Source organism: Paraburkholderia sp. Ac-20336, assembly GCF_017105025.1.
Classification (GTDB): Bacteria; Pseudomonadota; Gammaproteobacteria; order Burkholderiales; family Burkholderiaceae; genus Paraburkholderia.
Map to the genome: position 1 here is coordinate 1 of NZ_JAAGPS010000058.1, position 44,923 is coordinate 44,923.

A 44,923-nucleotide genomic window follows, 5' to 3' on the forward strand; every position below is an offset into this window, starting at 1 on the left:
AAATCTATAAGGGTCGTGCTATGAACAAGTCATATAAAAGTGTGTGGAACGAAGCGCTTGGGGCATGGGTCGCGGCATCGGAGCATACCGTTGCGCGGGGTAAGCGAAGCAAGTCGACAGTTTCGTCCGTTCTGGCGAGCGCCGTGCTTGACCGTGGCGGTGTCGAGCGCGTCGGCGAGCAGCTGGGCCCAGTAGTCGCTGCGCGCGCCGCCGCCGAGCAGCGACAGCACCTTCGCTTCGGTGCCGGCCGCGCGCAGCGCGTCGAGGCCGTCGGTCAGCGCGAGCGTCACGCCTTCGAGCACCGCATAGCCGAGCAGCGCGCGGTCGGTCGCGTGGTTCATGCCGAAGAACACGCCTTGCGCGTAGGGGTCGTTATGCGGCGTGCGCTCGCCCGACAGATACGGCAGGAACAGCGGCGCGGTGGCGAGCGCCTCGGCGGGCAGCGCCTCGATTTCGGCGAGCAGCGTCGGTTCGTCGGTCGAGGTGAGCTTGCAGACCCAGCGCAGACAGCTCGCCGCCGACAGCACCACGCTCATCTGATGCCAGCGGTCGGGAATCGCGTGGCAGAACGCATGCACGGCGGACGCCGGATTCGGCCGGAAGCTGTCGCCGACCACGCACAGCACGCCCGAGGTGCCGAGCGAGACGAAGCCGTCGCCCGGTTGCGTCGCGCCGATGCCGATCGCGCTCGTCGCGTTGTCGCCGCCGCCGGCCGCGACGATCACGCCCTCGTTTGGGGCGTCGCTCAGGCCGAATTCGCGTGCCACTTCGGGCCGCAGCGTGCCCGACGGCGCGCTGCCTTCGGCGAGGCCCGGCATCTGCGCGCGCGTCATGTTGCAGGCCGCGAGCAGCGAGTCGGACCAGTCGCGCTTCGCGACATCGAGCCACAAGGTGCCGGCCGCATCCGATGGATCGGACACCTTGCCGCCCGTCAGTTGCAGACGCAGGTAATCCTTCGGCAGCAGCACGCAGGCGGTTTTAGCGAAGATTTTGGGCTCGTGGCGCGCGACCCACAGCAGCTTCGGCGCGGTGAAACCGGGCATCGCGAGATTGCCCGCGACGCTGTGCAACTCGGGCGCGCGCTCGGTCAGTTCCGCGCATTCCTTGTCGCTGCGCATGTCGTTCCAGAGAATCGCGGGACGCAGCACGTTGTCCTGCGCATCGAGCAGCACCGCGCCGTGCATCTGGCCCGACAGGCCGATGCCGCGAATCTGCGCGAATTCGTCGGGATGGCGCGCGCGCAATGCCCCGAGCGCCGCGCGCGTGCCGGCCCACCAGTCCGCGGGATTCTGCTCGGCCCAGCGCTGATGCGGACGCGAAACCGTAAACGGGGAGCCTGCGGTGCCGATCACGCGTCCATCGGACGCAAGCAGCAGAACTTTCACTTCGGACGTGCCGAGATCGATGCCGAGGTACATGGGCGCGAAACCTGAGTCGTTGGGGATGCGCTACTTTAGCCGCACATCGCGCGCGCTGTCATGGGCATTAAGCCTGGCAGCGCGTGCGTCGGGGTCGGCGCGGAAGCGTGTGCGCGGCCTCGTGCGGGCCGCGCTGCGCTCATGCAGCATTCAGGCCACTTTCATGCCGCGCCGCGTTTCGCGAGCCACGCGTCGACCCGCGCGAGCGCACCCGCGAGCGCCGCTTCGAGTTCGGGCGTCTGCGCCATGCGGCCCCACAGCAGCCGGTCGGCGGCGAATGCGCGTAGCGGATCGGCGGCCGTGAAGAAGCCGTGCGCGACGCTCTCGTCCATCACGCCGTCCTGATACGCGTAGGGCAGCTTGCCCGTGTGCCAGCGTTCGAGAAAGCGGAAGAACAGCGCGGGCAGCACCGCGGTCGCGGCCGGCGTGACGCCGCGCGCGAAGCACCCAGCGAGCGTCGGCGCGATGAAGCCGGGCAGCTTCGAGAAACCGTCGGCGGCAACGCGCTGGTTCGTGTCGAGAATGTGCGGATTGCTGAAGCGTTCGAGCACGACGTCGCGATAACGCGCGAGATCGAGCGGACTCGGCGTGAGACACGGAATCACGTCCTCGGTCACGTAGTCGTAGGCGAACTGGTGAATGTCGGCGTCGAGCGTGCCTTCATGGATGTAGTTCAGGCCGACCAGCGTGCCCGCCCACGCAATGCAGCTATGCGGCGCGTTGAGAATGCGGATCTTCGCTTCCTCGTACGGCAGCACCGAATCGACGAGTTCCGCGCCGACCTTCTCCCAGGCGGGCCGCCCCGCGATGAAGCGGTCCTCGATCACCCACTGGATAAACGCCTCGCCCATCACGGGGCTTGCGTCGTCGACGCCGGTCGCGGCCAGCACGCGTTCGCGCACGTCGGGTGTTGGGCGCGGCGTGATGCGATCGACCATCGAGCACGGGCACGAGGTGTGGCCGTCGAACCATTGCGCGAGTTCGGTCGCGCCGCGCCGTGCGAGAAACTCGCTCATGCCTGCATGAAAGCGCTCGCCGTTGCTGCGCAGGTTGTCGCAGGTTTGCAGCGTGACGGGGCCCGCGCCGCGCTTCATGCGCGCGTCGAGAATCGCCGCGAGCGCGCCGTAGATCGTCGTGTGGCCGCCCGCGAGGTCGGCGGCGAGATCGGGGTTCGCGGTGTCGAGCCGGTCGTGTTCGTCGAGGTAATAGCCGCCTTCGGTCACGGTGAACGCGATGATCCTGCAGGCCGGATCGGCACCGGCTTCGATGAGCCCGCCGAGGCTTTCGCTCCACGGCAGCACGCGCTCGATCGAGCGGATCGTCTCGTAGGCGCGCTCGCCGTGCGGCGTGACGGTTTCGAGCGTATAGACGCCGTTCTGCGCGGCGAGCGCGTCGAGCACCGCGTTCATGTCGCCGCGAATATTGCCGACCGCGAGCGACCAGCGCGGCTCGTCCGGCAGCCTGGCTTCGTTGAGCCGATGCAGATACCACGCCTGATGCGCGCGATGAAACGATCCCGCGCCGATGTGCAGGATCACGTGTGCGGCCGCGCCGCTGCCTTGCCCGCTGTTCATGTATGTCTCCGGTTCCATGCAAGATGGATGCTCGACGCCTTGTCCGCGGCGCTCGGTGCGCGCGTTTCGTGCATAGGGAGCATTTGCTCTGTGTGTGAGCGAATGATCGTACCGGGCGAAACGAAAGTCAAGGCGAGGGCGACGGGTTTTCGTGGCGCAGCGCGGCATGGCATGCCGTGCGTTCGTTCATGACCGCATCGCCGGCTGGAAAAAACCGCTGTGCCATCGCTATTGCATTGCATCAAATTTGACTTTTTGGGCCTCGGGGCTAACCCGAATGCAAAAAAGTATCGGTCTGCGGTTTCTTTTCAAGTGGTCGCCCGTGCGTTTGGCGGGTACTTTTCGCTATACAAGATCAAGATCGGCGGTGCCTCGAATGGGCCGCTCTCATGGAGGCAGACAGTGCAACCTGATCTAGAGGTCGTGGCCGTCCGTCGCGACGAATCGTTCAAGGCGTGGTCGCATGGCTATCCGTATCGCACGGTGCGCTGGCACTTTCACCCTGAATACGAGATTCATCTGATCGTCGAGACGACCGGCAAGATGTTCGTCGGCGATCACATCAGCAGCTTCGCGCCGGGCAATCTCGTGCTGATGGGCCCGAACCTGCCGCACAACTGGGTCAGCGACGTGCCCGAGGGCGAGAGCGTCGCGCAGCGCAATCTGGTCGTGCAGTTCGGCCAGGAATTCGTGTCGAACTGTCTCGAGAGCTTTCCGGAGTGGCGCCAGGTCGAGGCGTTGCTTGCCGAGGCGCGCCGCGGCCTGTCGTACGGCCCGCAGACCTCGGCGCAGATCAAGCCGCTCTTTCTCGAACTGCTCGCCGCGCGCGGCCTGCGCCGGCTCGTGCTGTTCATGTCGATGCTCGAGATCCTGATGAACGCGCAGGACCGCGAGACGCTCGCGAGCCCTGCTTATCAGGCCGATCCGACCAGCTTCGCGGCGACCCGTATCAACCATGTGCTCGCGTATATCGGCAAGAACCTCGCGAACGAGTTACGCGAATCGGAACTCGCGCAGCTCGCGGGCCAGAGCGTCAGCGCGTTTTCGCGCTATTTCCGCCGCCATACCGGGCTGCCGTTCGTGCAGTACGTGAACCGCATGCGCATCAATCTCGCGTGCCAGCTATTGACCGACGACGAACTGAGCGTGACCGACATCTGCTTCAAGGCGGGCTTCAATAATCTGTCGAATTTCAACCGGCAGTTTCTCGCGGTGAAGGGCATGGCGCCGTCGACGTTTCGCCGCTATCAGCAACTGAACGACGCGAGCCGCGATGCCTCCGAGGAAGCGGCCGCGTGCGGCCGGGGTATCGACAACGCGCCGGCGATCGTGCTTGCGCCGGGCCTGCCGAAAAACGGCACCGCGTATCCGCTCACCTAGTCAATTTATCTAGTCCGTTTATGTAGTCCGCTGTTTTAGTCCACCTGTTTTTCAACACGCGTCGCGCTGTGCGAACCCACAGCGCGCAGGACGTGCTCACTTCAAAAAAATGGAGACAACCATGAAGCAAGCTGCTTTTCAGTCGAAATCCCAGTCGAAATCGTTGCCGTCGTCGATGACTTTTGCACGCCGCGTCGCGGCGCTCGCAGCCGGCCTCTCGCTCGTTGCGATGTCGGCCGCGCAGACCGCGCAGGCTGCGCCGCTCAAGATCGGCATGACGTTCCAGGAACTGAATAACCCGTACTTCGTGACGATGCAGAAGGCACTGAACGATGCGGCGGCGTCGATCGGCGCGACCGTGGTCGTCACCGACGCGCATCACGACGTGAGCAAGCAGGTCAGCGACGTCGAGGACATGCTGCAGAAGAAGATCGACATCCTGCTCGTCAATCCGACCGACTCGACCGGCATCCAGTCGGCCGTGACCTCGGCGAAGAAAGCGGGCGTCGTGGTTGTCGCGGTCGATGCCAATGCGAACGGTCCGGTCGATTCGTTCGTCGGCTCGAAGAACTACGACGCGGGCCTGATGGCGTGCGATTACCTCGCGAAGTCGATCGGCGGCAGCGGCGAAGTGGCGATTCTCGACGGCATTCCCGTCGTGCCGATTCTCGAACGCGTGCGCGGCTGCAAGGCGGCACTCGCGAAGTCGCCCGGCGTGAAGCTCGTCGATACGCAGAACGGCAAGCAGGAACGCGCGACCGCGTTGACCGTGACCGAGAACATGATTCAGGCGCATCCGAATCTGAAGGGCGTGTTCAGCGTCAACGACGGCGGCGCGATGGGCTCGCTCTCGGCGATCGAATCGTCGGGCAAGGACATCAAGCTGACCAGCGTCGATGGCGCGCCCGAAGCGATTGCCGCGATCCAGAAGCCGAATTCGAAATTCGTCGCGACGTCCGCGCAATTCCCGGCCGATCAGGTGCGCATCGCGCTCGGCATCGCGCTCGCGAGAAAGTGGGGCGCCAATGTGCCGAAGACGATTCCGGTCGACGTGAAGCTGATCGACAAGAGCAACGCGAAGGGCTTCAGCTGGTAATTCAGCTGGTAATGCAGGCCGCAGCCGCCGCGCGCGAGCATCATGCGCGGCGGCGCGCGGCAGAGGAACACGCGATGGACACGATTCTCAAGCTCGACAACATCAGCAAAAGCTTTCCTGGCGTGAAGGCGCTGCAAGGCATTCACCTCGAGATCGCGCGCGGAGAGATTCATGCGCTGCTCGGCGAGAACGGCGCGGGCAAATCGACGCTGATGAAAATTCTCTGCGGCATTTATCAGCCCGACGAAGGCACGATCACGATCGACGGCACGGCACGCCACTTCGCGAACTATCACGACGCGGTGGCCGCCGGTGTCGGCATCGTGTTTCAGGAGTTCAGCCTGATTCCGTATCTGAATGCGGCCGAGAACATCTTTCTCGGCCGCGAAATGCGGACCCGCTTCGGCATGCTCGAACGCGGCAGGATGCGCCGCGCGGCCGCGCAGATTTTCGCGCGGCTCGGCGTCGCGATCGATCTGTCGGTGCCGATTCGCGAACTGTCGGTCGCGCAGCAGCAGTTCGTCGAAATCGGCAAGGCCCTGTCGCTCGAGGCGCGCATCCTGATTCTCGACGAACCGACCGCGACGCTGACACCCGCCGAAGCCGCGCATCTGTTCACGATCATGCGCGAACTGAAGCAGCAGGGCGTGGCGATGATCTTCATCTCGCACCACCTCGAAGAGATTTTCGAAGTGTGCGACCGCATCACGGTGCTGCGCGACGGCCAGTACGTCGGCATGACCGAGGTCGCGCAATCGGACGTGAGCCGTCTCGTGCAGATGATGGTGGGGCGCCGCATCGAAAGCAGCTTTCCGCCGAAGTCGCCGCCGCGCGCCGATGCGAAGATCGTGCTCGACGTCGTGCGCCTGCAGTTGCTGAAAGACAGTCCGGTGCTGAGTTTCTCGCTGCGCGAGGGCGAGATACTCGGCTTCGCGGGACTGGTCGGCTCGGGGCGCACCGAGACCGCGCTCGCGGTGATCGGCGCGGACCCGGCCTACGTGAAGGAGATTCGCGTGAACGGCGCGGCCGCGAAGCTCGCCGATCCGGCCGATGCGTTGCGCGCGGGCGTCGGCATCCTGCCCGAAAGCCGCAAGACCGAAGGGCTCATCACCGACTTCTCGATCAGGCAGAACATCTCGATCAACAACCTCGGCAAGTACCGCTCGCTGCGTTTCTTTATCGACCACCGCAGCGAGGCGCGCGCGACCGCCGACATCATGAAGCGCGTCGGCGTGAAGGCGCCGACCATGCACACCGAAGTCGCGACGCTCTCGGGCGGCAATCAGCAGAAGGTCGTGATCGCGCGCTGGCTCAATCACCACACCAACATCCTGATCTTCGACGAACCGACGCGCGGCATCGACGTCGGCGCAAAGGCCGAAATCTATCTGCTGATGCGCGAGCTGACCGCGCGCGGCTACTCGATCATCATGATCTCGTCCGAACTGCCGGAGATCGTCGGCATGTGCGACCGCGTCGCCGTGTTCCGGCAGGGGCGCATCGAAGCCATGCTCGAAGGCGACGCGATCGACTCGAATGCCGTGATGACCTATGCGACCGCCGGTTCGCTTGGAGCTGCTCATGAACACGCCTAATCCTTCCTCTTCGCCCGAGACCTCGACCGTTGCGGGCAATACGCCGGGCGCACCCGCACGCTTCAGCTGGGCCGCGCTGAAACGCTCGACACTGTTCTATCCGTTCGTCGGCCTGCTGGTGGTCTGCATCGTCATGGTGTTCGCGAGCGACAGCTTCCTCTCCGCCGCGAACATCGAGAACGTGCTGCGCCAGGTGTCGATTAACGCGATCATCGCGGTCGGCATGACCTGCGTGATCCTGACGGGCGGCATCGATCTGTCGGTCGGTTCGGTAATGGCGCTCTCCGGCACGCTCGCGGCCGGTCTTATGGTGGCCGGCATGAACGCGGTGGCCGCGCTCGTGGTGGGTCTCGCCGTCGGTCTCGGCTTCGGCGCGGCCAACGGCTTCTTCGTCGCGTTCGCAGGCATGCCGCCGATCATCGTCACGCTCGCGACGATGGGCATCGCGCGCGGCCTCGCGTTGATCTACACGGGCGGCTATCCGATCGACGGCCTGCCCGACTGGGTCAGCTTCTTCGGCAGCGGCAAGATTCTCGGCATCCAGGCGCCGGTCGTCATCATGGCGGTGATCTACGTGATCGCCTGGGTGCTGCTCGAACGCATGCCGTTCGGCCGCTACGTCTATGCGATCGGCGGCAACGAGCAGGCGACGCGGCTCTCGGGCGTGCGCGTCGCGCGCGTCAAGCTGCTCGTCTACACGATCGCCGGCCTGACGTCGGCGTTCGCCTCGATCGTGCTGACCGCGCGTTTGATGAGCGGTCAGCCGAACGCGGGCGTCGGCTTCGAACTCGACGCGATCGCCGCCGTCGTGATGGGCGGCACGTCGATCTCGGGCGGACGCGGCTCGATTATCGGCACGCTGATCGGCGCGCTTTTACTTGGCGTCCTGAACAACGGCCTGAACATGGTCGGCGTGAATCCGTACGTACAGAACGTGATCAAGGGCGGAATCATTCTGCTCGCGATCTATATCAGCCGCGACCGCAGAAAGTAACGCTTCCTTTTCCCCACTTTTTCGCAGGACCATGCAATGACGACTCAATCCGACAAGCCGAACATGACCGCCATCGTCTGTCATGCACCGAAAGACTATCGCGTCGAACAGGTACGGAAGCCGCGTGCTGGCGCGCACGAACTCGTGATTCGCATCGCCGCGTGCGGCATCTGCGCGAGCGACTGCAAGTGCCACTCGGGCGCGAAGATGTTCTGGGGCGGCCCGAGCCCGTGGGTCAAGGCGCCGGTGATTCCGGGTCACGAATTCTTCGGCTATGTCGAAGAACTCGGCGAAGGCGCGGCCGAGCATTTTGGTGTGCAAAAGGGCGAGCGCGTGATCGCCGAGCAGATCGTGCCGTGCGGCAAATGCCGCTATTGCAAATCCGGCCAGTACTGGATGTGCGAAGTACACAACATCTTCGGCTTTCAGCGCGAGGTCGCGGACGGCGGCATGGCCGAGTACATGCGCATTCCGCCGACCGCGATCGTCCACAAGATTCCTGACGGCATCTCGCTCGAAGATGCCGCGATCATCGAGCCGCTGGCCTGCGCGATTCACACGGTGAATCGCGGCGACGTGCAGCTCGACGACGTGGTCGTGATCGCGGGCGCGGGGCCGCTCGGTTTGATGATGACCCAGGTCGCGCATCTGAAGACACCGAAGAAGCTCGTCGTGATCGATCTCGTCGAAGAGCGGCTGGCGTTGGCGCGCGAATACGGCGCGGACGTGACGATCAATCCGAAGAAAGACGACGCGCTCGCGATCATCCATTCGCTCACTGACGGATACGGCTGCGACGTCTATATTGAAACGACCGGCGCGCCGATCGGCGTGAATCAGGGCATGGACCTGATCCGCAAGCTTGGGCGTTTCGTCGAATTTTCGGTGTTCGGCGCCGACACGACACTCGACTGGTCGGTGATCGGCGATCGCAAGGAGCTCGACGTGCGCGGCGCGCATCTCGGGCCGTACTGCTATCCGATCGCGATCGATCTGCTCGCGCGCGGGCTCGTGACGTCGAAGGGCATCGTCACGCATGGCTTCTCGCTCGAAGAATGGGACGAGGCGATCAAGATCGCGAACTCGCTCGATTCGATCAAGGTGCTGCTGAAGCCGCGCGCCTGAGCGTGGCGCGCGGCCCATCAACGGAGACTCTATGAACTACGTCATCGGCGTCGATATCGGCACGCAGAGCACGAAGGCGCTGCTCGTCGACGAGCACGGCGCGATCGTCGCGCAGCATGCGTCGGGCTATCAGCCCGACACGCCGAAACCGTTGTGGGCCGAGCAGTGGCCCGCGGTGTGGCTGAGGGCGGTCGTCGCATGCGTGGCCGCTTGCGTGAGCGAGGCGAAGGCGGCTGGCGTCGCCGCGAGTTCGATCAAGGCGCTGTGCGTGAGCAGCCTGTACGGCGGCTCGGGCATTCCCGTCGACAGCGACATGCGGCCGCTTGCGCCCTGCCTGATCTGGATGGACCGGCGCGCGACCACGCAGGTCGACTGGGTGCGCGAGAACGTCGATCTCGACCGGCTCTACACGATCACCGGCAATGGCGTGGATAGCTACTACGGCTACACGAAGATGCTGTGGCTGCGCGAAAACGAGCCGGACGTATGGGCGCATACGCGCTATTTCCTGCCGCCGAATGCTTACGTGATTTATCTGCTGACCGGCGAGGTCGCGGTCGATCACAGTTCGGCCGGCAATATCGGCGGCGTCTATGACATGGCGCGGCGCGACTGGTCGGACGAAGCGCTCGACATGCTCGGCATTCCCGCGACGATGATGCCGGATCGCCTCGTCGAATCGTCGGACGTGGTGGGCGGACTGCTGTCCCAATGGACCGCGCCGCTCGGGCTCGAAGCGGGCACGCCGATCGTCGCGGGCGGCGTGGATGCGGCCATGGCGACGTTCGCCGCCGGCGTCACGCGCGCGGGGCAGCACGTCGCGATGATCGGCACGAGCATGTGCTGGGGCTATATCAACCAGCAGGTCGACGCGCGGCACGGATTGGTTAGCATGCCGCATGTTTTCAACGGCCAGCAGGATCTCTACGTATTCGGCGGCGCGATCACGGCGGGCGCGTCGGTCGCGTGGTATCGCGAGCAGTTCTGTCACGCGGAGATCGAGGCCGCGCGCGCGACGCCGCATGGCGATCCGCATCGGCTGCTCGAAGACGCGGCCGCGCAGGTGCCGGCCGGCGCCGACGGCGTGCTGTTCCTGCCGTATCTGATGGGCGAGCGCAGCCCGGTGTGGGATGCGAAAGCGAGCGGCGCGTTCGTCGGACTGTCGCTCTTTCATACGCGCGCGCATCTGTATCGCGCGGTGCTCGAAGGCGTGTCGTTCGCGCTGAAGCACAACATCGAGGCGGGACGCAAAGGCGCGCAATCGCTCGACGACAAACTGATCGTGGTCGGCGGCGCCGCGCATTCGGACCTGTGGATGCAGATCATCGCCGACATCACCGGCTATCCGGTCTACACGATCGAGCAGGACGTCGAAGCCGCGATGGGCGCCGCGCGGCTCGCGGCGGTCGCCGTGGGCCTCGTGTCGCGCGAAGCGGCGCAGGGCGGCTGGGTCACGCTGATCGAGCGCGCGCAGCCCGACGCGCGGCGCATGGCGTTATATCAGCAGCGCTTCGGCGTGTACGTGGACCTCTATCCGGCCTTGAAGCCGGTCATGCATCGCTTGCAATCATCATGAACGCTACTTTCGATTTTTCCGGCCGCTCGATTCTCGTGACGGGCGCATCGAGCGGCATCGGCCGCGCCACGGTCGAAGCCTTGTGCGCGAGCGGCGCGTCGGTTGTCGCGGCGGCGCGCAACGTCGGCGAACTCGCGCGGCTTGCCGAGGAAACCGGTTGCGAGCCTCTCGCGCTCGACGTCGGCGACGAAGCCGCGATCGAGGACGCCTTCGCCTCGCTCGAACCGTTCGACGGTCTTGTGAATTGCGCGGGCATCGCGTTGCTCGAACGCGCGGTGGATACTACGGCCGCGAGCTTCGATCGCGTGATGGCGGTTAATACGCGCGGCGCGGTGCTGGTCGCGAAGCACGTCGCGCGCGCGATGCTCGCGGCGCAGCGCGCGGGCAGCATCGTCAACGTATCGAGCCAGGCTGCGCTCGTCGCGCTTGAGGATCATCTGAGCTATTCGGCCTCGAAGGCCGCACTCGATGCGGCGACGCGCGCGCTGTGCGTCGAGCTGGGGCCGAGCGGGATTCGCGTGAACAGCGTGAACCCCACGGTCACGCTGACGCCGATGGCGGTGCTGGCCTGGAGCGATCCCGCCAAACGCGATCTGGCCTTGCAGGCGATCCCGCTGCGGCGCTTTGCCGAATCCGCCGAAGTCGCCGCGCCGATCCTGTTTCTGTTGAGCGAGGCGGCGTCGATGATTAGCGGCGTATGCCTGCCGATCGACGGCGGCTATACGGCGCGGTGAAGGCTGCGCGCAGGGCTTGCCGGAGCCGCCGGAGCGAGCGGTCGGGTTAGAGCATCGTGCGCACGTGCCACAGTTCGGGGAACAGCACGACGTCGAGCATCTTGCGCAGATACGACGCGCCGCTCGTGCCGCCCGTGCCCTGCTTGAAGCCGATGATGCGCTCGACCGTCGTGACGTGCCGGAAGCGCCACTGACGGAACGCGTCTTCGAGATCGACGAGTTCTTCGGCCATCTCGTACAGATCCCAATGCTCGGACGGATTGCGGTAGACCTCGAACCATGCGGCCTCGACCGAGGCATCGTGTGCGGTGGGCTGGGTCCAGTCGCGTTCGAGCCGCGCGGGCGAGATCGCGAAGCCGCGGCGCGCGAGCAGCCGCACGACTTCGTCGTAGAACGACGGCGTTTCGAGCGCGGCCTTCACCTCGGCGTGGATGTCGGGGCGATGCGCGTGCGGCTTCAGCATCTGCTCGTTCTTGTTGCCGAGCAGGAATTCGATCTGCCGGTACTGGTACGACTGGAAGCCCGACGAGCTGCCGAGATAAGGGCGCATGGCCGTGTACTCGGACGGCGTCATCGTCGCGAGAACGTTCCAGGCCTGCACGAGCTGCTCCATGATCCGCGACACGCGCGCGAGCATCTTGAAGGCGGGCGGCAACTCGTCGCGATGCACGGCCTTCAATGCCGCGCGCAGTTCGTAGAGCGCGAGCTTCATCCACAGTTCGCTGGTCTGGTGCTGGATGATGAACAGCATCTCGTTGTGATCCGGCGACAACGGATGCTGCGCGTCGAGCACCTTGCCGAGCGACAGATAGTCGCCGTAGCTCATCGATTCCGAGAAATCGAGCTGCGCGTCGTGCCAGCCAGGGTTGGCGGAATGCGTGGCAGAGGCGGTGGATGTGGTGGCGGTGGTGGATGTGGAAGCCGCCCCCGCCGCAGCGGAGCCCGCCGAACTCGCGGCGGGCGTGCCGGTTGCGCCCGTCTTCCCATGGCCGAACGGACAGCCTTGCGCGGGCGACTCTTCGGGCAAGCCCGGCGTGTGCATGTGATCGGTCATTCCATGATCCTCAAGTAACGGCGCCGCGCGCGGCGAATTCCGGCGCCCGCCAGGTTTCATGCACGAGTATGTCGCGCAGCGTCTCGACGGCGTCCCAGACGTCGACGAAGCGCGTGTACAGCGGCGTGAAGCCGAAGCGCAGCACATACGGCTCGCGATAGTCGCCGATCACGCCGCGCGCGATCAGCGCCTGCATCACCTCATAGCCGTGCGGATGTTCGAAGCTCGCATGCGAGCCGCGCCGCGCGTGTTCGCGCGGCGTGACGAGTTCGAGCGGAAACTCGCCGCAACGGGTCTCCACCAGTTCGATGAACAGATCGGTCAGCGCGAGCGACTTCTTGCGGATCGCCTGCATGTCGGTTTGCAGGAACACGTCGAGTCCGCATTCGACGAGCGCCATCGAGACGATCGGCTGCGTGCCGCACAGATAGCGGCCCACGCCGTCATCCGGCCGATATGTGGGGCTCATCTCGAACGGCGCGCGATGCCCCCACCAGCCCGAGAGCGGCTGCGCGAATGCGTTCTGGTGGCGCTGCGGCACCCACACGAAGGCAGGCGAACCGGGGCCGCCGTTCAGGTACTTGTAGGTGCAGCCGACCGCGTAGTCGGCGCCGACGCCGTTCAGATCGACCGGCACCGCACCCGCCGAATGCGCGAGGTCCCACAGCGCGAGGGCGCCCCGGTCGTGAATCAGTCTCGTCAGCGCGGCCATGTCGTGCATGTAGCCGGTGCGGTAGTTCACGTGAGTAATCATCGCGATCGCGGTGTCGTCGCCGATCGCGGCGGGCAGCTCGGACGGATCGTCGACGAGGCGCAGTTCGTAGCCGCGATCGAGCTGCTCGATGAGCCCCTGCGCGATGTACAGGTCGCTCGGGAAATTCGAGCGCTCGGAGACGATCACGCGGCGCCGCGGATCGCGCGCATCGGCGACCCGCAGCGCGGCCGACAGCAGCTTGAACAGGTTGATCGAAATCGTGTCGGTAACGACCACCTCGTCGCTCGCCGCGCCGATCAGCGGCGCGAGCTTGTTGCCGAGCCGGCGCGGCAGCGCGAACCAGCCGGCGTTGTTCCAGCTGCGGATCAGCCCCTCGGTCCATTGCGCGCCGATCACGGTCTGCGCGTGTTGCGCGGCCGCGGCCGGCGGCACGCCGAGCGAGTTGCCGTCGAGATAGATGGTGGCCGGCGACAGCGCAAACTGGTCGCGCAGCATGGCGAGGGGATCGGCGCTATCGAGCGCCACGGCTTCGTCACGATGGTTCATGGTGGTCCGTTGGTTCCGGGCGGGAGGGTTCGTCGGTTGATAGGTCGTGTAGCTGGCCGTGTAGCCGGTCGTGTCGCGGGTTCGGCGTGCCTCAGCGCGAGCCGGGCAGCGCGCGCAGCACCGCACGCACCGGGCTCGCGTCGAGCGTGGTCAGTTTGAGCGGCAGCGCGATCAGCTCGTAGTCGCCGGGTTCGACCGCGTCGAGCACGATGCCTTCGAGAATCGCCATGCGATGCGCGCGAATCCGCTGGTGCGCGTCCATCGTCTTCGATTCCTGCGGATCGAGCGACGGCGTGTCGATGCCGATCAGCTTGACGCCGCGTGCGGCAAGCAGATCGACGGTATCGGGCGCGACCGCGCAGAACGCGCTGTCCCAGGCGGCGGTCGGCGCGCTTCTGTAAGTGCGCAGTAAGACTCGCGGCGGCAGATCGTCGAGCGAGCCGGCCAGGTGTTGTGGCGTCACAACAGGCGATGCGCCGATGCAATCCATCACTCTGCATAAACCGAGATACGCGTCGAGCGGCACGTTGCCGATCGCGGCGCCCTCGGCGTCGTAGTGCAGCGGCGCGTCGGTGTGGGCGCCGGTGTGCGGCGACAGCGTGAGCCGCGCGACGTTGACGGGCGAGCCCGCTTCCATGCGCCACACACGCTCGATGCCGACCGGCGTGTCGCCCGGCCAGACGGGCGTGGCGGTATCGACGGCGGGGCTGATGTCCCAGAGTGTTGGCATGACCGTTTCTGTGGCGGGTGACGATCTTTAAATGATAGTGGTCAAGCCGCGAAATGTGATTGCGAAAAAATCTCCTTCTTAGCCCTGTCTTGGAACATAATTTGAGTCAAACGGGAAAGGGAGACCGAATATGAACGCGATCTCGCTCGACGCCACCGATTGCCGTATCTTGACGGTGCTTCAGCAGGAAGGACGGATCAGCAATCTCGACCTCGCGGAGCGCATCTCGCTCTCGCCGTCGGCGTGTCTGCGGCGCCTGCGTCTGCTCGAGGAGCAGGGCGTCATCGAACATTACCGGGCGTGCCTGAATCGCGAGGTGCTCGGTTTCGAACTGGAGGCGTTCGTGCAGGTGTCGATGCGCAACGACCAGGAAAACTGGCACGAGCGTTTCGCCGAGGCCGTGCGCGATTGGCCCGAAGTGGTCGGCGCGTTCGTCGTGACGGGCGAGACCCATTACCTGCTGCGGGTGCTCGCGCACAACCTCAAGCACTATTCGGATTTCGTGCTGCAGCGTCTGTACAAGGCGCCGGGCGTGATGGACATCCGCTCGAACATCGTGCTGGAGACGCTCAAGGAAGATTCGGGCGTGCCGGTTTCGCTCGTGAAAAAGAACAGCGGGCATAGCGCTGCGCACAACGAGCGCTGAGCGGGCAGGGGCGCCGCGCGGTGCGCGCGGCGGGACGTTTCAAAGCAATTTGAGGCCGTGGAACTGACCACTCTGGAACACGAGCGGCAGGATTTCGGCGGCGTTTTCGTGCACGCCGCAGCGCTCCACTTCGCCCACGAAAATCACGTGGTCGCCTTCCTCGTAGCGGCTGCGGTTATGGCATTCGAACCAGGCGAGCGCGCCGTCGAGCACCGGCATGCCGCTGTCGCCCGCCGCGTGCGACACGCCTTCGAAGCGGTCGCCCTTCACGGTCGCGAAGCGCTTGCACAGATCGAGCTGCGACGCGGCCAGCACGTTGACCACGTAGTGGCTATTGGCGCGAAACACCGGCATCGAGGCCGAACGCGTCGCGAGACTCCATAGCACGAGCGGCGGATCGAGCGAAACCGAATTGAACGAACTGGCCGTGATGCCGATCAACTGGCCCGACGCGGCGCGCGTCGTGATGACGGTGACGCCGGTCGCAAACTGGCCGAGCGCCTGCTTGAACGCGGCCTGGTCGAAGTTGGGTGGGCTGGCGCGCTTCATTCGGGCAGAACCCCCGGCACGCGCCGTGTGAAAGCCTGACTGACGCGCAGGCCGGTGCGGCTGGAAGCGAATGATTCGAAAGTCATGGTGAAAATCGTCGATTTGCGCCAATTTTAACTGCAATCGCCGCGTGCGCCGTGCCGCGGATGCCGGCGGGTCGTCAAACCGGCGTGTACTCGCGTAAAAATGCGCACCGGGGTTCGTTGCCGGGCATCCTGGCGGGACGATCGTCGGAGCCGTCGAAAAGCTTGTCGTTCGTCAAGGATTGCTGTGAACGTGGCGCAGACTTGTCCCCCTGACGAGCGCCGGCGTTCCTATACTCGATAAATGGCACGATTGCATGGCGGCCGGCGCGGACCGGGTGCGCAAATCAGGCGTGCGAGCGGCGTCGCGCTTCGGCTGGCTTTTACGCGGCGTTTTCGGCCCTATATACCGGACTCGGCGGCGGCGAAAACGCCGGCCACCGGTCCATTTTTCCGTATCTGATCTGGGGTGAACGTTATGAACGAGACGGCAACGCTCGGTGGCGGGTGTTTCTGGTGCCTCGAAGCGGTGTATCTGGGCGTCGAAGGCGTCAACGCGGTCGAGTCGGGCTATGCGGGCGGTCACACGCGCCAGCCGAGCTACGAGCAGGTGTGCGACGGCGAGACCGGCCACGCGGAAGTGGTCAAGGTCGACTTCGATCCCGCGAAGATCAGCTATCGCGAGATTCTCGACATCTTCTTCGCGATCCACGATCCGACGCAGTTGAACCGGCAGGGCAACGACGTCGGCACGCAGTACCGCTCGGCGATCTTCACCCATTCCGATGCGCAGCGCGAAACCGCGCTGCAGGCGATTCGCGAGATCGGCGAGGAGCGCATTTACGACGGCAAGATCGTCACCCAGGTGGTGCCGCTCGACGGCAACTACTGGCCCGCCGAGGCGTATCACCAGAACTATTTCGCGCAGCATCCGAATCAGGGCTATTGCTCGTTCGTGGTGGCGCCGAAGGTCGCGAAATTCCGGCAGAAGTTCGCGCATCGGATCAAGGCGGGGTGATTGGGGGAGCGGAGTCTGGGGCCGTGGTGGGCGTTACGGAGCCGCACGGAGCTTCAGTTCTTCCGTCTGCAGCGCGAATGAACGGAGTTCGTTCACACGGGCCACGGCGGCGGCCCGCGTGAAATCGTTCAGCTCTGTGCGTCGCCGGCTTCGCCTTCGCTTGCGCCCCGTGCGGGTTGCGCCGGCGCTTCGTCTCCATCCACCTCACGCGCCTGCGCGAGACGCGCGCAGGCCTCGACGATCTCCGCCGCCAGCTTCACGCAACTGAGCGGCGCCGATCCTTCCGCCTTGTTATTGACCGCAATCACGACCGGCTGGCCGGCCATCGCATAGCGCGCGGCCAGTTCGGCGAGCGACGCGCGCGTCGCCGGGTCTTCGTCGACGAGCCGGTTGAACGGCTCGTACTTCGCCTTCGCCTGCTCGTATTTGAAGCCGCCATGCAGACTCCAGCGCACGATCAGCGGACCGGCCGGCTCGCCGTCGAGCAGCGCGAGTGCGGCGGCCTGACGCAGTGGGTCGGGCATGCGCGCATGAATGCCGACGCAATAGCGCACGCCCGCCGCCTTCAGCATGCGGATGAAGCGCGGCGTGAGCAGACTCGCGTCGCGAATTTCGACCGCGTAGCAACTGCCGTCGGGCAGTCCCGGCAGCGCGTTGAAAAATTCCGCGAGGCGCTCGATAAATACCGCCGGCTGCGCGAGCATCGAGTCCGGCAGCGGCGAGAACTGGAACACGAGCGCGCCGGCCTTGGCGCCGAGTCCCGCGAGACAGGGCGTGACGAAGTCGTCGATCGCCATCTGTGCGTTCAGGAAGCACGGGTTCAGCGACACCGGCTCGCCGCGCTCGGCACGCACGGTGGCGTCGGTGATCGTCATCGGCGCCTTGACGATGAAGCGGAAGTGCTCAGGTACCTGCTGCGCATAGCGCAGGTATTCGGTGACCGTGAGCGCCTGGTAGAACGAGCGGTCGATGCTGACCGTCTTCAGCAGCGGATGCGCGCCGTAGGCGCTCAAGCCTTCGCGCGAGAGCTTGCTGTTGCTGTAGTCGTCGCCGTAGACGATGCCGCTCCAGCCCGGAAACGACCACGTCGACGTGCCGAGGTGGACTTGCGGCGGCAATTGCGCCGCGAGCGCGAGCAGTTCGGGTGAGGGCGGTGCGGCGAGGACGTCGCGGCTGCGGCGTTTTTTCGGGGTGTCGGCGGGAGCGGGCGGGGTGTTTGAGGTGTCCGGTGCGTCTGCCGTACCAGCCGCGGCGGCCGTGGCGGCGGGGTTGTCGGGCGTGTCGTATTCCCACAGCGAGGCGGCGCTAGCTTGCGCACGCTGGGCGCGCCGGGGTTGGGCGGCGGACACTGCTGGGCTGGCGGGTGCCGCTATGGCTATGGACGAGCCGGCGACGAGTGAGGCGGCATCGGCATCGATGCTGGTGTTGTCGAGCGAGGCTGCGGGCGCGGCATCTTCAGCCGCGGCGGTACGCGTCAGCCTGGCGCCACGCACGCCGCCTTTCTGCACCGGCAATACCGCAGCCTGCGGTTTATCCGCCGGCATTCCGAACAGATCGAACTGCGCGGCTTCGCGAGCCGCATCGTCCGGCTTGCCGTCGTTGCCGCTCAACGGCTTTTCAACTTCGTTCGTCCCGCTCTGGTCCATCAATGTCCGGCCTGCTGTTCAGGTTGCGCCGCGGCGTCTCACTTCACGCTTCATGCCCGCCGCGGCGCCCACCGGTCATGGCCGGGTCACAGCGGTTTTTCGTACATGTAGCGGCGCGACCACGGCAGGTTTTTCGCGCTGCGGCCGGCTTTACGGCACACCACCTGGAAGATCGACACGTCGTCGTTTTCGAATGCATACGCGCAGCCGGCCAGATACACGCGCCAGATGCGGAATTTCTCGTCGTCGACGAGCTTGCGGGCTTCGTCCGCATGCGCTTCGAAATTCTCCGCCCACAGATCGAGCGTGTGCGCATAGTGACGGCGCAGGCTTTCGACGTCAACCGGTTCGAGGCCGCCGCGCTGCATCGATTCGAGCGCGAGGCTGATGTGTGGCAGTTCGCCGTTCGGGAACACGTAGCGGTCGATGAACTCGCCGCCGCCCAGCGAGGTCTCGCCGCTGTCGGCGTCGCTCGACGTGATGCCGTGGTTCATCGCGATGCCGTCGTCGGCCAGCAGGTCGCGCATCTTCTCGAAGTAGCCCGGCAGATTCTTGTGGCCGACGTGCTCGAACATGCCGACGCTCGTGATGCGATCGAACTGCCCCTGGACATCGCGATAGTCCTGCAGGCGAATCTCGATCTGGTTTTCGAGGCCGGCCGCTTTCACGCGTGCGGTGGCGAGGTCGAACTGGTTTTGCGAGAGCGTCACGCCCACGCATTTCGCGCCGAACTTCTGCGCCGCGCGCAGCACGAGCGCGCCCCAGCCGCAGCCGATATCGAGCAGACGCTGGCCGGGCTGCAACTGGATTTTGGTCAGAATGTGATCTATTTTCTTCAGCTGCGCGGTCGCGAGGTCTTCGGTGCCGGTCTCGAAGTACGCGCACGAGTAGACCATGTTCTCGTCGAGCCACAGCTTGTAGAACTCGTTCGAGACGTCGTAGTGATACTGGATCGCTTTCCTGTCCGACGCCTTCGAGTGATTGAAGTAGCGCCGCGCGCGCGCGAGCTTGCTCGCATTGGTGACGGTGCTGCGCGCGAGTTCATAGCCGATATTGATGATGTCCGACAGCTTGCCCTCGATGTCGATCTTGCCCTTCACGTACGCCTCGCCGAGATTGTCGAGGCTCGGTTCGAGCAGATAGGGCAGCGCGGTCGCGCTCTTGACGTGCAGCGTGACCTGGGGCGCGGCGAACCGCCCGAAGTCATGCTGCTGACCGTCCCACAGCACGAGGCGTGCAGGCAGATTCGCTTTGGTTTTGACGTCTTCAACCCACTGCGCCAGCTTTTTCTCCCAGAACATGTGATCTCTCCGTGTTCGTTGATTTAAAGCAAAGCTTGTGTGGATCGCGATAGGGCGCGGCGCATTCCGCGGGCCGCGCAACGCAATCCGGCCGGCGCGCGTCGCCACGCAAGCGGCGCCGCCGGCATCATTCGTCGGATCAGGGCGACAGGCGGGCGATCTGCCAGCTACCGCTTGCGTCCGCGCGCGTATAGAGCAGACGATCGTGCAGACGCGAAGGCCGCCCCTGCCAGAATTCGATCGCCTCGGGCACCAGACGGTACCCACCCCAGTGCGGCGGCCGCGGAGGATTGTCGCCATATTGCAGGCTGATTTCGCGTTCACGTACTTCGAGCTGCGAACGGCTTTCAATCACCTGACTCTGATTCGAGGCCCACGCGCCGATGCGCGAGCCGAGCGGACGCGACGCGAAATAGGCGTCGCTGTCTGCCGCGTCCGTTTTGACGACGCGGCCCTCGATGCGCACCTGGCGCTCGAGTTCGATCCAGTGAAACAGCAGGCTCGCGTAAGGGTTCGCGCTCAGCTCGCGGCCCTTGCGGCTCTCGTAATTGGTGAAGAACACGAAGCCTCGCTCGTCGACACCCTTGATCAGCACGATGCGTGCCGATGGCCGGCCGCGCGGGTCGACCGTTGCCAGCGTCATGGCATTCGGCTCGGGCAGTTGGGCGTCGATCGCCTGCTGGAACCACGCGTCGAATTGACGGAACGGATCGTGGTCGACGTCGGCGACGTCCAGAGAGCCCAGCGAATAATTTTTTCGAAGCTCGGCGAGTGAGATCATGTTCTTATGCGAACGCTTACAGTCAGGCAAGTATAGCTAAGGCGCCAATTTTTTGCGCGCGAGCGGACGAGCGTGTCAGACGCCGCATGCCCTGCCTGCGCGAGCGGTCGCGCGAGGCGCGGGCAGGCCGTGTTTCGTTGCTCGCGTGACCTCTTCGTATGACCCTTTCGTATAACCCCTTCGCATGACCCGTTCGGGGAGCGGGACGTCACGCGAAACTTCGGGCAAGGCGTTGAGGCAAAATACGGGCTGCGCGCGCGTCGGCTTCACGAACGCGAAGCCGCTTTCCGTTCCGCCTGTGTATGCCTTGTATTCGAGCCCCGTCATCATGTTCAGCACCACCGCGCAATCCGATCTTACTACCAGCCTCGATGCGAATGAAACCGCCGACCGCGCGCGCCGCTTCGGCGGCATCGCGCGTCTGTACGGCGCCGACGCGCTCGCCGCGTTCGAGGGCGCCCACGTCGCGGTGATCGGCATCGGCGGCGTGGGTTCGTGGGTTGCCGAGGCGCTGGCGCGCAGCGCGCTCGGCACGCTGACGCTGATCGATCTCGACAACGTCGCCGAGAGCAACACGAACCGGCAGATCCATGCGCTCGACGGCAACTACGGCAAACCGAAGGTCGAGGCGATGGCCGAGCGCATCGCGGCGATCAATCCGTATTGCGACGTGCGGCTCGTCGAAGACTTCGTGGAGCCAGACAACTTCGCGGCGACGCTCGGCGGCGGCTTCGACTACGTGATCGACGCGATCGACAGCGTGCGCACGAAGACCGCGCTGATCGCGTGGTGCGTCGAGCGCCAGCAGGCGTTGATTACGGTCGGCGGCGCGGGCGGCCAGCTCGATCCGACGCGTATTCGCATCGACGATCTCGCGCTGACGATCCAGGACCCGTTGCTGTCGAAGGTGCGCGGCCAGTTGCGCAAACAGCATGGCTTTCCGCGCGGGCCGAAGGCGAAGTTCAAGGTGAGCGCGGTGTATTCGGACGAGCCGCTGATCTATCCGGAAGCGGCCGTTTGCGATATCGACGAGGAAGCCGGGCACGTGAGCACGTCGCCGGGTCACACGGGGCCGGTCGGTCTGAATTGCGCGGGGTTTGGGTCGAGCGTGTGCGTGACCGCGAGCTTCGGGTTTGCGGCGGCGGCGCATGTGCTGCGCGAGTTGGCGAAGCAGGCGAGGGCGCGGGCGGCTATTTGAGCGCTGCGGTTTGATGGAAAGCGATGAAGGCCGATGCAGTACGGACCGGCGCGGTTGCGGCGTTCACCGCAACCGCGCCGGTCATCGGGCACTCGTCAGTCGCGCGCTAATCAGTACAACGACGCGCTGAGCTTGCGCCGCCATTGCGACACCAGCTCCGGCTGATGCGCGGCCAGATCGAATACCGACAGCATCGTCTTGCGGCCGACGTCGTCGCGGAACGTGCGGTCGCGCTGCACGATCGCGAGCAGATGTTCGAGCGCCTGCGCGTATTTGCGGTGCGCGATAAACGCATTCGCGAGATCGAAGCGCGCTTCGAGATCGTCGGGATTGCCGGCGACGCGCGCTTCGAGCGCATCGGTGGGCGGCAGGTCCGCGGCGGCATCGACCGCGTCGAGCCGCGTCTTGATCGCGTTGAAGCGCGCGTCGATGCCCTGGGTCGTTTTCGGCGACAGCAGATCGACTTCGTTGCGCGCTTCGTCGATGCGGTTGTCTTCGAGCAGCAGCTCGATGCGGTCCATGCGCGCGTCGTCGAAACCGGGGTCGTACGCGAGCGCCGCTTGCAGCAGATCGTAGGCGTCTTCGCGGCGGCCTTCGGCGAGTGCGCTCTGCGCTTCGATGCGCGCGGCCGGCGCGCCTTGCGGCACGAGCCGCTCGATGAACTCGCGCAACTGTCCTTCCGGCAGCACGCCGACGAACTGATCGACCGGCTGGCCGTCGGCGAATGCGATCACGTGCGGAATGCTGCGCACCTGGAAGTGCGCGGCCAGTTCGTGGTTCTCGTCCACGTTGACCTTCACGAGCTTCCATTTGCCGGCTGCCTCGGCTTCGAGCTTTTCCAGTAGCGGGCCGAGACTCTTGCAGGGGCCGCACCACGGCGCCCAGAAATCGACCAGCACGGGGGCCAGGGTCGACGCTGCGAGAACGTCCTGTTCGAAAGTGGCGAGAGTGGTGTCCATTGCGTCCTCGTCGATAAAAACGGTTTGTGGCTAGGTGGGGCCGATGCGGGCGAATTCAATGCGGGCCTGCATGGCGACGACGCGCCACGCGAGACTGTGCAGGTTTGCGCGGGCTAGTGGTGTGTGCAGGGCGCCTGCCGGTGCCGCGCTGTGGCCCGCGCGCATGGGTGCATTGGCGCATCGGCCTATCGGTGTATCGGCGCCCCGCCCTGTTTCACTTATGCGCCGGCAGCGGAATCCATTCGGTTTCGCCGGGCACCTGGCCCATTTCCTGATTCGTCCACGCGAGCTTGGCGGCCTCGATCTTCTCTCGCGAACTCGCGACGAAATTCCACTCGATAAAGCGTTCGCCTTCGAGCTTCTCGCCGCCGAGCAGCATTACGCGCGCGCCGTGCGTGCTCGCGAGCGTGACCGTTTCATCGAGCGCGAGCACCGCCATCTGGCCCACTTCGAGCGGCGTGCCGTCGATTTCGAGGTCGCCTTCGACCAGATACACGCCGCGCTCCTCGTGCTCGGGTTCGAGCGCGAACGCGCTGCCCGGCGTGAAGTCGGCGGCCACGTACAGCGTGCCCGAGAACGTCGCGACCGGCGAGACCGCGCCGAACGCGTTGCCCGCGATCACGCGCAGCGTCACGCCGTTGCGCTCGACGACCGGCAGCGTCGCGGCCGCGTGGTGCGCGAACGACGGCTCGATCTCTTCGTCCGCGAGCGGCAGCGCGACCCAGGTCTGGATGCCGTGCATCGTCTGGCCGCGCGCGCGGTCTTCGGCCGGCGTGCGCTCCGAGTGGACGATGCCGCGGCCCGCCGTCATCCAGTTGACGTCGCCGGGCACGATCTTCTGCTCGGAGCCGAGGCTGTCGCGATGCATGATCGCGCCGTCGAACAGATAGGTGACGGTCGCGAGACCGATATGCGGATGCGGGCGTATGTCGAGACCGCTGCCGGGTTCGAGGGTCGCGGGACCCATGTGATCGAAGAAGATGAACGGGCCGACGAGGCGCGCCGCCATCGCCGGCAGCACGCGCCGCACGGCCAGATTGCCGATGTCGCGCAAATGCGGTTTGAGGATGGCTTTGATCGAGGAAGTCATGAGCGGTCTCGGCGCAGGAGTGGAAGAAGGGGTTGAACCGACGATTCTACTGCGCGCCGCGCATGGCCGACATGACGACGCGCGGCGCGCCGTCACGCATGCGGGCGAGGCGCGCGATCCCGCCGCGCGGTGCGGTGCGGCTCCGCTAAACTGCCGGATCGAACCATCATATTGGAGACGCGGATGTCGCCTAGGGACTTGCTGCTTGCGCTGATCGTCGTGATCGCATGGGGCGTCAATTTCGTCGTCATCAAGGTGGGCCTGCATGGCGTGCCGCCGATGCTGCTCGGCGCGCTGCGCTTCACGCTTGCGGCGGTGCCGGCGGTGTTTTTCGTCAGGCGGCCGCAGATGCCGTGGCGCTGGCTGTTCGCCTACGGCGCGACGATCTCGTTCGGGCAGTTTGCGTTCCTGTTCTCGGCGATGTATGTCGGCATGCCGGCCGGGCTCGCCTCGCTGGTGCTGCAGGCGCAGGCGTTCTTCACGCTGATCTTCGCGGCGCTGTTTCTGCACGAACGCCTGCGTCTGCCGAACGTCGCGGGCCTGCTGATCGCGGCTGCGGGTCTCGCGGTCATCGGCCTGCAAGGCGGGCACGCGATGTCGCTCGCCGGTTTCGTGCTGACGCTGTGCGCGGCGGGCATGTGGGCGCTCGGCAACATCGTCACGAAGAAGGTCGGCAAGGTCGATCTGGTCGGGCTCGTCGTGTGGGGCAGCCTGATTCCGCCGCTGCCGTTTTTCGCGGCCTCGTTCGTGTTCGAGGGGCCGCGCGAAATCGCCGCCGCGCTGAGCGGCATCAGCGCGTTGTCGATCTTCGCGATCGTCTATCTCGCGTTTATCGCGACGTTGATCGGCTACGGGTTGTGGAGCCGCCTGCTGTCGCGCTATCCCGCGAGCCAGGTCGCGCCTTTTTCGCTGCTGGTGCCGATCGTCGGGCTGGCCTCGGCGTCGTTGCTGCTTGGCGAGCAACTCTCGGCGATCCAGGTGGCCGGCGCGCTGCTCGTGATGGCGGGGCTCGCGGTGAACGTGTTCGGCGGCTGGGTCGCGCAGCGCCTGATGCCGGCGCGGTGAGTGTCGGTGCGAGCGGTATGGCGTGGCGCAGGCGGCGCACCGCGGTTTTCGGGCGAGCAATAAAAAACGGCCTTATGGCCGTTTTTTATTGCATCGTGCGTGACACCGGATAGCACGCCCTCGCGCGCATCGTTACGTCATGCGACTCTTGGCGAGCGGCGGATTCGCCGCGAAATAGCGCTTGATGCCGCTCAGGATCGCGTTGGCCATCCTGTCGCGATAGGCGTCGTCGTTCAGGCGCCGCTCTTCGTCCGGGTTGCTGATGAACGCGGTCTCGACGAGGATCGACGGAATGTCCGGCGCCTTCAGCACCGCGAAGCCGGCCTGCTCGACCGAGCCCTTGTGCAGCTTGTTGATGTCGCCGATTTCCTTCAGCACGAAATTGCCGTAGCGCATCGAGTCGCGAATCTGCGCGGTGGTCGACATATCGAACAGCGCGCGGTTCACGGTCGCATCGGCCGATTTGACGTTGATGCCGCCGATCGAGTCCGACGAGTTTTCCTTGTTCGCCATCCAGCGCGCGGCCGCGCTCGACGCGCCATGCTCCGATAGCGCGAATACCGACGAGCCCTTCGCCTCGGGCGTCGTGAACGCATCGGCGTGGATCGACACGAACAGGTCCGCGCCGACGCGGCGCGCCTTCTGCACACGTACGTTGAGCGGCACGAAGAAGTCGGCGTCGCGCGTCATCATCGAGCGCATGTTCGGCTGCGCGTCGATCTTTGCGCGCAGCTTCTTCGCGATGTCGAGCGCGATGTGCTTCTCGTACGTGCCCGCGCCGCCGATCGCGCCAGGGTCCTCGCCGCCGTGACCCGGGTCGATCGCGACCGTGAGCAGGCGCACGGTGTTGCTGCGGCCCGATTTCGGCGTGCTGAACGCGTAGGTGTCGTCGCTGCCGCCAAGGGTGTCGTTATCGTTGTCGAGGCCGTGGGCGGCGCTGCTGCCGTTGGTGTTGCCCCCCTTGTTGCGGGCGATCACGGTGGGCGGTGCGGAAGGCGCGGCCGGCGTCGCCTGCCGGCCGGCGATGACGGGCGCGGACGGCGGCGTCGCGCCATGCGCGGGCGGATGCGGCACGCCAGCGGCGCCATTGCCGGCGCTTGTGCCCGCGCCGCCGTTCTGCGCATAGCGCTCGAAGAACGCCTCGCTGTTGTCGGCGGGCGGCGTGGTGCCGGGCCCGGCGAGCGCTGCGGGCGGTGCGCTGTTTTCCTCGTTGAGGGCCTGCTGCTTGCGCTCGGTCTGCGCGAGCAGGTCCATCAGCGGATCGGGCGCGACGGCCGGATACAGATCGAACACGAGCCGGTACTTGTACGCGCCGACCGGTTGCAGGGTGAACACCTGCGGCTTCACCGAACCCTTCAGATCGAACACCATACGCACGACGTGCGGCTGATATTGCCCGACCCGCACCGACGAAATTTGCGGATCGTTCGGTGTGATCTTGGAGACGAGGTCCTTGAGCGCCTGATCGAGATCGAGACCGCTTAGATCGACGACGAGCCGGTCCGGTCCCTGCAGCAGTTGCTGCGTGTTCTGCAGCGGCTGATCGGATTCGATCGTCACGCGCGTGTAGTCGCGCGCGGGCCATACGCGCACGCCGAGCACCGAGCTCGCGAAGGCGAGACGCGGCGCGACGAGGCCGAGCACCAGCGTGGACGCGCCTGCCCGCAGAATCTGCCGGCGCCGCCAGTTATGCGTGGCGCCCGCGGCGGATTCGATCGAGTGGAACGGTTTGATCAACATCTTTCGAGACATGCCTTTCCTGATTCGCTATATGCCCGTGCGACGAGTACGCGTGCGTCTCCGTCACCGTCGAGCGCAAGCGAGAAGACGAGATCCGGGATGCCGAGCAGCGGGCCCGCGCGTTGCGGCCATTCGACGAGGCAGACCGCGCCGCTGTCGAAATATTCGCGAAAGCCTGCATCGGCCCATTCGGCCGGATCGCTGAATCTGTACAGATCGAAGTGATAGAGCGCGAGTTCCCCATGAGTTCGTTCGAGCACATAGGGTTCGACGAGCGTGTAGGTGGGGCTGCGCACGCGGCCGGTGTGGCCGAGGCCGCGCAAGGTCGCGCGCACGAGCGTGGTTTTGCCGGCGCCGAGATCGCCGATGAGCTGCACCTGCAGACCGTGGAATGCCTGGCTGCTTGCCGCGTTGTTTGCCGCTTCGGGCTGCCGTGCCGACAGCGGTGCCTGCTGCACCCGCCGTTGCGCCTGCTGTTGCGTCGCCTCGCGCACGCCTTCGATGGCCCGCGCGAAACGCTCGCCGAACGCATGCGTGGCGGCTTCGTCCGCGAGCGCGAAGGCGCGTTCGAGCAGGACGGGAGCGGATGGCAGGTGCGCGTGATCGGGATTGGCAGGCATTCTCGTAAAATGGCGTGATGAACCGAAGTTCGACGTCCCCTGTTTCATGCGAGCCCGCATCGGTCGATGCCGGGCCGGCCGCGCATGCTCTCGATGCGGCGGCGCTGCATGCGCTCGCGTTCGACATCAAGACGTGGGGCCACGAGCTTGGTTTCGGGGCGATCGGCATCAGCGACACCGATCTTTCCGCCGCTGAAGCGCCGCTTGCAGCGTGGCTGGAAGCAGGGTGCCACGGCGAGATGGATTATATGGCGAAACACGGCATGAAACGCGCGAGGCCGGCCGAGCTTGTGGCCGGAACGCGACGTGTGATTACCGCGCGCATCGCTTATCTGCCCGCCTCGACGCTCAGTGGCGAGGCCTCTGAAAGTGCGCTGGAAGGTGTGTCGGAAGGTGCGCGCGGGAGTGCGCATGAACACGCTTCCGAAAGCTCGCCGCAAGACGCCGTGCGCCCGCGCAACTGGCGCGCGGCCGAGCATGCGCGGCTCGCGGACCCGTCGGCGGCGGTGGTGTCGGTCTATGCGCGCGGCCGCGACTATCACAAGGTGATGCGTCAACGGCTGCAACAATTGGCCGATAGAATCGAAGCGGCGATCGGGCCGTTCGGCTATCGCGTGTTCACCGATTCGGCGCCGGTGCTCGAAGTCGAGCTGGCGCAGAAGGCGGGCATTGGCTGGCGCGGCAAGCATACGTTGCTGTTGCAACGTGACGCGGGCTCGCTGTTTTTTCTCGGCGAAATCTACGTCGACGTCGCGCTGCCGACCGATGCCGAAACCTCGCCCGAGGTCGCGCCCGAAACGCCGGGCTCGCATTGCGGCAGTTGCTCGCGTTGCCTCGATGCGTGCCCGACCGGCGCGATCGTCGCGCCTTACAAGGTCGATGCGCGCCGCTGCATCTCGTATCTGACGATCGAACTGAAGGGCCGGATTCCCCTCGACCTGCGTCCGCTGATCGGCAATCGTGTCTATGGCTGCGACGATTGCCAGCTCGTGTGTCCGTGGAACAAGTTCGCGCAGGCCGCACCGGTCGCCGATTTCGACGTGCGGCACGGGCTCGATCGCGCGTCGCTCGCCGAGCTGTTCGCATGGAGCGCGGACGAATTCGATACGCGCATGCAGGGCAGTGCGATTCGCCGCATCGGCTACGAGAGCTGGCTGCGCAATCTCGCGGTGGGGATGGGCAACGCGTTGCGCGCGGCGCCGCAGAGTCTCGGCGAAAAGGCGCGCGCGGAGATCGTCGCGGCATTGCGGGCGCGTGCCGGCGATCCTTCCGACATCGTGCGCGAGCACGTGGAGTGGGCGCTCGAAGCGGCGTAGAGTAGCTGCAATTCGGTAGCTGTAATTCGGCAGCCGCAATTCGCGGCGGCGGGGCGCTGTGCGGGTTTTTCATTTGCGCTCGCCGCTCAAGTTTTGAGCACGTTCTAGACGCTATTCTAGACAATGTCTAGAACTTTGCTCCCCCACGGAAGATCCAGATCGATGCTCGACGTCTCTGGAATCGCCTCCTTGATGTAGATCTCCGTCGTCTGCGCGCTCGTGTGCGCGAGGCGCGTCTGGATCGCTTCGCGGTGCTCGCCGCGTTTCGCCGCGTCGGTCGCGCCGATGGCCCGGATGTCCTTGAACTGCACGTCGAGCGTCACTTCGGCCTGCGCCTTCGCGCGGCGCCACATCGAATTCAATCCGCTCCTGGTGTACGGCGTGCCAACGCTGCGGCGGCGCAGGCAGGGAAACAGGCGATGGCTAATCGCGCGAAGGCTGACAAGGAGGCGGCCGCGCTCGCGCCCGGTGAGCTCGGCCGAGCTCGACAAGCTCGGCGCGCTCAGAAAGGACCAGCAATCATGAAAATCGTACGGGTGCTTCTCGCGGCGGTTCTGTCAGGGTGCGCTATCCAGCAGCCTGTTCAGCTACCGTCGGCGCCGATCGTTCCAACGAAAATCGTCGACAAAGGTTGCGAGTGGGTGAAGTTCATCACGGCAAGTGCTGACGATACGGAGGCGACGAAACGGCAGATCATCGCCCACGATCAAGCCTTCGTCGCGAACTGTCCTGATGCAGCTCCCGGCTCAGATTAACTGCGACTGAGCTTGCAATCCACCGACACCGGCGCAACCAGCCGATTGCAAGCTCCTACAGTGAGTCGTCAAGCCTTTGTCGGTATCGGGCGATGTACCGGCGGTAGATCAGGATAGCAGCCACGAACGCAAACACGGTGCCAGCTGATGAAATGAAGAATGCCAGATCAACTTCGTCAGATGCGGTTTTGCACTTGAATTTCAGAAGCAGGAAGTTCCAGACCGGATTTGAAAAATTCAAGGGGGTGTCTGGATGTGTGGCCCACCAGTATGCGTTGGCGAAAATGGCAACCACCAGACATGCAGCAATCGCTATGCAAACCAGAACCCTTTTCATTTCACGGTCAGCTCCCCGTACGCTTTGAGCTGCGACCCAGGAACAGCCAGCTTGGGTGTATCAGTGAGAATTGCACGGATCCGATGCCAGTCACCAAGATTCTCAATCGTCACGCAACCTTCGCTTTTTCCTACTCGGCCTTTGGGGTGCAGTCTGAAATTACCACGCAGGATACCGTCGCAAATAACGTGGTCATCATCAATACTCCCATCGATCGCATAAAGGGAAAACCACTCACTCTTGTTATTGCCATTCAGGTTTAACCAGTCCATCAGAGGGCCTACTGTCCCGCCTGACTTTCTATCAAAAATATAGTATCTGCCGACGGGAATTGCGCCATAGTTCGGTGTGCATGACAGGGATGCTTCATTGATATGACTGCCTTGGCCCGAAAAAGCATCAAATTTCAGGGCGCCAATCTCGAACTTACTCATTGGCTTACCGCTCAATCTAAAGGTGCATTGAAGCATGGGCTCTCCGAATCGACTATTCAGCGGAAAATCTGAATAATCATGTTATGTAGGAGGGCGCATGATCGTCCACATCTATCTGCGGGGCTTGCAATCGGCTGGTCGCAAATAATGTGAGCCGGTGTCGATGGATTGCAGGCCGACGTGGATGATTGCAAGCTCACAGGATCACCCGCACTGGGGGTTGCGATACGTTGCAACATCGTGGACAACTGTCAACGAAGGCTGCGGGAGGTCAGTTGGTGTTAGCCAATATGCATCACGTGGCTAGTGGAAGAGGTATACCCGCATCGAGCACGAGGACGGTACGGCCCTCCATATCAGGGAACACGAGGACGAAACCGTTCAGGTGTTTATCGGAAATACCGTTGGTTATTCTACCGGCGCGGGTTTCTAGCAATTTCAGAATCGGTACACGTTTGCTGCGGCTTATGAGCTGAGTGACCAACCGCCGTAGCCAGTGCCAAATCGCGAGAGCCCTTATTTAAGCGTCCAGCCAGCACGCCCGCTGTAGTGGCGCAGGAGTGCTCTCAATGGCGGAAAAGTGTCTAGAACCAACGGCGTATACTCTAGCGTAACGCGGTTTTCAGTCGCTTAAAAAATAGGCGGATTCTAGACGGGGTTTGCCGACCACCTTTTCCAGCAAAGCTTTGCTGGGAGTGCATTCCGGCATGGGGTGCAGGTCCGCTACATGGCGGACGCGCCATGCAAACCCGTGGCGCGGGCGTGCTGCTTGCGCCGTGCCGCGCGTCATGCAATCCTTCAGGCCGCGCGAATGAGGAGCAGGCAATCATGTTCAACGCAGTGATCGATGCGCCGTTCGGCAAGGTTGGCATCCGTCTCGAAGGCGAGGCCGTGCGCGAGATCGTCTATCTGCCGCAGTCGACGCGCAATATCGCGCCCGATACGCCGCTCGCGCGCGAGGCCGCCGCGCAGATCGAGCGTTACTTCGAGCAGGCATCCGCGCCGTTCGAGTTGCCGCTCGCCGCATGCGGCAGCGCGTTCCAGCGGCGCGTGTGGCAGGCGATCAGCGAGATTCCGCCCGGCGTCGTGCTGACCTATGGACAGCTCGCCAAACAGTTGGGTAGCGTGCCGCGCGCGGTCGGCCAGGCGTGCGGCTCGAATTTCTTTCCGATCGTGATTCCGTGTCACCGCGTCGTGAGTGCGAGCGGGATCGGCGGATTCGCGCATCATGCGGGCGACGGTTTCTTTCGCAACGTGAAGCGCTGGCTGCTCGCGCATGAGGGTGTTCCGTACGCATGAGCATGACCGATACCGACATTTCCACCGATATCGCGGCGGTCGCACCGGCCGCCGCGCATACCGGCGACGCGGCGAACGCGTCGCCGCTGCTCGTCACGAGCGGCGCGTCGATCGACGCATTCTGCGACGCGCTGTGGCTCGAACATGGCCTGTCGCGCAACACGCTCGACGCGTATCGCCGCGATCTGCGGCTCTTCTGCGAATGGCTCGCGCACGCGCGCAACGCGTCGCTCGATACCGCGAGCGAGGCCGACCTGACCGCCTACAGCGCGGTGAGGCAGAAGGACAAGGCGACCTCGGCGAACCGGCGGCTCTCGGTGTTTCGCCGCTATTACGCGTGGGCGGTGCGCGAGCATCGCGCGGCCGTCGATCCGACGCTGCGCATCCGCTCGGCGAAACAGCCGCCGCGTTTTCCGTCCACGCTGAGCGAGGCGCAGGTCGAAGCACTGCTCGGCGCGCCCGATATCGACACGTCGCTCGGCTTGCGCGATCGCACGATGCTCGAACTGATGTACGCGAGCGGCCTGCGCGTCACCGAGCTCGTCACGCTGAAGAGCGTGGAAGTGAGCCTGAACGATGGCGTCGTGCGCGTGACCGGCAAGGGCTCGAAAGAGCGCCTGATTCCGTTCGGCGAAGAGGCGCACGCGTGGATCGCGCGTTATCTGCGCGACGCGCGCCCGGCGCTGCTCGGCGCGCGCGCGGCGGACGCGCTGTTCGTCACGACGCGCGCGGAAGGCATGACACGCCAGCAGTTCTGGAACATCATCAAGCGGCACGCGCAGGCGGCCGGCGTGCATGCGCCGTTGTCGCCGCATACGCTGCGGCACGCGTTCGCGACGCATCTGCTCAATCACGGCGCGGATTTGCGCGTCGTGCAACTGCTGCTCGGCCATACCGATATCTCGACCACGCAGATCTACACGCACGTCGCGCGCGAGCGGTTGAAGTCGCTGCATGCGCAGCATCATCCGCGCGGGTGAGGTTTGGCGATCGCGGTGGTAGGGTCGCGAGTCGCGCGCGGCGGCAAGCGCCGGAATTTCGCTGATGCGCGCGGGCAGGGCGGCGAGCAACGCGGCAATGTCGATCGTGGAACGGATGGATGAAACCGGATTCAACGCTGTCTCCTCACGCCAGCCTGATTCCGAACGATCGTGCCACAGCCGCTGGACCCACACAATTGGCCGTTCGGCAAATAGCCGTCGTGCGGACTCGCCATTACAATGCGCCGATGAGCAAATCCAGACACGTCTCCGAAACGCCGGCCACACAACTGTTGCGCCGCCACGGCGTCACCTTCGGCGAGCATCCTTACGACTATGTCGAGCACGGCGGCACCGGCGAATCGGCGCGCCAGCTCGGCGTGGACGAGCATCATGTCGTGAAGACGCTCGTGATGGAAGACGAGCACGCGAAGCCGCTGATCGTGCTGATGCACGGCGATCGCACCGTGAGCACGAAGAACCTCGCGCGGCAGATCGGCGCGAAGCGCGTCGAGCCGTGCAAGCCCGACGTCGCGAACCGGCATTCGGGTTATCTGATCGGCGGCACGTCGCCGTTCGGCACGCGCAAGCCGATGCCGGTGTACGTCGAGTCGAGCATTCTCGAGATGGACCGGATCTGGCTGAACGGCGGGCGGCGCGGCTTTCTCGTCAGCATCGAGCCGAAGGTGCTCACCGAATTGCTGGCGGCGCAGCCGGTGCAGTGCGCGAGTGTCGACTGATTTTTCAGGCGACGCCGGCCTGAATGTTGGCCGGACTGTTTTTCGCGCGGACGCGTTCGGTAGAATGTGCGCCGCCCTGTTTCGACGGGCATGCCCTGATGCGGTTGGGGTGTCGAGTGTCAGACCGCGATCCTTATAAGAGTCCCAGATGCAAAATGTGATCGTTGCTGTCGTTGCCTATCTGATCGGTTCGCTGTCGTTCGCTGTGATCGTGAGCGCCGCGATGGGTCTCGACGACCCGCGTTCGTACGGCTCGGGCAACCCCGGCGCCACCAACGTGCTGCGCAGCGGCAGCAAGAAGGCGGCGATTCTCACGCTGATCGGCGATGCGTTCAAGGGCTGGCTGCCGGTCTGGTTCGTCGTGCATGTCGGCTCGCGTTACGGGCTCGACGACAAGTCGGTGGCAATTGCGTCGCTCGCCGTGTTTCTCGGGCACCTGTATCCGGTTTTCTTCCGCTTCAAGGGCGGCAAGGGCGTGGCGACCGCGGCCGGCGTGCTGCTCGCGATCAACCCGACGCTCGGCGTCGCCACGCTGCTGACCTGGCTGATCGTCGCGTTCTTCACGCGCTATTCGTCGCTCGCGGCGCTGTGCTCGGCGGTGTTCGCGCCGCTCTTCTACGTGTTCCTGTTCGGGCCGCGCATCGTCGCGCTGGCGGTGCTCGTGATGAGCGCGCTGCTCGTCTGGCGCCATCGAGGCAATATCGCGAAGCTGATGCGCGGGCAGGAGAGCCGGATCGGCGACAAGAAGAAGGCGGCGAGCCCGGCGGCGGGGAACGATCTTTGAGGCGGGGTTGAGTGGCCGTGGCGGTTTGACGTCCGCTTTGGCGCGCAAGCCGTCGCGGATGCAAGGTTTGCCGATGTTTCCGATACCGCGGCGGCGGCCGTCCGGGCGCTGGCGCGAGGCTTGCCGCCAGCCCCGCCAAACCTCGCCGCCTAGTCGCCTAGTCGCGGAAATTGTTGAAGTCGAGCGGCGTGTCGGTCACGTCCTTGCGCAGCAGCGCGATCACGCTTTGTAGATCGTCGCGCTTGCCGCCGGTCACGCGCACCGCGTCGCCCTGAATGCTCGCCTGCACCTTGATCTTGCTGTCCTTCACGATGCGCACGATTTTCTTCGACAGATCGCCGGACACGCCCTTCTTGATCTTGATGACCTGCTTGACCTTGTCGCCGCCGATCTTCTCGATCTTGCCGTAGTCGAGAAAGCGCACGTCGACATTGCGCTTGGCCATTTTCGACAGCAGCACGTCTTTCACCTGGCCGAGCTTGAAGTCGTCGTCGGCGAAGGCGGTGAGTTCGTTTTCCTTGTGCTCGACGCGCGCGTCGGAGCCCTTGAAGTCGAAGCGCGTGGAAATTTCCTTGTTGGACTGTTCGATCGCGTTCTTGACTTCGATCATGTTCGCTTCGCAGACGACGTCAAACGATGGCATTGCATTCTCCCAATAGTGCGGCGGTGCGCGACGCGGCCGGTCGGCTGCTCGCGGGGCACTCGCTATAATCACGGACCGGACGTCATTTTACCGACGCCGCTCCCTTTTGCCCAAGGCCGCCGCGCGGTGTCGCGAGAGCGGCCGATCCGGCGCCGGACGGCGCTACTTTGTCGCCAGTCGACGTTTCCCCTGATTTTCGCTCCGATGTCCCGATCCGATTCCGCCGCCGGTTCCGTAGCTGCTTCTGCCGCCGTTTCTGTGGCGGCATCCGCCGATGCCGTTGCCGATTCCGCCGCGCTTCTCGCCGACTATTCGCTGAAGGCGCACAACACGTTCGGCTTCGACGTGCGTGCGCGGTTTGCCTGCGTGATCGAGCGCGAGCCGCAACTGCTGGCCGCGGTGCGCGATCCGCGCGTCGCCGGCTTGCCGCGCCTCGTGCTCGGCGGCGGCAGCAACGTCGTGCTGACCGGCGACTTCGCCGGGCTCGTGCTGCTGGTGGCGCTGCGCGGCCGCCGCGTCGTGCGCGAGGATCAGGACGCCTGGTACGTCGAAGCCGCCGGCGGCGAGCCGTGGCACGAGTTCGTCGCGTGGACGTTGGCGCAGGGGCTGCCCGGCCTCGAGAATCTCGCACTGATTCCGGGCACGGTCGGCGCGGCGCCGATCCAGAACATCGGCGCATACGGGCTGGAGATGTGCGAGCGCTTCGTGTCGCTGCGGGCGATCGAGCTGGCGACCGGCGAAGCGATCGAACTCGATGCGCAGGCGTGCCGTTTCGGCTACCGCGACAGTTTCTTCAAGCGGGAAGGGCGCGAGCGTTTCGTGATTACCTCGGTGACGTTCCGTTTGCCGAAGCACTGGCAACCGCGCGCCGGCTACGCGGATCTGGCGCGCGAGCTGGCGGCGCAAGGCTATGAGGTCAGCGCCGAGACGGCCGGCGGCGTGCGCCCGCAGCCGACCGCGCAGGCGATCTTCGACGCGGTGGTCGCGGTGCGGCGCGCAAAGCTGCCCGATCCGCTGCAACTCGGCAACGCGGGCAGCTTCTTCAAGAATCCGGTGATCGAAGCGGCGCAATTCGATGCGCTCAAGCGCCGCGAGCCCGACGTCGTGTCTTATCCGCAGCCCGATGGCCGGGTGAAGCTGGCCGCGGGCTGGCTGATCGACCGATGCGGCTGGAAGGGCCGTGCGATGGGGGCGGCGGCCGTGCACGACCGGCAGGCGCTCGTGCTCGTCAATCGCGGCGGCGCGAGCGGCGCGCAGGTGCTGGCGCTCGCGCGGGCGATCCAGCGCGACGTGCTCGAACAATTTGGCGTGGAACTGGAGGCGGAACCGGTATGCCTGTGACGCGCGGCTTCGGGTTTTGTCGTGGCGGAAATAAAAAAAGCGCCGGGCGTGTTGTCCCGGCGCTTTTTTGTTTCTGGCTTCAGTCGTGCCGCTGCGTGGGCGCTTGCGACGCCCCGGACGCATGCCGGGCGTGACGCCGGCGGCGGATGCCTTGCCTCGTATTCAAGGCCCCGTCGCGCTTGCGCCCATGCTCAGTGGTTGAGCTTGCCGAGCAGCAGGAATTCCATCAGCGCCTTTTGCACGTGCAGACGGTTTTCCGCCTCGTCCCACACCACGCTTTGCGGACCGTCGATCACTTCCGCGCTGACTTCCTCGCCGCGGTGGGCGGGCAGGCAGTGCATGAAGAGCGCGTCCGGATGCGCGCGCGCCATCATGTCGGCATCGACGCACCAGTCAGCAAAGGCTTGCTTGCGCGCTTCGTTTTCGGCCTCGAAGCCCATGCTGGTCCAGACGTCGGTCGTCACGAGGTCGGCGCCCGCGCAGGCCTCGTTCGGATCGTCGAATTCTTCGTAGAACGGCGCGCTTTCGGCGGCGACGAGCGCGTGGTCGACCTTGTAGCCCGGCGGCGTGGACACGCGCAGCTTGAAGCCGAGAATCTGCGCGGCTTCGATCCACGTGTAGAGCATGTTGTTCGCGTCGCCGACCCAGGCGACCGTCTTGCCGCGGATCGGGCCGCGATGCTCGAAGTACGTGAAAATATCTGCGAGCACCTGGCACGGGTGGTATTCGTTGGTGAGCCCGTTGATGACCGGCACCCGCGAGTTGTCGGCAAAGCGCTCGAGGATGTCCTGGCCGAACGTGCGGATCATGATGATGTCGACCATGCGCGAAATGACCTGCGCGGCGTCTTCGATCGGCTCGCCGCGGCCAAGCTGCGTGTCGCGCGTGCTCATGAACACCGCGTGGCCGCCTAGCTGGAAGATGCCCGCCTCGAACGACAGACGCGTGCGCGTCGAATTCTTTTCGAAGATCATCGCCAGCGTGCGGTCGTGCAGCGGGTGATAGGTCTCGTAGTTCTTGAATTTGCGTTTCAGGATGCGCGCGCGTTCGAGCACGTACTCGTAGTCTTCCAGCGAGAAATCCTTGAACTGCAGGTAGTGGCGAATTTTCTTGGCGGTCATAAAACAAATACGGCGGTCTCACCCGGCAGGGTTGCCGGACTGCGCCGCCGTCGTTTGGTGGTAACTCAATGCAGGATAAAGGATTTCTCCCCGTTTGACGAGTCGGCCAGAGGGCCGGGAGAGGGGTCTGAAAGCGTCTCGCGGACACCGCGGCGTGCCTGTGTGCGGTGCGGAAGAAGGTCCGCTGCGCTATAATCTCAGGGTTATCCCAAGCCCGGCAAGCCGATGTTCCGTATCGAGAAATACGGCGCAAACGCGGCTCGCAAGGTGCGGAAAGCCTGTCGCGGCGTGGCCGTCTTGGCAGGCGTCAAGGCGGTTCAGCCGGTTCCCGCAGCCGTTCTCGTGGTGGGTTCGTTAGTGTTTGCGTCAGCGCCAGCCTGCGTCGCAGGCGGTCGCAAGCGACTGCCGTGCATGCCGTCCGCGGCGAGTCCGGGCGCACGGCCGGTGCATCGCCGGTTTGCCGTCATCCGCTGGGCAGTTACACAGGTATTCCTACATGGCCGAAGCAGCTCCAATCGAATATTTCATTCAGGGCATCACGTCGACCGGAAAAAAGTTTCGGCCGAGCGACTGGTCGGAGCGGCTCGCGGGCGTGATGTCGTCCTTTGGGCCCGGTGTGAGGAAGGGGCCGAACGCCTATATGCAGTACTCGCTGTACGTTCGGCCGACCATGGTCGGCGACCTCAAATGCGTGATTCTCGATTCGCGCCTGCGCGACATCGAGCCGATGGCTTTCGACTTCGTGCTCAATTTCGCGAAAGACAACGACCTCGTCGTGACCGAGGCCTGCGAACTGGAACTCGAGCACGCGCCGCCCCCGCAAGCCAAGCGTCACGTGATCTGAGGCAGGCTGACCGGTCGGTCGAGGCAAAAACAAAAACCCGCGAGTAGCGGGTTTTTTTACGGCCAAGCATTGCGAGGCATTGCGGCCGGGCGGGGCCAAACTCGGTGGTTTGCCGGAACGTGGGCGCAAACGGCCCGTGCGAAACAAAAAAGCCCGCCAAAGCGGGCTTCTCGTGCAGCGGAAACAGGAGGTGGCCCACCGAAGCGGGCCGACCGGAATTACTGCGCTGCGGGCGCTTGCAGACCCTTGACGGCTGCAGCGAGGCGGCTCTTGTGGCGAGCTGCCTTGTTCTTGTGAATGATGTTCTTGTCGGCGATGATGTCGATGGTCTTCGACGATGCCTTGAAGATTTCAGCGGCCTTAGCCTGGTCGCCTGCGTCGATTGCCTTGCGGACAGCCTTGATAGCCGTGCGGAACTTCGAGCGCAGTGCCGAGTTGTGCGAGTTTGCCTTCGCGGCCTGGCGGGCGCGCTTGCGTGCTTGTGCGGAGTTAGCCATGACGGTTCCTTATCCTGTTCCTGTTTCCAGTACCCGCCATTCGTGTGGCGAGGTGCTGCTTCTCGATCCGAACCCCTGGAAGCGATTGCCCAAGGGCGCAAAAGTGTCGAAAAAATCGATCGAACTACGCGAAGGCGGGCCCGTGTTTCGGGTTGTTCCGGCGGATTGACGGGTGGCGTGGCGCCAACCCGAGAATCTTGTCCGAAAAACCGTTCGAAAACTGAGCGAGCTTCGAAACCGACGATTATAGCAACAAAATCAGGCACGTGGCAACGACAATGCGTGACTGTGCAACAGCGGCCGGCGTGGTGTCATGCCGGAAACCTATGCTTCGGGCGCTGGCCTTATGAAACCGCAGAGGAAAGGGCGAAGCGCTGGCCGTATGCGCCAGGCCTGAACAGAGAACCGAACCGGGAGGCTCATCCATCCGACTCGCCGGCAAAATCCGCCGCGTCGAGCCGGAAAAAGCACAGAAAAGTACGAAAAACAACGCTTTGCAGCCCATTGCCGCGAACGTCCTCGCGGCAAATCGGTCCGAATCGCGTTCCGGCTCGTCGTCCGCATTTGCGGCACCCGTATAATAAGCGCCCCATGAATCTATTCCGAGCCCTGCTGACGGTCAGCGGCTTCACGCTGCTGTCGCGCGTGACCGGACTGGCCCGTGAAACGCTGATCGCCCGTGCGTTCGGTGCCAGTCAATACACTGACGCGTTCTACGTCGCCTTTCGCATTCCCAACCTGCTGCGCCGGATTTCCGCCGAGGGCGCGTTCTCGCAGGCCTTCGTGCCGATCCTCGCGGAGTTCAAGAACCAGCAAGGCCACGACGCCACCAAGGCACTCGTCGACGCGACCTCGACCGTGCTCGCGTGGGCGCTCGCCGTGCTGTCGGTGCTCGGCGTGCTCGGCGCGTCGGGCGTTGTGTTCGTGGTCGCATCGGGCCTTGCGCACGAGGGCCACGCGTACGATCTCGCGGTCGCGATGACGCGCATCATGTTCCCGTACATCATCTTCATCTCGCTGACGTCGCTCGCGTCCGGCGTGCTGAACACGTACAAGAACTTCTCGCTGCCCGCGTTCGCGCCGGTGCTGCTGAACCTCGCGTTCATCGCGGCCGCGGTGTTCGTCGCGCCGCATCTGCAGACGCCGGTCTACGCGCTCGCGTGGGCGGTGATCGTCGGCGGCGTGCTGCAGTTCATCGTGCAGCTGCCGGGCCTGAAGAAGATCGACATGGTGCCGCGCATCGGCCTGAATCCGTTGCGCGCGCTCGCGCATCGCGGCGTGAAGCGGGTGCTCGCGAAGATGGTGCCGGCGATGTTCGCGGTGTCGGTTGCGCAGATCAGCCTCATCATCAACACGAACATCGCGTCGCACATCGGTCCGGGCGCGGTGTCGTGGATCAACTACGCCGACCGGCTGATGGAGTTTCCGACCGCGCTGCTCGGCGTCGCGCTCGGCACGATCCTGCTGCCGAGCCTCTCGAAGGCGCATGTCGACGCCGATTCGCACGAGTATTCGTCGCTGCTCGACTGGGGGCTGCGCGTCACGTTCCTACTCGCGGCGCCGAGCGCGGTGGCGCTGTTCTTCTTCGCCGAGCCGCTGACCGCCGTGCTGTTCAACTACGGCAAGTTCGACGGCAACTCGGTCGTGATGGTGAGCCGCGCGCTCGCCGCCTATGGCGTTGGCCTGATCGGCCTGATCATGATCAAGATTCTCGCGCCGGGCTTCTACGCGAAGCAGGACATCAAGACGCCGGTGAAGATCGGCGTTGGCGTGCTGATCGTGACGCAGTTGAGCAATTACGTGTTCGTGCCGGTGTTCTCGCATGCGGGGCTGACGCTGAGCGTCGGGCTCGGTGCCTGCATGAACGCCTTGCTGCTGTTTATCGGTCTGCGCAAACGCGGCATTTACATGCCGTCGAGCGGCTGGCTCAGGTTTTTCGTGCAGTTGCTCGGCGCGTGTCTCGTGCTGGCCGGGGTGATGCGCTGGCTCGCGATCAGCTTCGACTGGATCGGCATGCATAGCCAGCCGCTCAACCGCATCGTGCTGCTCGGCGCATGCCTCGTGCTGTTCGCCGCGCTATATTTCGGTATGCTTTGGCTGATGGGCTTCAAGTACGCGTATTTCAAAAGGCGAGTGAAGTGATCACGATGACGCGGGTTCTCGATTATTTCAGCACGCTCGTCGCCGATGACGAAAGCCTGCCCTTGACCGAGACGGCGCTCTCGCTCGCGCAGGACGCCTATCCCGACCTCGATCTGCAGGCGGCGCTGTCCGAGCTCGATGAACTGGTGCTGCGTCTGCGGCGCCATATGCCCGAGGATGCCGACATCCGGCAGAAGGTCGGCGTGCTGAACCGGTTCTTTTTCCGCGAACTCGGTTTCGCCAGCAATCTCAACGATTATTACGACCCCGATAACAGCCATCTGAATGCGGTGCTGAAGCGCCGTCGCGGCATTCCGATTTCGCTCGCGGTGCTGTATCTGGAGATGGCCGAGCAGGTGGGTATTCCGGTGCGCGGCGTATCGTTTCCGGGCCACTTTCTGCTGCGCGTGACGACGCCCGACGGCGACGTGATGCTCGATCCGACCAACGGCCATTCGCTGTCCGAAGCGCAGATGGTCGAGATGCTCGAGCCGTACGTGGCGTCGGCCGGCGACTCGATCGGCCGCGCATTGCGCATGCTGCTGCAGCCGGCCACGCGCCGCGAGATCATCGCGCGGATGCTGCGCAATCTGAAGGCGATCTATCTGCAGACCGAGCGTTGGCAGCGGCTGCTCGCGGTGCAGCAGCGGCTCGTCATTCTGCTGCCGGACAATATCGAGGAAGTGCGCGATCGCGGTTTCGCGTATGCGCGGCTCGACTATCTGCGTCCCGCGCTCGAAGACCTCGAAAACTATCTCGGTGACCGCCCCGATGCGGAAGATGCCACGGTGGTCGAGTCGCAACTGCATGAGTTGCGGCAGCGCACGCGGCACGATGGCGGCGCATGACGGGGGCAGGGCGGCGCGCGCTGGCGCATAACAGCGCATAACGGCCGCGCGCGGTTTTAAGCCTGCATAAAACGCAAAAGCCTGCACAGGGTTCATGTGCAGGCTTTTTTTCGCTTCGCGCCGCAGGCCGCGCGAGGGCGGCATGGCCTCGCGTTTCAGGCGGCCGTCATTTCACTTCGGCTGCATGCGAATCGCGCCGTCCAAACGGATCACTTCGCCGTTCAGCATCGGGTTGTCGAAGATCTGCTTGGCGAGCATCGCGTATTCCGCCGGTTTGCCGAGGCGCGGCGGGAACGGCACCATCGCACCGAGCGCGTCCTGTACTTCCTGCGGCATGCCGAGCAGCATTGGCGTTTCGAAGATGCCGGGCGCAATCGTCATGACGCGAATGCCATTGCGTGACAGGTCGCGCGCGATCGGCAGCGTCATGCCGACCACGCCGCCCTTCGACGCGGCGTAGGCCGCCTGGCCGATCTGACCATCGTACGCGGCGACCGACGCCGTGCTGATGATCACACCGCGCTCGCCATACGCGTTCGGTTCGTTCTTCGACATCTGCATTGCCGCGAGCCGGATCATGTTGAACGTGCCGACCAGGTTGATCGAGATCGTGCGCGCGAACAGATCGAGCGGATGCGCGCCGTCCTTGCCGACCGTTTTTGCGGCCGGCGCGACACCCGCGCAATTGACGAGACCGCGCAGCGTGCCGAATTTGGCCGCGGCTTCGACGGCTTGCGTCGCGTCCTCTTCGCGGCTCACGTCGCATTTGACGAACACGCCGCCGAGTTCCGCCGCGAGCGCTTCGCCCGCGTCCACGTTGAGGTCGGCGAGCGCGACCTTGCCGCCGTTTTCGGCGATGAGGCGCGCGGTAGCGGCGCCGAGACCCGATGCACCGCCGGTGATCAGGAATGCGTTGTCACGAATTTCCATGTCTTCTCCTTTGCTGCGGTTACTCAGTGCTGTTTCGATCGAGTCTGGGTTCGCCGACCGATTGTAGCGGTTGTGCTGCGATGCAAAAGGCTAGCGCGTCCGTGTGACGCTATGCCTTCTCCCGGCAAAAGTCGGTCGCGTCCCGAGCGGCGCACATCAATGAAAAACCCGCCGGAATAGGCGGGTTTTTCGTCGAACGCAGGCGGCGTTCGGCGTGCTTACTTGAGCGCGTCGAACGCGCGGGCGCGGATTTCGTCGACGCTGCCGAGGCCCGAAATGCGGCGGTATTGCGGTGCCTTCAACTGGGTCGAGGCGTCGCCGTGATTGGCCCAGTCGTTGTAGTAGTCGATCAGCGGCTTGGTTTGCGACTCGTACACTTCGAGGCGCTTCTTGACCGTTTCTTCCTTGTCGTCGTCGCGCTGGATCAGCGGCTCGCCGGTTACGTCGTCGATACCTTCGACCTTCGGCGGATTGAACTTGACGTGATACGTGCGGCCCGAGGCCGGATGCGAGCGGCGGCCGCTCATGCGCTCGATGATCTCGTCGAACGGCACGTCGATTTCCAGCACGTAGTCGATCGCGACGCCGGCCTGCTTCATGGCCTCGGCTTGCGGAATCGTGCGCGGGAAACCGTCGAACAGATAGCCGTTCGCGCAGTCCGGCTGTTGCAGACGCTCTTTCACGAGGTTGATGATGAGTTCGTCCGTGACGAGCTCGCCCGCGTCCATGAAGCGCTTCGCTTCGAGACCGAGCGGCGTGCCTGCCTTGACGGCCGCGCGCAGCATGTCGCCGGTGGAAATTTGCGGAATGCCGAATTTTTCCTTGATGAAGTTTGCCTGAGTGCCCTTGCCCGCGCCCGGTGCACCCAACAGGATCAAACGCATGTGATATCTCCAGATCTATGTGAATTCTTTGGTGACGCGGCAACTATCCCGGCGACGCTGACTCTCCGAAGGGCTCGCATCGGCTGGCCGTTGCGCGTTTCGCGCTGCACGTCGAAAACGACGGCGCTGCGGAAGGCAACGTTGCGATCGGGACAACCCTGGGTGTCGCCTGTTATGGGGGCGCGCACAACCGTCCGATTATGCCATGGCTTCCCGCGCTCAAGACCCGAATAAAGTCCGCACGCGCGCGAGATCGGCGGGGGTATCGACACCCGGCAGCGGCACGTCGTGCGTGACGAGCACGGCGATGCGCTCGCCGTGCCACATCGCGCGCAACTGTTCGAGCGCTTCGGCCTGTTCGATCGGCGAGATCGCGAGACTCGGGTACGTGCGCAGGAATTTCGCGCGATAGGCATACAGGCCGATATGCCGGTACACGACCGCAGGGGCGGGCGGCGTGGGCATCGACGCGACGTTCGGCCAGTGCGGCTGCCATGCGTCGCGTGCCCACGGAATCGGCGCGCGCGAGAAGTACAGCGCGACGCCGCGCGCATCGGGCACGACCTTGACGACGTTCGGATTGAAGATTTCGGCGGGGTCGCTGATCGGATGCGCGGCCGTGGCGATCGCGCAGCCGTTCGAGGCCGCGAGATGCGCGGCGACGCCATGCACGAGCGCGGGGTCGATCAGCGGCTCGTCGCCCTGCACGTTGACGACGATCGTGTCGTCGCTCCAGCCGAAGCGCGTCGCCACTTCCGCGAGACGGTCCGTGCCCGACGGATGATCGGCGCGCGTGAGCACCGCGTCGAAGCCGTGAGCGTGCGCCGCGTCGAGCACTTCCTGCGCATCCGATGCGATCAGCACCTGCTGTGCACCCGACTCGCGCGCGCGTTCGGCGACCCGCACCACCATCGGCTTGCCGCCGATGTCGGCGAGCGGCTTGTTGGGCAGACGCGTCGAGGCGAGGCGGGCCGGCACGACGGCGATAAACGGATGAGTGGCGGTGTGGGTCATCGAATGAAAAGGCGGGCGGCGATAAAAGCGAGGGAAGCGGTTGCGCGCGCGGCGAGCCGCGGATTCGGGCTGAAACGACAAGCAGCGCTGAACGGCAAAACGGTGGAACGACGTGCGAATCTGCGGAAAGGCGGCGAACCGGCGGCTACGGGCGATGCGAAGAACTCGGCGAAACCGCGTGCCTCTCAACCGTGTACTGCCGCACTCGCCGCTTTGCTTCGGGCAACCGGATTCAGGCAACCGAACCCGGATTCAGATCGACCGGCGTGCCTTCCACGGTTTGCCGCGCTTCGTCGACGAGCATCACGGGGATGCCGTCGCGGATCGGATAGGCGAGCTTGTCCGCGTTGCAGATCAGTTCCTGCGCGGCGCGGTCGTAGCTGAGCGGGCCCTTGCAGATCGGGCAGACGAGGATTTCAAGCAGGCGAGCGTCCACGGACTTTCTCCACAACTAATGCAGTGAGGCGATGATCGAGCGCGGCTTCGACCGGGACTACCCAGATGCGCGCATCGTGCCAGGCCGCCAATTTTACCGCATCCTTTTCCGTAATCAGGATCGCATCGGCGTCGACGTCGGCGAACGGATTGCGCTCGAAGGCGTAGTGATCGGGCAGCGCGCGGGTCGCCGGCGCGAGGCCGGCCGCGCGCAGCGTCGCGAAAAAGCGCTCGGGCGCGCCGATGCCGGCCGCGGCCAGCACGCGCTGACCGGTGAATTGCGCGAGCGGCCGGCGCAGCGCGGGATTGTCGAGATGCCATGCGTCGGCCGGCGCGAGCTGCAGCGCGAACGTGTTGGGCCAGGCGGGCAGCGTGCGCGCGTACGGATCGTTGATGAGCGTCGCGG

At 64.8% G+C, this 44,923-nt stretch carries 45 protein-coding genes and 1 pseudogene; 22 read left to right on the plus strand and 24 right to left on the minus strand.

The window, feature by feature from the left end:
• Nucleotides 1-140: 140 nt before the first annotated feature.
• Nucleotides 141-1,418: pseudogene (gene xylB, locus GXB81_RS17445) on the minus strand (xylulokinase); the annotation flags it as partial.
• Nucleotides 1,419-1,579: 161 nt separating this feature from the next.
• Nucleotides 1,580-2,992, minus strand: a complete 1,413-nt coding sequence (dalD, locus tag GXB81_RS17450) for a D-arabinitol 4-dehydrogenase (RefSeq protein WP_205989881.1) — start codon at nucleotides 2,990-2,992, stop codon at nucleotides 1,580-1,582.
• 402 nt (nucleotides 2,993-3,394) lie between these two features.
• Between dalD and GXB81_RS17455 the strand changes: the two genes are divergently transcribed.
• The 7 genes from GXB81_RS17455 to GXB81_RS17485 all read left to right on the plus strand — a co-directional run bounded on the left by GXB81_RS17455 (nucleotide 3,395) and on the right by GXB81_RS17485 (nucleotide 11,492).
• Nucleotides 3,395-4,372 carry an AraC family transcriptional regulator gene (locus GXB81_RS17455; protein ID WP_167040927.1) on the plus strand — a complete coding sequence of 326 codons (978 nt, stop codon included), beginning with the start codon at nucleotides 3,395-3,397 and terminating at the stop codon, nucleotides 4,370-4,372.
• Between the two features lie 175 nt (nucleotides 4,373-4,547).
• Nucleotides 4,548-5,468: a substrate-binding domain-containing protein gene (locus tag GXB81_RS17460; RefSeq protein WP_205192780.1), complete on the plus strand. Its 921-nt coding sequence runs from the start codon at nucleotides 4,548-4,550 to the stop codon at nucleotides 5,466-5,468.
• Nucleotides 5,469-5,542: 74 nt separating this feature from the next.
• A complete protein-coding gene (locus GXB81_RS17465; protein ID WP_205989882.1) occupies nucleotides 5,543-7,063 on the plus strand; it encodes a sugar ABC transporter ATP-binding protein in 1,521 nt (506 codons plus the stop codon).
• Nucleotides 7,050-8,057 (plus strand): ABC transporter permease, encoded by a 1,008-nt coding sequence (locus tag GXB81_RS17470; RefSeq protein ID WP_167040937.1) that lies wholly within the window; start codon nucleotides 7,050-7,052, stop codon nucleotides 8,055-8,057. The genes GXB81_RS17465 and GXB81_RS17470 overlap by 14 nt, the downstream gene beginning before the upstream one ends.
• 36 nt (nucleotides 8,058-8,093) lie before the next feature.
• Complete coding sequence (locus tag GXB81_RS17475; protein WP_167040940.1) at nucleotides 8,094-9,182, plus strand: alcohol dehydrogenase catalytic domain-containing protein; 1,089 nt, start codon at nucleotides 8,094-8,096, stop codon at nucleotides 9,180-9,182.
• Nucleotides 9,183-9,213: 31 nt separating this feature from the next.
• Nucleotides 9,214-10,758, plus strand: coding sequence for an FGGY-family carbohydrate kinase (locus GXB81_RS17480; RefSeq protein WP_205989883.1), 1,545 nt, complete (start codon nucleotides 9,214-9,216; stop codon nucleotides 10,756-10,758).
• The gene (locus GXB81_RS17485) at nucleotides 10,755-11,492 is read left to right on the plus strand and encodes an SDR family oxidoreductase (RefSeq protein ID WP_205989884.1); all 738 of its coding nucleotides are present in this window, start codon (nucleotides 10,755-10,757) and stop codon (nucleotides 11,490-11,492) included. The genes GXB81_RS17480 and GXB81_RS17485 overlap by 4 nt, the downstream gene beginning before the upstream one ends.
• A 46-nt stretch (nucleotides 11,493-11,538) precedes the next feature.
• Here GXB81_RS17485 and kynA read toward each other — a convergent pair whose 3' ends face one another.
• The 3 genes from kynA to kynB all read right to left on the minus strand — a co-directional run bounded on the left by kynA (nucleotide 11,539) and on the right by kynB (nucleotide 14,537).
• Nucleotides 11,539-12,546, minus strand: a complete 1,008-nt coding sequence (gene kynA, locus GXB81_RS17490) for a tryptophan 2,3-dioxygenase (protein ID WP_205989885.1) — start codon at nucleotides 12,544-12,546, stop codon at nucleotides 11,539-11,541.
• A gap of 10 nt (nucleotides 12,547-12,556) precedes the next feature.
• Nucleotides 12,557-13,807, minus strand: coding sequence for a kynureninase (kynU, locus tag GXB81_RS17495; RefSeq protein WP_167283992.1), 1,251 nt, complete (start codon nucleotides 13,805-13,807; stop codon nucleotides 12,557-12,559).
• Nucleotides 13,808-13,898: 91 nt separating this feature from the next.
• Complete coding sequence (kynB, locus tag GXB81_RS17500; RefSeq protein WP_205989886.1) at nucleotides 13,899-14,537, minus strand: arylformamidase; 639 nt, start codon at nucleotides 14,535-14,537, stop codon at nucleotides 13,899-13,901.
• 130 nt (nucleotides 14,538-14,667) lie between these two features.
• On the opposite strand from kynB, the gene GXB81_RS17505 reads away from it, so the two are divergent.
• Nucleotides 14,668-15,183, plus strand: coding sequence for an Lrp/AsnC family transcriptional regulator (locus tag GXB81_RS17505; RefSeq protein ID WP_167040960.1), 516 nt, complete (start codon nucleotides 14,668-14,670; stop codon nucleotides 15,181-15,183).
• A 39-nt stretch (nucleotides 15,184-15,222) separates the two neighbouring features.
• Here GXB81_RS17505 and GXB81_RS17510 read toward each other — a convergent pair whose 3' ends face one another.
• Nucleotides 15,223-15,732 (minus strand): flavin reductase family protein, encoded by a 510-nt coding sequence (locus tag GXB81_RS17510; RefSeq protein WP_205989887.1) that lies wholly within the window; start codon nucleotides 15,730-15,732, stop codon nucleotides 15,223-15,225.
• Nucleotides 15,733-16,233: 501 nt separating this feature from the next.
• Between GXB81_RS17510 and msrA the strand changes: the two genes are divergently transcribed.
• Entirely contained in the window at nucleotides 16,234-16,773 is a 540-nt protein-coding gene (gene msrA / locus GXB81_RS17515; RefSeq protein ID WP_167040966.1) for a peptide-methionine (S)-S-oxide reductase MsrA, read from the plus strand.
• Nucleotides 16,774-16,901: 128 nt separating this feature from the next.
• Here the strand turns inward: msrA and GXB81_RS17520 are convergent, their stop codons facing one another.
• From GXB81_RS17520 to pdxH, 3 genes are all read right to left on the minus strand, one after another.
• Nucleotides 16,902-18,419 carry a DUF72 domain-containing protein gene (locus tag GXB81_RS17520; protein WP_205989888.1) on the minus strand — a complete coding sequence of 506 codons (1,518 nt, stop codon included), beginning with the start codon at nucleotides 18,417-18,419 and terminating at the stop codon, nucleotides 16,902-16,904.
• 86 nt (nucleotides 18,420-18,505) lie between these two features.
• Entirely contained in the window at nucleotides 18,506-19,720 is a 1,215-nt protein-coding gene (locus tag GXB81_RS17525; RefSeq protein WP_205989889.1) for a cyclopropane-fatty-acyl-phospholipid synthase family protein, read from the minus strand.
• Between the two features lie 139 nt (nucleotides 19,721-19,859).
• Entirely contained in the window at nucleotides 19,860-20,501 is a 642-nt protein-coding gene (pdxH, locus tag GXB81_RS17530; RefSeq protein WP_167283995.1) for a pyridoxamine 5'-phosphate oxidase, read from the minus strand.
• Between the two features lie 328 nt (nucleotides 20,502-20,829).
• Here pdxH and tcdA point away from each other — a divergent pair, with 328 nt between their 5' ends.
• On the plus strand, nucleotides 20,830-21,699 hold the full coding sequence (tcdA, locus tag GXB81_RS17535; protein ID WP_167283996.1) for a tRNA cyclic N6-threonylcarbamoyladenosine(37) synthase TcdA: 870 nt from the start codon (nucleotides 20,830-20,832) through the stop codon (nucleotides 21,697-21,699).
• A 110-nt stretch (nucleotides 21,700-21,809) separates the two neighbouring features.
• Here tcdA and trxA read toward each other — a convergent pair whose 3' ends face one another.
• Together trxA and GXB81_RS17545 are read right to left on the minus strand one after the other, a co-directional pair.
• Entirely contained in the window at nucleotides 21,810-22,658 is an 849-nt protein-coding gene (gene trxA, locus GXB81_RS17540) for a thioredoxin (RefSeq protein ID WP_167283997.1), read from the minus strand.
• Nucleotides 22,659-22,872: 214 nt separating this feature from the next.
• The gene (locus GXB81_RS17545; RefSeq protein ID WP_167040984.1) at nucleotides 22,873-23,748 is read right to left on the minus strand and encodes a pirin family protein; all 876 of its coding nucleotides are present in this window, start codon (nucleotides 23,746-23,748) and stop codon (nucleotides 22,873-22,875) included.
• A gap of 183 nt (nucleotides 23,749-23,931) precedes the next feature.
• Here GXB81_RS17545 and GXB81_RS17550 point away from each other — a divergent pair, with 183 nt between their 5' ends.
• Complete coding sequence (locus GXB81_RS17550) at nucleotides 23,932-24,813, plus strand: EamA family transporter (protein WP_167040986.1); 882 nt, start codon at nucleotides 23,932-23,934, stop codon at nucleotides 24,811-24,813.
• 132 nt (nucleotides 24,814-24,945) lie between these two features.
• Here GXB81_RS17550 and GXB81_RS17555 read toward each other — a convergent pair whose 3' ends face one another.
• Both GXB81_RS17555 and tsaE read right to left on the minus strand, forming a co-directional pair.
• Entirely contained in the window at nucleotides 24,946-26,565 is a 1,620-nt protein-coding gene (locus tag GXB81_RS17555; RefSeq protein WP_205989890.1) for an N-acetylmuramoyl-L-alanine amidase, read from the minus strand.
• Nucleotides 26,547-27,173 (minus strand): tRNA (adenosine(37)-N6)-threonylcarbamoyltransferase complex ATPase subunit type 1 TsaE, encoded by a 627-nt coding sequence (gene tsaE / locus GXB81_RS17560; protein ID WP_205989891.1) that lies wholly within the window; start codon nucleotides 27,171-27,173, stop codon nucleotides 26,547-26,549. The genes GXB81_RS17555 and tsaE overlap by 19 nt, the downstream gene beginning before the upstream one ends.
• A 17-nt stretch (nucleotides 27,174-27,190) precedes the next feature.
• Between tsaE and queG the strand changes: the two genes are divergently transcribed.
• The gene (gene queG, locus GXB81_RS17565; RefSeq protein ID WP_205989892.1) at nucleotides 27,191-28,489 is read left to right on the plus strand and encodes a tRNA epoxyqueuosine(34) reductase QueG; all 1,299 of its coding nucleotides are present in this window, start codon (nucleotides 27,191-27,193) and stop codon (nucleotides 28,487-28,489) included.
• Between the two features lie 116 nt (nucleotides 28,490-28,605).
• Here the strand turns inward: queG and GXB81_RS17570 are convergent, their stop codons facing one another.
• A complete protein-coding gene (locus GXB81_RS17570; RefSeq protein ID WP_167040995.1) occupies nucleotides 28,606-28,980 on the minus strand; it encodes a tyrosine-type recombinase/integrase in 375 nt (124 codons plus the stop codon).
• A gap of 30 nt (nucleotides 28,981-29,010) precedes the next feature.
• On the opposite strand from GXB81_RS17570, the gene GXB81_RS17575 reads away from it, so the two are divergent.
• Entirely contained in the window at nucleotides 29,011-29,244 is a 234-nt protein-coding gene (locus tag GXB81_RS17575) for a hypothetical protein (protein ID WP_167040998.1), read from the plus strand.
• Nucleotides 29,245-29,299: 55 nt separating this feature from the next.
• Here the strand turns inward: GXB81_RS17575 and GXB81_RS17580 are convergent, their stop codons facing one another.
• Complete coding sequence (locus GXB81_RS17580; protein WP_205989893.1) at nucleotides 29,300-29,581, minus strand: hypothetical protein; 282 nt, start codon at nucleotides 29,579-29,581, stop codon at nucleotides 29,300-29,302.
• Nucleotides 29,578-30,015: a DUF2778 domain-containing protein gene (locus tag GXB81_RS17585; RefSeq protein WP_240158891.1), complete on the minus strand. Its 438-nt coding sequence runs from the start codon at nucleotides 30,013-30,015 to the stop codon at nucleotides 29,578-29,580. Before GXB81_RS17585 ends, GXB81_RS17580 begins: the two co-directional genes overlap by 4 nt.
• An 828-nt stretch (nucleotides 30,016-30,843) precedes the next feature.
• On the opposite strand from GXB81_RS17585, the gene GXB81_RS17590 reads away from it, so the two are divergent.
• From GXB81_RS17590 to plsY, 4 genes are all read left to right on the plus strand, one after another.
• Entirely contained in the window at nucleotides 30,844-31,314 is a 471-nt protein-coding gene (locus tag GXB81_RS17590) for a methylated-DNA--[protein]-cysteine S-methyltransferase (RefSeq protein WP_167041005.1), read from the plus strand.
• Between the two features lie 2 nt (nucleotides 31,315-31,316).
• Entirely contained in the window at nucleotides 31,317-32,294 is a 978-nt protein-coding gene (gene xerD, locus GXB81_RS17595) for a site-specific tyrosine recombinase XerD (protein WP_205192753.1), read from the plus strand.
• 248 nt (nucleotides 32,295-32,542) lie between these two features.
• Nucleotides 32,543-33,034 carry a Cys-tRNA(Pro) deacylase gene (gene ybaK / locus GXB81_RS17600; RefSeq protein ID WP_167284005.1) on the plus strand — a complete coding sequence of 164 codons (492 nt, stop codon included), beginning with the start codon at nucleotides 32,543-32,545 and terminating at the stop codon, nucleotides 33,032-33,034.
• A gap of 148 nt (nucleotides 33,035-33,182) precedes the next feature.
• On the plus strand, nucleotides 33,183-33,818 hold the full coding sequence (gene plsY / locus GXB81_RS17605) for a glycerol-3-phosphate 1-O-acyltransferase PlsY (protein WP_167041010.1): 636 nt from the start codon (nucleotides 33,183-33,185) through the stop codon (nucleotides 33,816-33,818).
• Between the two features lie 157 nt (nucleotides 33,819-33,975).
• Here plsY and GXB81_RS17610 read toward each other — a convergent pair whose 3' ends face one another.
• Nucleotides 33,976-34,461, minus strand: coding sequence for a YajQ family cyclic di-GMP-binding protein (locus GXB81_RS17610; RefSeq protein WP_167041012.1), 486 nt, complete (start codon nucleotides 34,459-34,461; stop codon nucleotides 33,976-33,978).
• A gap of 204 nt (nucleotides 34,462-34,665) precedes the next feature.
• On the opposite strand from GXB81_RS17610, the gene murB reads away from it, so the two are divergent.
• Nucleotides 34,666-35,802, plus strand: a complete 1,137-nt coding sequence (murB, locus tag GXB81_RS17615) for a UDP-N-acetylmuramate dehydrogenase (protein ID WP_205989894.1) — start codon at nucleotides 34,666-34,668, stop codon at nucleotides 35,800-35,802.
• A gap of 191 nt (nucleotides 35,803-35,993) precedes the next feature.
• Here murB and argF read toward each other — a convergent pair whose 3' ends face one another.
• Nucleotides 35,994-36,923: an ornithine carbamoyltransferase gene (gene argF, locus GXB81_RS17620; RefSeq protein ID WP_205989895.1), complete on the minus strand. Its 930-nt coding sequence runs from the start codon at nucleotides 36,921-36,923 to the stop codon at nucleotides 35,994-35,996.
• A 496-nt stretch (nucleotides 36,924-37,419) separates the two neighbouring features.
• On the opposite strand from argF, the gene GXB81_RS17625 reads away from it, so the two are divergent.
• Nucleotides 37,420-37,767 carry a DUF3579 domain-containing protein gene (locus GXB81_RS17625; protein ID WP_167041020.1) on the plus strand — a complete coding sequence of 116 codons (348 nt, stop codon included), beginning with the start codon at nucleotides 37,420-37,422 and terminating at the stop codon, nucleotides 37,765-37,767.
• A 218-nt stretch (nucleotides 37,768-37,985) separates the two neighbouring features.
• Here GXB81_RS17625 and rpsT read toward each other — a convergent pair whose 3' ends face one another.
• Nucleotides 37,986-38,264: a 30S ribosomal protein S20 gene (gene rpsT / locus GXB81_RS17630; protein ID WP_167041022.1), complete on the minus strand. Its 279-nt coding sequence runs from the start codon at nucleotides 38,262-38,264 to the stop codon at nucleotides 37,986-37,988.
• Between rpsT and GXB81_RS17635 the strand changes: the two genes are divergently transcribed.
• The 3 genes from GXB81_RS17635 (at nucleotide 38,263) to GXB81_RS17645 (ending at nucleotide 41,254) form a co-directional block, all read left to right on the plus strand.
• On the plus strand, nucleotides 38,263-38,433 hold the full coding sequence (locus tag GXB81_RS17635; protein ID WP_167041025.1) for a hypothetical protein: 171 nt from the start codon (nucleotides 38,263-38,265) through the stop codon (nucleotides 38,431-38,433). The genes rpsT and GXB81_RS17635 overlap by 2 nt on opposite strands.
• Nucleotides 38,434-38,855: 422 nt before the next feature.
• Nucleotides 38,856-40,406, plus strand: coding sequence for a murein biosynthesis integral membrane protein MurJ (murJ, locus tag GXB81_RS17640; RefSeq protein WP_167284008.1), 1,551 nt, complete (start codon nucleotides 38,856-38,858; stop codon nucleotides 40,404-40,406).
• A 5-nt stretch (nucleotides 40,407-40,411) separates the two neighbouring features.
• Entirely contained in the window at nucleotides 40,412-41,254 is an 843-nt protein-coding gene (locus GXB81_RS17645) for a SirB1 family protein (protein WP_167041257.1), read from the plus strand.
• Between the two features lie 171 nt (nucleotides 41,255-41,425).
• Here the strand turns inward: GXB81_RS17645 and GXB81_RS17650 are convergent, their stop codons facing one another.
• From GXB81_RS17650 to GXB81_RS17670, 5 genes are all read right to left on the minus strand, one after another.
• Nucleotides 41,426-42,184: a 3-hydroxyacyl-CoA dehydrogenase gene (locus GXB81_RS17650; RefSeq protein WP_205989896.1), complete on the minus strand. Its 759-nt coding sequence runs from the start codon at nucleotides 42,182-42,184 to the stop codon at nucleotides 41,426-41,428.
• Nucleotides 42,185-42,402: 218 nt separating this feature from the next.
• Nucleotides 42,403-43,068: an adenylate kinase gene (gene adk / locus GXB81_RS17655; RefSeq protein ID WP_167041031.1), complete on the minus strand. Its 666-nt coding sequence runs from the start codon at nucleotides 43,066-43,068 to the stop codon at nucleotides 42,403-42,405.
• A 219-nt stretch (nucleotides 43,069-43,287) separates the two neighbouring features.
• The gene (kdsB, locus tag GXB81_RS17660; RefSeq protein WP_205989897.1) at nucleotides 43,288-44,082 is read right to left on the minus strand and encodes a 3-deoxy-manno-octulosonate cytidylyltransferase; all 795 of its coding nucleotides are present in this window, start codon (nucleotides 44,080-44,082) and stop codon (nucleotides 43,288-43,290) included.
• Nucleotides 44,083-44,314: 232 nt separating this feature from the next.
• A complete protein-coding gene (locus tag GXB81_RS17665; protein ID WP_007180583.1) occupies nucleotides 44,315-44,518 on the minus strand; it encodes a Trm112 family protein in 204 nt (67 codons plus the stop codon).
• On the minus strand, nucleotides 44,499-44,923 hold a 425-nt coding region (locus GXB81_RS17670), incomplete at its 5' end, for a tetraacyldisaccharide 4'-kinase (protein WP_205989898.1). The genes GXB81_RS17670 and GXB81_RS17665, both read right to left, overlap by 20 nt.

Bases quoted from the DNA above. Each gene is read 5' to 3' on its own strand.
- dalD (WP_205989881.1), bottom strand. From the start codon at position 2,992: ATGAACAGCGGGCAAGGCAGCGGCGCGGCCGCACACGTGATCCTGCAC.
- GXB81_RS17460 (WP_205192780.1), top strand. From the start codon at position 4,548: ATGACTTTTGCACGCCGCGTCGCGGCGCTCGCAGCCGGCCTCTCGCTC.
- GXB81_RS17465 (WP_205989882.1), top strand. From the start codon at position 5,543: ATGGACACGATTCTCAAGCTCGACAACATCAGCAAAAGCTTTCCTGGC.
- GXB81_RS17470 (WP_167040937.1), top strand. From the start codon at position 7,050: ATGAACACGCCTAATCCTTCCTCTTCGCCCGAGACCTCGACCGTTGCG.
- GXB81_RS17475 (WP_167040940.1), top strand. From the start codon at position 8,094: ATGACGACTCAATCCGACAAGCCGAACATGACCGCCATCGTCTGTCAT.
- GXB81_RS17480 (WP_205989883.1), top strand. From the start codon at position 9,214: ATGAACTACGTCATCGGCGTCGATATCGGCACGCAGAGCACGAAGGCG.
- GXB81_RS17485 (WP_205989884.1), top strand. From the start codon at position 10,755: ATGAACGCTACTTTCGATTTTTCCGGCCGCTCGATTCTCGTGACGGGC.
- kynA (WP_205989885.1), bottom strand. From the start codon at position 12,546: ATGACCGATCACATGCACACGCCGGGCTTGCCCGAAGAGTCGCCCGCG.
- kynU (WP_167283992.1), bottom strand. From the start codon at position 13,807: ATGAACCATCGTGACGAAGCCGTGGCGCTCGATAGCGCCGATCCCCTC.
- kynB (WP_205989886.1), bottom strand. From the start codon at position 14,537: ATGCCAACACTCTGGGACATCAGCCCCGCCGTCGATACCGCCACGCCC.
- GXB81_RS17505 (WP_167040960.1), top strand. From the start codon at position 14,668: ATGAACGCGATCTCGCTCGACGCCACCGATTGCCGTATCTTGACGGTG.
- GXB81_RS17510 (WP_205989887.1), bottom strand. From the start codon at position 15,732: ATGAAGCGCGCCAGCCCACCCAACTTCGACCAGGCCGCGTTCAAGCAG.
- msrA (WP_167040966.1), top strand. From the start codon at position 16,234: ATGAACGAGACGGCAACGCTCGGTGGCGGGTGTTTCTGGTGCCTCGAA.
- GXB81_RS17520 (WP_205989888.1), bottom strand. From the start codon at position 18,419: ATGGACCAGAGCGGGACGAACGAAGTTGAAAAGCCGTTGAGCGGCAAC.
- GXB81_RS17525 (WP_205989889.1), bottom strand. From the start codon at position 19,720: ATGTTCTGGGAGAAAAAGCTGGCGCAGTGGGTTGAAGACGTCAAAACC.
- pdxH (WP_167283995.1), bottom strand. From the start codon at position 20,501: ATGATCTCACTCGCCGAGCTTCGAAAAAATTATTCGCTGGGCTCTCTG.
- tcdA (WP_167283996.1), top strand. From the start codon at position 20,830: ATGTTCAGCACCACCGCGCAATCCGATCTTACTACCAGCCTCGATGCG.
- trxA (WP_167283997.1), bottom strand. From the start codon at position 22,658: ATGGACACCACTCTCGCCACTTTCGAACAGGACGTTCTCGCAGCGTCG.
- GXB81_RS17545 (WP_167040984.1), bottom strand. From the start codon at position 23,748: ATGACTTCCTCGATCAAAGCCATCCTCAAACCGCATTTGCGCGACATC.
- GXB81_RS17550 (WP_167040986.1), top strand. From the start codon at position 23,932: ATGTCGCCTAGGGACTTGCTGCTTGCGCTGATCGTCGTGATCGCATGG.
- GXB81_RS17555 (WP_205989890.1), bottom strand. From the start codon at position 26,565: ATGTCTCGAAAGATGTTGATCAAACCGTTCCACTCGATCGAATCCGCC.
- tsaE (WP_205989891.1), bottom strand. From the start codon at position 27,173: ATGCCTGCCAATCCCGATCACGCGCACCTGCCATCCGCTCCCGTCCTG.
- queG (WP_205989892.1), top strand. From the start codon at position 27,191: ATGAACCGAAGTTCGACGTCCCCTGTTTCATGCGAGCCCGCATCGGTC.
- GXB81_RS17575 (WP_167040998.1), top strand. From the start codon at position 29,011: ATGAAAATCGTACGGGTGCTTCTCGCGGCGGTTCTGTCAGGGTGCGCT.
- GXB81_RS17580 (WP_205989893.1), bottom strand. From the start codon at position 29,581: ATGAAAAGGGTTCTGGTTTGCATAGCGATTGCTGCATGTCTGGTGGTT.
- GXB81_RS17585 (WP_240158891.1), bottom strand. From the start codon at position 30,015: ATGAGTAAGTTCGAGATTGGCGCCCTGAAATTTGATGCTTTTTCGGGC.
- GXB81_RS17590 (WP_167041005.1), top strand. From the start codon at position 30,844: ATGTTCAACGCAGTGATCGATGCGCCGTTCGGCAAGGTTGGCATCCGT.
- xerD (WP_205192753.1), top strand. From the start codon at position 31,317: ATGACCGATACCGACATTTCCACCGATATCGCGGCGGTCGCACCGGCC.
- ybaK (WP_167284005.1), top strand. From the start codon at position 32,543: ATGAGCAAATCCAGACACGTCTCCGAAACGCCGGCCACACAACTGTTG.
- plsY (WP_167041010.1), top strand. From the start codon at position 33,183: ATGCAAAATGTGATCGTTGCTGTCGTTGCCTATCTGATCGGTTCGCTG.
- GXB81_RS17610 (WP_167041012.1), bottom strand. From the start codon at position 34,461: ATGCCATCGTTTGACGTCGTCTGCGAAGCGAACATGATCGAAGTCAAG.
- murB (WP_205989894.1), top strand. From the start codon at position 34,666: ATGTCCCGATCCGATTCCGCCGCCGGTTCCGTAGCTGCTTCTGCCGCC.
- argF (WP_205989895.1), bottom strand. From the start codon at position 36,923: ATGACCGCCAAGAAAATTCGCCACTACCTGCAGTTCAAGGATTTCTCG.
- GXB81_RS17625 (WP_167041020.1), top strand. From the start codon at position 37,420: ATGGCCGAAGCAGCTCCAATCGAATATTTCATTCAGGGCATCACGTCG.
- GXB81_RS17635 (WP_167041025.1), top strand. From the start codon at position 38,263: ATGACGGTTCCTTATCCTGTTCCTGTTTCCAGTACCCGCCATTCGTGT.
- rpsT (WP_167041022.1), bottom strand. From the start codon at position 38,264: ATGGCTAACTCCGCACAAGCACGCAAGCGCGCCCGCCAGGCCGCGAAG.
- murJ (WP_167284008.1), top strand. From the start codon at position 38,856: ATGAATCTATTCCGAGCCCTGCTGACGGTCAGCGGCTTCACGCTGCTG.
- GXB81_RS17645 (WP_167041257.1), top strand. From the start codon at position 40,412: ATGACGCGGGTTCTCGATTATTTCAGCACGCTCGTCGCCGATGACGAA.
- GXB81_RS17650 (WP_205989896.1), bottom strand. From the start codon at position 42,184: ATGGAAATTCGTGACAACGCATTCCTGATCACCGGCGGTGCATCGGGT.
- adk (WP_167041031.1), bottom strand. From the start codon at position 43,068: ATGCGTTTGATCCTGTTGGGTGCACCGGGCGCGGGCAAGGGCACTCAG.
- kdsB (WP_205989897.1), bottom strand. From the start codon at position 44,082: ATGACCCACACCGCCACTCATCCGTTTATCGCCGTCGTGCCGGCCCGC.